The sequence below is a fragment of the Acinetobacter sp. FY731 genome (genome assembly GCF_059515905.1).
The window spans coordinates 346028-403698 of record NZ_JCAKNB010000004.1 but is presented as its reverse complement, the minus strand read 5'-3'; the positions used below and the strand labels follow the sequence as shown (position 1 = coordinate 403698).

53 protein-coding genes and 1 pseudogene (2 of these 54 running past the window's edge) are annotated in these 57671 nt (G+C 35.9%); 35 read left to right on the top strand and 19 right to left on the bottom strand.

The features are described from left to right. A protein-coding gene (locus tag AC5YC8_RS08010) for an autotransporter domain-containing protein (RefSeq protein WP_496164143.1) crosses the window boundary here: on the top strand, nucleotides 1–1156 show its end. The gene continues 2177 nt to the left of window position 1, outside the view; 1156 of the gene's 3333 nt are visible here — the last part of the coding sequence; the start codon falls outside the window, past its left edge; the stop codon is at nucleotides 1154–1156. A 137-nt stretch (nucleotides 1157–1293) separates the two neighbouring features. Here the strand turns inward: AC5YC8_RS08010 and AC5YC8_RS08005 are convergent, their stop codons facing one another. Continuing rightward, nucleotides 1294–2754 carry a CYTH domain-containing protein gene (locus AC5YC8_RS08005; protein ID WP_496164142.1) on the bottom strand — a complete coding sequence of 487 codons (1461 nt, stop codon included), beginning with the start codon at nucleotides 2752–2754 and terminating at the stop codon, nucleotides 1294–1296. Nucleotides 2755–2983: 229 nt separating this feature from the next. Between AC5YC8_RS08005 and AC5YC8_RS08000 the strand changes: the two genes are divergently transcribed. The 5 genes from AC5YC8_RS08000 to AC5YC8_RS07980 all read left to right on the top strand — a co-directional run bounded on the left by AC5YC8_RS08000 (nucleotide 2984) and on the right by AC5YC8_RS07980 (nucleotide 7151). Continuing rightward, nucleotides 2984–3367, top strand: a complete 384-nt coding sequence (locus AC5YC8_RS08000; RefSeq protein WP_496164141.1) for an Mpo1-like protein — start codon at nucleotides 2984–2986, stop codon at nucleotides 3365–3367. 272 nt (nucleotides 3368–3639) lie between these two features. Continuing rightward, nucleotides 3640–4263 carry a thiamine phosphate synthase gene (thiE, locus tag AC5YC8_RS07995; protein WP_496164140.1) on the top strand — a complete coding sequence of 208 codons (624 nt, stop codon included), beginning with the start codon at nucleotides 3640–3642 and terminating at the stop codon, nucleotides 4261–4263. A gap of 34 nt (nucleotides 4264–4297) precedes the next feature. Further along, on the top strand, nucleotides 4298–5602 hold the full coding sequence (gene hemL / locus AC5YC8_RS07990; protein ID WP_496164139.1) for a glutamate-1-semialdehyde 2,1-aminomutase: 1305 nt from the start codon (nucleotides 4298–4300) through the stop codon (nucleotides 5600–5602). An 86-nt stretch (nucleotides 5603–5688) separates the two neighbouring features. Continuing rightward, nucleotides 5689–6099, top strand: coding sequence for a GlcG/HbpS family heme-binding protein (locus AC5YC8_RS07985; protein WP_496164138.1), 411 nt, complete (start codon nucleotides 5689–5691; stop codon nucleotides 6097–6099). Nucleotides 6100–6455: 356 nt separating this feature from the next. Then, nucleotides 6456–7151, top strand: coding sequence for a phosphopantetheine-binding protein (locus AC5YC8_RS07980; RefSeq protein WP_496164137.1), 696 nt, complete (start codon nucleotides 6456–6458; stop codon nucleotides 7149–7151). Nucleotides 7152–7192: 41 nt separating this feature from the next. On the opposite strand, the gene AC5YC8_RS07975 is transcribed toward AC5YC8_RS07980, so the two are convergent. Further along, on the bottom strand, nucleotides 7193–7891 hold the full coding sequence (locus AC5YC8_RS07975; protein WP_496116838.1) for a YidX family protein: 699 nt from the start codon (nucleotides 7889–7891) through the stop codon (nucleotides 7193–7195). Nucleotides 7892–8120: 229 nt separating this feature from the next. On the opposite strand from AC5YC8_RS07975, the gene AC5YC8_RS07970 reads away from it, so the two are divergent. Then, a complete protein-coding gene (locus tag AC5YC8_RS07970) occupies nucleotides 8121–8765 on the top strand; it encodes an RluA family pseudouridine synthase (RefSeq protein WP_496116839.1) in 645 nt (214 codons plus the stop codon). A 152-nt stretch (nucleotides 8766–8917) separates the two neighbouring features. Further along, nucleotides 8918–11746, top strand: coding sequence for an RNA polymerase-associated protein RapA (rapA, locus tag AC5YC8_RS07965; protein WP_496164136.1), 2829 nt, complete (start codon nucleotides 8918–8920; stop codon nucleotides 11744–11746). Nucleotides 11747–11948: 202 nt separating this feature from the next. On the opposite strand, the gene AC5YC8_RS07960 is transcribed toward rapA, so the two are convergent. Further along, nucleotides 11949–13178 carry a pyridoxal phosphate-dependent aminotransferase gene (locus tag AC5YC8_RS07960; RefSeq protein ID WP_496116841.1) on the bottom strand — a complete coding sequence of 410 codons (1230 nt, stop codon included), beginning with the start codon at nucleotides 13176–13178 and terminating at the stop codon, nucleotides 11949–11951. Nucleotides 13179–13399: 221 nt separating this feature from the next. On the opposite strand from AC5YC8_RS07960, the gene AC5YC8_RS07955 reads away from it, so the two are divergent. Continuing rightward, entirely contained in the window at nucleotides 13400–13582 is a 183-nt protein-coding gene (locus AC5YC8_RS07955) for a hypothetical protein (protein ID WP_496116842.1), read from the top strand. Nucleotides 13583–13624: 42 nt separating this feature from the next. On the opposite strand, the gene AC5YC8_RS07950 is transcribed toward AC5YC8_RS07955, so the two are convergent. Both AC5YC8_RS07950 and AC5YC8_RS07945 read right to left on the bottom strand, forming a co-directional pair. Next, nucleotides 13625–15055 carry a sensor domain-containing diguanylate cyclase gene (locus tag AC5YC8_RS07950; RefSeq protein WP_496164135.1) on the bottom strand — a complete coding sequence of 477 codons (1431 nt, stop codon included), beginning with the start codon at nucleotides 15053–15055 and terminating at the stop codon, nucleotides 13625–13627. Between the two features lie 199 nt (nucleotides 15056–15254). Continuing rightward, nucleotides 15255–16037 carry an A1S_2505 family phage non-structural protein gene (locus tag AC5YC8_RS07945; RefSeq protein ID WP_496164134.1) on the bottom strand — a complete coding sequence of 261 codons (783 nt, stop codon included), beginning with the start codon at nucleotides 16035–16037 and terminating at the stop codon, nucleotides 15255–15257. A gap of 221 nt (nucleotides 16038–16258) precedes the next feature. Here AC5YC8_RS07945 and uvrB point away from each other — a divergent pair, with 221 nt between their 5' ends. The 5 genes from uvrB (at nucleotide 16259) to AC5YC8_RS07920 (ending at nucleotide 23806) form a co-directional block, all read left to right on the top strand. Next, nucleotides 16259–18286, top strand: coding sequence for an excinuclease ABC subunit UvrB (gene uvrB / locus AC5YC8_RS07940; protein ID WP_496116845.1), 2028 nt, complete (start codon nucleotides 16259–16261; stop codon nucleotides 18284–18286). Between the two features lie 94 nt (nucleotides 18287–18380). Then, nucleotides 18381–18968: a lipocalin family protein gene (locus AC5YC8_RS07935; RefSeq protein WP_496116846.1), complete on the top strand. Its 588-nt coding sequence runs from the start codon at nucleotides 18381–18383 to the stop codon at nucleotides 18966–18968. A gap of 175 nt (nucleotides 18969–19143) precedes the next feature. After that, nucleotides 19144–20082, top strand: coding sequence for an EamA family transporter RarD (gene rarD / locus AC5YC8_RS07930; RefSeq protein WP_496164133.1), 939 nt, complete (start codon nucleotides 19144–19146; stop codon nucleotides 20080–20082). 252 nt (nucleotides 20083–20334) lie between these two features. Further along, nucleotides 20335–22107 carry a hypothetical protein gene (locus AC5YC8_RS07925; RefSeq protein WP_496116848.1) on the top strand — a complete coding sequence of 591 codons (1773 nt, stop codon included), beginning with the start codon at nucleotides 20335–20337 and terminating at the stop codon, nucleotides 22105–22107. 241 nt (nucleotides 22108–22348) lie between these two features. After that, nucleotides 22349–23806, top strand: coding sequence for a glyceraldehyde-3-phosphate dehydrogenase (locus tag AC5YC8_RS07920; RefSeq protein ID WP_321096406.1), 1458 nt, complete (start codon nucleotides 22349–22351; stop codon nucleotides 23804–23806). A 60-nt stretch (nucleotides 23807–23866) separates the two neighbouring features. On the opposite strand, the gene AC5YC8_RS07915 is transcribed toward AC5YC8_RS07920, so the two are convergent. Continuing rightward, nucleotides 23867–24721 (bottom strand): SDR family oxidoreductase, encoded by an 855-nt coding sequence (locus AC5YC8_RS07915; protein WP_496164132.1) that lies wholly within the window; start codon nucleotides 24719–24721, stop codon nucleotides 23867–23869. A gap of 120 nt (nucleotides 24722–24841) precedes the next feature. Between AC5YC8_RS07915 and AC5YC8_RS07910 the strand changes: the two genes are divergently transcribed. The 4 genes from AC5YC8_RS07910 (at nucleotide 24842) to proB (ending at nucleotide 28558) form a co-directional block, all read left to right on the top strand. Further along, nucleotides 24842–25225, top strand: a complete 384-nt coding sequence (locus AC5YC8_RS07910) for a winged helix-turn-helix transcriptional regulator (protein WP_496116850.1) — start codon at nucleotides 24842–24844, stop codon at nucleotides 25223–25225. Nucleotides 25226–25244: 19 nt separating this feature from the next. Then, nucleotides 25245–26060 carry a PhzF family phenazine biosynthesis protein gene (locus tag AC5YC8_RS07905; protein WP_496164131.1) on the top strand — a complete coding sequence of 272 codons (816 nt, stop codon included), beginning with the start codon at nucleotides 25245–25247 and terminating at the stop codon, nucleotides 26058–26060. A 120-nt stretch (nucleotides 26061–26180) separates the two neighbouring features. After that, nucleotides 26181–27395, top strand: coding sequence for an Obg family GTPase CgtA (gene cgtA / locus AC5YC8_RS07900; protein WP_496164130.1), 1215 nt, complete (start codon nucleotides 26181–26183; stop codon nucleotides 27393–27395). Nucleotides 27396–27424: 29 nt separating this feature from the next. Beyond that, nucleotides 27425–28558: a glutamate 5-kinase gene (gene proB, locus AC5YC8_RS07895; RefSeq protein ID WP_496116853.1), complete on the top strand. Its 1134-nt coding sequence runs from the start codon at nucleotides 27425–27427 to the stop codon at nucleotides 28556–28558. A gap of 407 nt (nucleotides 28559–28965) precedes the next feature. Here proB and AC5YC8_RS07890 read toward each other — a convergent pair whose 3' ends face one another. Both AC5YC8_RS07890 and AC5YC8_RS07885 read right to left on the bottom strand, forming a co-directional pair. Further along, nucleotides 28966–29562: a phosphatase PAP2 family protein gene (locus tag AC5YC8_RS07890; RefSeq protein ID WP_496164153.1), complete on the bottom strand. Its 597-nt coding sequence runs from the start codon at nucleotides 29560–29562 to the stop codon at nucleotides 28966–28968. Nucleotides 29563–29710: 148 nt separating this feature from the next. Continuing rightward, complete coding sequence (locus AC5YC8_RS07885; RefSeq protein ID WP_496164129.1) at nucleotides 29711–30415, bottom strand: SIMPL domain-containing protein; 705 nt, start codon at nucleotides 30413–30415, stop codon at nucleotides 29711–29713. 472 nt (nucleotides 30416–30887) lie between these two features. Between AC5YC8_RS07885 and AC5YC8_RS07880 the strand changes: the two genes are divergently transcribed. From AC5YC8_RS07880 to AC5YC8_RS07830, 11 genes are all read left to right on the top strand, one after another. Further along, entirely contained in the window at nucleotides 30888–32261 is a 1374-nt protein-coding gene (locus AC5YC8_RS07880; RefSeq protein ID WP_496164128.1) for a diaminobutyrate--2-oxoglutarate transaminase, read from the top strand. A gap of 2 nt (nucleotides 32262–32263) precedes the next feature. Then, nucleotides 32264–33796, top strand: coding sequence for a pyridoxal phosphate-dependent decarboxylase family protein (locus tag AC5YC8_RS07875; protein ID WP_496164127.1), 1533 nt, complete (start codon nucleotides 32264–32266; stop codon nucleotides 33794–33796). A gap of 195 nt (nucleotides 33797–33991) precedes the next feature. Continuing rightward, the gene (locus AC5YC8_RS07870; protein WP_496164126.1) at nucleotides 33992–35299 is read left to right on the top strand and encodes an amidohydrolase family protein; all 1308 of its coding nucleotides are present in this window, start codon (nucleotides 33992–33994) and stop codon (nucleotides 35297–35299) included. 270 nt (nucleotides 35300–35569) lie between these two features. Beyond that, complete coding sequence (locus AC5YC8_RS07865; protein ID WP_496164125.1) at nucleotides 35570–36595, top strand: substrate-binding domain-containing protein; 1026 nt, start codon at nucleotides 35570–35572, stop codon at nucleotides 36593–36595. Nucleotides 36596–36681: 86 nt separating this feature from the next. Next, complete coding sequence (gene pstC / locus AC5YC8_RS07860; RefSeq protein ID WP_496116859.1) at nucleotides 36682–38061, top strand: phosphate ABC transporter permease subunit PstC; 1380 nt, start codon at nucleotides 36682–36684, stop codon at nucleotides 38059–38061. Beyond that, the gene (gene pstA / locus AC5YC8_RS07855) at nucleotides 38061–39449 is read left to right on the top strand and encodes a phosphate ABC transporter permease PstA (RefSeq protein ID WP_496116860.1); all 1389 of its coding nucleotides are present in this window, start codon (nucleotides 38061–38063) and stop codon (nucleotides 39447–39449) included. Before pstC ends, pstA begins: the two co-directional genes overlap by 1 nt. Before the next feature lie 14 nt (nucleotides 39450–39463). Next, the gene (gene pstB / locus AC5YC8_RS07850) at nucleotides 39464–40384 is read left to right on the top strand and encodes a phosphate ABC transporter ATP-binding protein PstB (RefSeq protein ID WP_496116861.1); all 921 of its coding nucleotides are present in this window, start codon (nucleotides 39464–39466) and stop codon (nucleotides 40382–40384) included. A gap of 157 nt (nucleotides 40385–40541) precedes the next feature. Then, nucleotides 40542–41504 carry a protease SohB gene (sohB, locus tag AC5YC8_RS07845; RefSeq protein ID WP_496164124.1) on the top strand — a complete coding sequence of 321 codons (963 nt, stop codon included), beginning with the start codon at nucleotides 40542–40544 and terminating at the stop codon, nucleotides 41502–41504. A 97-nt stretch (nucleotides 41505–41601) separates the two neighbouring features. Continuing rightward, on the top strand, nucleotides 41602–42021 hold the full coding sequence (locus AC5YC8_RS07840) for a hypothetical protein (RefSeq protein ID WP_496164123.1): 420 nt from the start codon (nucleotides 41602–41604) through the stop codon (nucleotides 42019–42021). Nucleotides 42022–42046: 25 nt separating this feature from the next. After that, the gene (locus AC5YC8_RS07835; protein WP_496164122.1) at nucleotides 42047–42478 is read left to right on the top strand and encodes a hypothetical protein; all 432 of its coding nucleotides are present in this window, start codon (nucleotides 42047–42049) and stop codon (nucleotides 42476–42478) included. Nucleotides 42479–42535: 57 nt separating this feature from the next. Beyond that, complete coding sequence (locus tag AC5YC8_RS07830) at nucleotides 42536–42772, top strand: hypothetical protein (protein WP_496164121.1); 237 nt, start codon at nucleotides 42536–42538, stop codon at nucleotides 42770–42772. Nucleotides 42773–42924: 152 nt separating this feature from the next. On the opposite strand, the gene purB is transcribed toward AC5YC8_RS07830, so the two are convergent. Genes purB through AC5YC8_RS07810 form a run of 4 tightly spaced genes read right to left on the bottom strand, consistent with a single transcriptional unit; the run spans nucleotide 42925 to nucleotide 46738 of the window. Beyond that, nucleotides 42925–44313 (bottom strand): adenylosuccinate lyase, encoded by a 1389-nt coding sequence (purB, locus tag AC5YC8_RS07825; protein WP_496116865.1) that lies wholly within the window; start codon nucleotides 44311–44313, stop codon nucleotides 42925–42927. Between the two features lie 56 nt (nucleotides 44314–44369). Next, complete coding sequence (gene hflD / locus AC5YC8_RS07820) at nucleotides 44370–45101, bottom strand: high frequency lysogenization protein HflD (RefSeq protein ID WP_496116866.1); 732 nt, start codon at nucleotides 45099–45101, stop codon at nucleotides 44370–44372. A 13-nt stretch (nucleotides 45102–45114) separates the two neighbouring features. Beyond that, on the bottom strand, nucleotides 45115–46248 hold the full coding sequence (gene mnmA, locus AC5YC8_RS07815; RefSeq protein WP_496164152.1) for a tRNA 2-thiouridine(34) synthase MnmA: 1134 nt from the start codon (nucleotides 46246–46248) through the stop codon (nucleotides 45115–45117). A 4-nt stretch (nucleotides 46249–46252) separates the two neighbouring features. After that, nucleotides 46253–46738 (bottom strand): NUDIX hydrolase, encoded by a 486-nt coding sequence (locus AC5YC8_RS07810; RefSeq protein WP_496164120.1) that lies wholly within the window; start codon nucleotides 46736–46738, stop codon nucleotides 46253–46255. A gap of 339 nt (nucleotides 46739–47077) precedes the next feature. Here AC5YC8_RS07810 and AC5YC8_RS07805 point away from each other — a divergent pair, with 339 nt between their 5' ends. The 3 genes and pseudogenes from AC5YC8_RS07805 to AC5YC8_RS07795 all read left to right on the top strand — a co-directional run bounded on the left by AC5YC8_RS07805 (nucleotide 47078) and on the right by AC5YC8_RS07795 (nucleotide 49643). Then, nucleotides 47078–48115 (top strand): linear amide C-N hydrolase, encoded by a 1038-nt coding sequence (locus AC5YC8_RS07805; protein ID WP_496164119.1) that lies wholly within the window; start codon nucleotides 47078–47080, stop codon nucleotides 48113–48115. A 271-nt stretch (nucleotides 48116–48386) separates the two neighbouring features. Beyond that, a complete protein-coding gene (locus AC5YC8_RS07800; protein WP_496164118.1) occupies nucleotides 48387–48509 on the top strand; it encodes an NAD(P)-binding protein in 123 nt (40 codons plus the stop codon). A 7-nt stretch (nucleotides 48510–48516) separates the two neighbouring features. Beyond that, a pseudogene (locus AC5YC8_RS07795) lies at nucleotides 48517–49643 on the top strand (FAD-dependent oxidoreductase). Here the strand turns inward: AC5YC8_RS07795 and AC5YC8_RS07790 are convergent. The 6 genes from AC5YC8_RS07790 to AC5YC8_RS07765 all read right to left on the bottom strand — a co-directional run bounded on the left by AC5YC8_RS07790 (nucleotide 49640) and on the right by AC5YC8_RS07765 (nucleotide 53759). Then, on the bottom strand, nucleotides 49640–50230 hold the full coding sequence (locus AC5YC8_RS07790) for a DJ-1/PfpI family protein (RefSeq protein WP_496164117.1): 591 nt from the start codon (nucleotides 50228–50230) through the stop codon (nucleotides 49640–49642). The pseudogene AC5YC8_RS07795 and the gene AC5YC8_RS07790 overlap by 4 nt on opposite strands. 142 nt (nucleotides 50231–50372) lie before the next feature. After that, nucleotides 50373–50858 (bottom strand): hypothetical protein, encoded by a 486-nt coding sequence (locus AC5YC8_RS07785; RefSeq protein ID WP_496164116.1) that lies wholly within the window; start codon nucleotides 50856–50858, stop codon nucleotides 50373–50375. Nucleotides 50859–50922: 64 nt separating this feature from the next. Continuing rightward, a complete protein-coding gene (locus tag AC5YC8_RS07780) occupies nucleotides 50923–51459 on the bottom strand; it encodes a gamma carbonic anhydrase family protein (RefSeq protein WP_496164115.1) in 537 nt (178 codons plus the stop codon). A 113-nt stretch (nucleotides 51460–51572) separates the two neighbouring features. After that, nucleotides 51573–52721: a D-alanyl-D-alanine carboxypeptidase PBP5/6 gene (gene dacC, locus AC5YC8_RS07775; RefSeq protein ID WP_496164114.1), complete on the bottom strand. Its 1149-nt coding sequence runs from the start codon at nucleotides 52719–52721 to the stop codon at nucleotides 51573–51575. A 118-nt stretch (nucleotides 52722–52839) separates the two neighbouring features. Beyond that, nucleotides 52840–53214 carry an MCR_0457 family protein gene (locus AC5YC8_RS07770; protein WP_496164113.1) on the bottom strand — a complete coding sequence of 125 codons (375 nt, stop codon included), beginning with the start codon at nucleotides 53212–53214 and terminating at the stop codon, nucleotides 52840–52842. Nucleotides 53215–53390: 176 nt separating this feature from the next. Then, nucleotides 53391–53759, bottom strand: coding sequence for an MCR_0457 family protein (locus tag AC5YC8_RS07765; RefSeq protein WP_496164112.1), 369 nt, complete (start codon nucleotides 53757–53759; stop codon nucleotides 53391–53393). Between the two features lie 108 nt (nucleotides 53760–53867). On the opposite strand from AC5YC8_RS07765, the gene surE reads away from it, so the two are divergent. The 3 genes from surE (at nucleotide 53868) to AC5YC8_RS07750 (ending at nucleotide 56659) form a co-directional block, all read left to right on the top strand. After that, nucleotides 53868–54635, top strand: coding sequence for a 5'/3'-nucleotidase SurE (gene surE / locus AC5YC8_RS07760; protein WP_496164111.1), 768 nt, complete (start codon nucleotides 53868–53870; stop codon nucleotides 54633–54635). Between the two features lie 188 nt (nucleotides 54636–54823). After that, nucleotides 54824–55636, top strand: coding sequence for a peptidoglycan DD-metalloendopeptidase family protein (locus tag AC5YC8_RS07755; protein ID WP_496164110.1), 813 nt, complete (start codon nucleotides 54824–54826; stop codon nucleotides 55634–55636). A gap of 93 nt (nucleotides 55637–55729) precedes the next feature. Further along, nucleotides 55730–56659, top strand: a complete 930-nt coding sequence (locus AC5YC8_RS07750; protein WP_496116878.1) for a LysR family transcriptional regulator — start codon at nucleotides 55730–55732, stop codon at nucleotides 56657–56659. Between the two features lie 91 nt (nucleotides 56660–56750). Here AC5YC8_RS07750 and AC5YC8_RS07745 read toward each other — a convergent pair whose 3' ends face one another. Continuing rightward, nucleotides 56751–57671, bottom strand: partial view of an aspartate aminotransferase family protein gene (locus AC5YC8_RS07745; protein WP_496116879.1) — the 3' portion only. Its footprint extends 291 nt past the window's final position; the window shows 921 of its 1212 coding nt (coding positions 292–1212); the start codon falls outside the window, past its right edge; its stop codon occupies nucleotides 56751–56753.

The window sequence follows — 57671 nt, the reverse complement described above, 5'->3', positions numbered from 1 at the left end:
AGCAACAAATGATCGTGAAGGATATGGCTTCACTAATGAAAATCATCTGATTGAAACTGTTGCACAACAAGGACTTTCTCGTGTTTATGACGTAGATACTTTTGTATATATTAAGGGGGCTAATCCCAATTTGGATGCAGCTATGCCTAATCATGTGCAGAACTATGATGTTGTTGCACGGATTGAAGGGAGTGCAGGAGATATTGGTGTTGAAACAAATCCACAATTAGATGCCTTACTGTTAGGTAATTTATCAGGATTAATGTTGCTAACACGAAATGGTGATTTATTATCAGATAATTTATTTAATGCCATTTCAGAACAAAATTATCAACGTGGTTTAACTCCATTCATTATCACGTCAGGGAATCACACCAAATATGACACAGGTTCTAATTCTCATATTACTTCTGATGGTGGATTAACTACAATCGGTGTAAGTTGGCAAGATGAAAAGCTTACGCTAGGTGCATTTTCTGAAAATGGTTGGGATAGCTATACCACATTTAATGGCTTTACAGATGTTACGAATGTTTCAGGTAAGGGACATAACCGTTTTAATGGTTTTGGTTTATATGGTCATTATGACTTTATGAATGGTTGGTATGCAGAGGCGACATTAAGAGGTGGGCGCTTACATACAGCATTTGAAACAGATGACCTTAAGAATGTAGAGACTGATGAAAAAGCAGCATATAAAATGAGTACAAATTACTATGGTGCTAACTTAGAAGGTGGTTATTCGATCACGTTTGATCCTAAAAATACGGTTAATTTGAAAGCGAAATACCTGTGGGCACAAACGGATAGCCAAAATTTAACAGTTGCGAGTGAGCAAATACATTTTAATAAACTAGACTCACATCGTGTTCAATTTCATGTTGAGAACATGAATAAACTCACACCTGAACTTACTTTCATTTCTAGCTTAGGTTATGAACATGAATTCACAGGTAAAGCCCAAGGTCATGCTTCAAGTTATGGGTTCTTTGAAATGGATGATCAAAGTGTTAAAGGTGGCACAGGAATATCTACCCTAGGTTTACGCTATATTCCAAGCCAATATAAAAACTTAACTATTGATATGAAAGCAACAGGTTATATTGGAAAACGGGAAGGTGGTATGGGAATGCTGAAAGTAGATTATGTATTTTAATATCAAGTGATGATAGCAATAGATAAGGAGTTTAAAGACTCCTTATCTATTATGGATTTAAAATAAAATCTCTTATACGAAATATAAATTTGTAAAAAAAGAGAGGCAGTTAGCCTCGCTTTTTTGTTTATTGAAGCTTATTTCAAGAATTTTCGGCTCACCATAAATTGCTCGGTTGCTTCAAGTAAACGCTCTGCATACACTTCTTGTTTTGCAGTTAACCAACCTAAAACAAACCAATCGCTCGCTTCCAATTCCGTTTGCTGAATATATAAAGCAGAAGAGGAAAGAACTAAATATTCACGCGCTGCAAGTTGAGCATCATTTAAAGCTTTGCTGTATTTTTGCAAATTTTTAACATCATAAATGTTGGTTAAAATTGGGAAGCTAAATTTAAGCTCACTAATATGCGTTGCGAGCAAATCTAAACTTTCAAAATTGCTAATGTCTGCGGCAGTTAAACTTTCCTGCAAAATTTTATATTGATGTTGTAGGGTATTTTGTGCAAAAGCTTTTAAATCTTGCTTTTGATGAAGATCACTTTCATCTAAGCCAAAGGTTAAAAGCTCCAAAAAATGATGAACATTTTGAGTCGACTTAACTAAATTATTCAACTTTTCTTGAGCATAAAGAATATCTTTTTCTAAGTTTGAAGATGTATTGGGGTTTTGTAAGAATGTGCCCAAAGTCTCTTGCATATGTTGTAGATGCTGTAAATTTTCAAATTGTTGTTTAAATGCATTCAACTGATTTGTCCATTTATTTGAAAGAGAAGGACTCCAATCTTTGAAAATATGCAAACTTAAATATAAATGATCTAAAGCGGTTTGAGCTTGCTCAATATGCGCTTTTTCTGCAAGACCAGCCGATATCGCTGCAATATTGGGTAATAAATGCTGAAGCTGCTGAGAAATTAATAAACGTAAATTTTTATCTGCATTATCTTTTTTACTTAATACAAAGTCTTTTGCATTTTGTGCAGAACTGACATTTTGTTGTTGTGCCAATAAGTTGCCAATTTCAGCTTTACTACGTACATCTAACCAAAGTTGATACTTTTTAACCCACTCAAAACTAAAGGCAAGTAAACTTTTAATAGAACCTTCTTTAAGTTCAAATTCCACTTCATGAACAGGTGTTTCAGTATGTTCAGAACGAATTGTACCAATATCTAAACTTACCTCAATTGTGGCATCTTCAAAAGGAATTAAGCGGAAAGTACGTTCAATATCTGTTTCAAATTGAAGTTTGAGCGCATTAAAATTTTGTCCTAAAGCATTTTTTAAAATTTGAGTTGCTTCAGCATCATCTTTATAAATGTCGAGGTTTAATTCAGGAGCTTGTTCCGACTCACCCAAATCAACATTATGTTCAAAGCGCTGAATATGGCTTTTACTTGCTGCTTTTAGGGTTTGAATCCAGCGAGTACCTTCTAAACGCAGGCGAAGTGCAGCATGGTTTTGTGCAAGCAGACGATCTTCTGTATCAAAGTATTTTGCTTTTAGCTGAATGGTTTCTGACTTTTTAGGATCTAAAGCTTTAAGTAAGGCATTGCGTCTTGATTCATGAATTTGAAATTTTAATTCAACTTCGATCATAAGTTTTATCCTAGTTTTAAATCTCAGTAATTGAGATCAGTCAGTTCATGTGAATATGCGTTATTAAAGTTATGTATAGCGCGAAAAATAGTCTTGTATAAGTTTAGCTTTTGATTGTAGCGAAAATCTATTTTCATGTAAGACTTGACGAATCTAGATTAGGACGAAGTGGCTTTAATTTAGGCAAAAAATGGTTTAACGTGTTTAAAAAAATATCAGGAAGATATGTATGAACATTAAAATGGATCAAAACTTTAATGTAGATATTCAACCCGAATATAAGTTGCCTATTAAAAACTATCACGAATTTTATCGTTTTTATCTTACAGAACATCGAAATATAGTGAGCCGTCGTTTACACATCTTTGGTAGTAGCTTAGGTTTATATTTTTTTGTTAAAGCAATAAAACAACGCAAAGTGAAATACGTTGTATATGGTTTGGTATCAGGTTATACCTGTGCTTGGATTGGTCATTTTGTGTTTGAAAAAAATAAACCTGCAAGTTTTAAACAGCCCATTTATAGCTTTATTTCAGATTGGAAAATGTTTTCGGACGTCTTACGTGGTCATTTAAGTTTAAAAGATAGGAGCTTTGATAAAATAAAAAAGTAAGCCAAAGTATTAAAAATAGTACATTTGGTGAAAATATTCTCATGATTAATATAAAAAATATAATAAAAGCTCTATTTTTTTTCAGAAATAGGGTAGAGTGATCAAACATGAAATGAGTTTGATGTAAAAAATTCAGTTTCCAAACCTAGAGCGACCTTCTCTAGGTTTTTTTTATGGAAAAAATATTTCATTTTTATTTTAAAGCTTTAAAAACAGATTTCTTCTGCTGTCCTATGAGATAATTGAATAAAGTAAGAATTTGAGCAGTTGTTATGCGCGGTTTATATTTAATTACCAATGATGATCCAATTGAGCTTTTATTGGCAAAGCTAGAAGGTGCAATGGCGACCTATGAAGTCGCTGTATTGCAATATCGTCGTAAAAATGTGGTGGATCCAGAAGCTAAAGCTTATGAAATTGGCTATATGAAGCATTTATGCGATCAATATAAAGTACCTTTTGTAATTAATGATGATTTAGATGCAGCGGTTGAATATGGCGTAGGTGTGCATTTAGGTCAGGATGATGGCTCAATTATCGATGCTGTTGCACGGTTACCGAAAAATGTATTGATTGGTCGTAGTTGTAATAATTCTCTTGAATTGGCAGAGCAAGCGATTGCAGATGGCGCGAACTATGTTGCATTTGGTGCTATTTATGCCACAGATACGAAACCTGAAGCAGGTAATATTGGTCTTGAAACATTAAAACAAGCAAAAGCGAAGTTGAATGTGCCAATTTGTGCAATTGGTGGTTTAACCGTAGAAAATGGTAAAGAAGTGATTGAAGCAGGTGCTGATCTGTGTGCTGTAATTAGTGACGTTTTAGGTCGCTCAATGTCTACAGTGGGTCAACGTGTGTATGATTGGTCAGAACTATTTTCTGAACAAGCTTAATTTTTTTATTTATTTTTTGAGTTGAGTGATTTTCATGAGTTTATCTCCAAAGCAAGAACAATTGTTTAAACAAGCAAGCAAACATATTCCAGGTGGTGTGAATTCACCAGTACGTGCATTTAACGGTGTAGGTGGAACGCCTGTATTCATCGAAAAAGCACAAGGTGCTTATTTGTATGATGTTGATGGTAAACGTTATGTAGACTACGTTGGCTCATGGGGTCCAATGATTTTGGGTCATGCACATCCTGAAATTATTAAAGCTGTTCAAAATGCTGCGGTAGATGGTTTAAGTTTTGGTGCACCAACGGTTCACGAAACAACTTTAGCTGACATTATTTGTGAAATCATGCCATCAATTGAGTTAGTTCGTATGACTAACTCAGGTACTGAGGCAACCATGACCGCAATTCGTCTTGCACGTGGTTATACAGGTCGTGACAAGATTGTGAAGTTTGAAGGTTGTTATCATGGTCACTCAGACTCATTGTTGGTAAAAGCAGGTTCAGGTCTTTTAACAAGTGGTGAAGGTGAAGCAACATCTGCGGGTGTTCCTGCAGATTTTGCAAAACATACACTAACGCTGCCATACAACGACATAGCAACACTTAAAGAATGTTTTGCTAAATTTGGTTCTGAAATTGCAGGTGTGATTGTTGAACCTGTTGCAGGTAATATGAACCTTGTAAAACCAATTGATGGTTTCTTACAAGCTATTCGTGATGTTTGTGATGAGCATGGTTCAGTATTCATTATTGATGAAGTGATGACTGGTTTCCGTGTTGGTCTAGGTGGTGCACAAGCACATTATGGCGTAACACCAGATTTAACGACTTTAGGTAAAATTATTGGTGCTGGCTTACCCGTCGGTGCATTTGGTGGTAAACGTGAAGTAATGGAATGCATCGCACCTCTTGGTAAAGTTTATCAAGCGGGTACATTGTCAGGTAATCCACTTGCTATGCGAGCAGGTATTGAGATGTTTAAACATCTACGTGCTGAAGGTTTTTATGAAAAACTAACTATACAGCTTGAAAAGCTTTTAAAAGGCTTACAAGCTGCAGCCGATGAAGCAGGTGTGCCATTTAAAACTCAACAAGTGGGTGGTATGTTTGGTTTGTATTTTACAGACCAGCAAGACATTACAAGTTTCGATTCAATGTTGAAATGTGATGTAGATGCTTTCCGTAAATTTTTCCATGGTATGTTGTCACGCGGTGTAAACCTTGCACCATCTGCGTTTGAAGCAGGCTTTATTTCTGCTGCCCACTCTGATGAAGATATTGAATTTACAATTCAAGCGGCTAAAGAAGTTTTTGCAGAATTAAACAGCAAATAAGTTTAATCTTGGTTAATATAAAAGCTCGCAGTAAATGTACTGCGGGCTTTTTTTGAATGAAATTTAGAATAAATTAAGGACATTTTATGAAAACTACACATTATTTAACTTTAGCTGATGCAGAATTCTTATTAAATCAAGCACAAGAATATGCTGTTGAGCATTCATTTAATGTCAGTATTGCTATTGTAGATGCAACAGGTGGTGTGTTGGCTATGAAACGTATGGACGGTGCTGCGCCAATTAGTGCAACAATTTGCCAAGAAAAAGCGAAATGTTCAGCGGTTAGTCATAAGCCATCAAAAGTATTTGAAGAGATGATTAAAAATGGTCGTGGTGGTTTTCTTTCAGTTTCTAACTTTGTTGGGTTGCTAGAAGGCGGTTTACCAATTGTTTATGAGGGGCAAGTTGTAGGTGCTGTAGGTGTATCTGGTGTTCAAGCATTTCAAGATGCAGAAATTGCTCAATATGCAATTGATAAGTTTTTAGCTCAATAGTATTTAGATAAAAGCTCTAAAGAGAGTGTGGATATAATCTACACTTTCTTTTAATATGAAAATTATATTTTTATCATTACTAACAGATAAAATTGTAAATAGTTCGAATAAAATGAAGATTGAAAACCATTGTTCAGAAGGTGGATTTATTATTAAGTACCATACTAGGCTTGGTTGATGATTTTTCAAACTTAGGGTTCTCTTAATAAAAAATCTCGATTTTTAGTCATATTTAAGTGCTGATATAAAATGCGTAAGTAAGAGGTTTGAATTATTATCACTATAGTTGAATTTTTTATTATTTAATTTTTGGATTATTCATATAATTAAACTCACCATCTAAAACTTATTGTTCAATGTTCTATCCACTCCCAAAGAAAATTCAACTACAAGTAAGCCAAGCCAAATGGACACTTTCATCTACAGATAGTGTTTTACTTATTCTAGATCTAGATGAATTACAGCAACAACAAGATTTTCAAAACTCACAATTAAATCAAAATTTAGGCGTTTTACTTAAAAAAGCCAAAACTCTAGATATTCCTGTTGTGTCTTTAAGTGCAAATGAGCTTATGCAGGGGATGATCCTTTTAGGAGAGCAGCTGAGTTTAAGAAAACAACTTATTGTTATTGGTAAAATTACAGCCCAAGGCAAGCAATTGCTAGAGTATTTAAATTCAGTTACTGAATATATTTGCGTGATTAATGATGCGATTTTACTTACGAATATTGATCAGCATATTCAATGGATTGATAGTATTTCAACGCAAAAATACCATCATACCAATACATATTCGTTATTACGGTTGTGGACTTTAAGTGCGCCCAAAGAATTTATTCTTTCAACGAAAGGTATTTTATTGGCTGTTGCGGAAGCTTTAGATCTTGATGCTTTGGAAATAGATCCGACTATAGATTTAAAAAGTTATGGTTTAGATTCAGTTGCTATAGTGAGTTTGGTTGGATTGTGGCGAGCCAATGGTGCCAATATTAAATATGAAGATTTACGGGAAGCTTCTTTACAACAATTAATTGAGAGGCTAGTTCATTGAAAGTTAGGGCATATCGATCAAGATAAGCCCTAAGAGGTTAGTTAGTCAAAAATTTTATAAACTGCCTGAAAAGGTAGCGTGACGACATCAAATGCAACAGCAAAAGGGAAAAGTACCAGTTTTCCAGCTGCGCTACTTCCTGCATTTGAGTAGTCAACCTTCTGCTTTTGTGTATATATTTTTACGCTGTAAGGTTTACTTAACGGTTTAAATGCATTGAGATTATTGGCAACAGGATATACAAGACCTTCTAAATCAATATTAAAACAAAAACGTTGAGCTTTAATCTTTTCATCACTATAAGAAGTACAGTCTCTAGCATTATTTTGTAAGTAAAATTCACGATCAGACTTTGATACATCCTCGGCAAGCATGACATATGAAAGTGATAAGTTTCCATTAAAACGACCATCATTGTCTTTTGAGTAAAAATCTAATTTATCCGTAATGGTAATGCGTTTAGGATCGAGTTTAGAAATGATCTTAACAAATTCGGGTCCACCTTTTGTGAGGACATAGCTATTTTTTTGTCCCATGATTACAAGACTATTTAACGGTAATTGAGGGATAGGTGATGATGGTTGACCAAATGCAACAACATAATCTGAGACTAATGTTTCTTGAACGTTAGTCGTGCGAATTCCGTCGTCCTTATCCATTAAAGTAGCAGTGGCACAGCCAGTTAATAAAGTTAAACTAATGGATGCAAGTGTTGCTAAAAATATATTTAATTTTTTCATAACTCATATTTCTTGTATTTTTTAAGGGGTCTTTTATAGCATCAAAAAAATATTTTTTAACAGAAATCTGATATGTGGTAGGTAAGGAGTGAAATAAAATGTATAAATTGAAAATTTTATTAAGTTAAATCGGAAATTTCGTCGGTTATTAACGCTTTGAACATTGTATTTTAAACTCAAGATTCTTATCATTGCTCGCTTGTTTTCGTGATCAGATTGGAATAGCAACTTGAGTAATTTTCTAAGCGAACACCTAATTCATCGTGATGAAGATTTCATGGTCATTCACAAACCAGAAGGAATACTCACTGTTCCGGGGAAAACAGCAGATTTACAAGATTGTGTGATCAATCGTTTATTAGATGTAGAGCCTAAAACTTTACTGATCCATCGTTTGGATCGGGATACATCGGGTATTTTAGTTTTTGGTTTGTCTAAGTTTGGTCAGAACCGTATTTCTCGTCAATTTCAAGAAAGACAAACGTCAAAAACATATCAAGCTGTAGTGGCGGGTCATTTGAAAGGTGAAGGAACGGTTGATGTTCCTGTTATTTATGATCCATCTCGTCCACCACTTCATATTGCTGAACCATCTCATAATAAGCCTGCACTCACACATTGGCAGGCGATAGAGCATTTCCAAATTCAAGGACAAGATGTAACTCGCGTGGCACTTACGCCTATTACAGGTCGTTCTCATCAACTCCGTGTACATATGCAATATTTGGGTCATCCAATTATTGGCGATACTTTATATGCGACACCAGAACAGCAAAAGCTTTCTGAGCGCTTATGTTTACATGCGGAAAAATTAAGCTTTCACCATCCAAAGACAGAACAGCCCGTTGAGTTTTATTGCGCTGTTCCGTTTTAAGACGAAAGTGTTTCAAGAGATTTAATTTAGCTCACTTTTTAGTGAGCTTTATGTCAAAATATATTGCTTAAAGGTGTGGTTTTTTGGTCAAATACTAGTCAATAGTATTAAATTAAAAACACATCCTAACTTCTAGATAAAGGTGGAAAAAATTGCAGCAGTTTGCTATTGGTCAACGTTGGCTTTCAGACACAGAAACAGAACTTGGTTTAGGGGTTCTCATTGATGTAGATGAGCGATCGGTCAGCATTTTATTCCCCAAAAGTGATGAAACTCGTGTCTATGCACGTAGCAATGCGCCTTTATCTCGTATTATCTTCAATCCTAAAGATGAATTAATGGATCAAGAAGGTACAATGTGGATCGTTGAGTCGAATGAAGATCGTAACGGTGTCATTCGTTATAACGTGATTCGTACACTTGAAGATGGTACAGAAGAGCGTAAATCTTTAAATGAAACGCGCATTGGTGCAAGCATTCAATTGTCTAAGCCTTTAGAGCGTTTGCTTGCAAGTCAAATTGATTATAAAGAATGGTACGATTTACGTATTGAATCTATGTTGATGCAAGCGAATATGAAATCGAGCCCATTGCGTGGCATGATTGGTTCGCGCGTAGGCTTAATTCCGCATCAACTTTATATTGCACATGAAGTTGGTCAGCGTTTTGCGCCACGTGTTTTATTAGCCGATGAAGTAGGTTTGGGTAAAACGATTGAAGCAGGTTTGATTATTCATCAACAGCTTAAAACAGGGCGTTCTGAACGTATCCTCATTTTAGTACCAGATTCACTACAATATCAGTGGATGATTGAAATGCGTCGTCGTTTCAATCTTCAATTCTCGTTGTTTGATTTGACGCGTACGGCATCTATTAAAGAACACGATCCAGATTTAAACCCATTCTTGACAGAGCAATGTATCATCGCAAGTGTCGATTTAATGATTGACCACGATGATTTACGTGAACTAGCAATGGAAGCAGGTTTTGATCTGATTGTTGTCGATGAAGCTCACCACTTAATGTGGAATGAGGAAGATGGCGGTAATGACCGTTATGACCTTGTTGAAGAGTTTGCACAACAAACTGCTGGTGTATTGTTATTGACAGCAACACCAGAACAACTGGGTGTGGAAAGTCATTTTGCACGTTTACGTTTGCTCGACCCACAACGCTTTAGTTCACTTGATCGTTTCTTGGATGAAGAAGAGCAATATCAACAAACTGCAAAAATTGCAGAAGTATTGATGTCAGATCTACCTTTAGAAGAAAGTCATTTGGTCGCTTTAGATACATTGTTAGGTCGCCGTATTGAAGATAATCCTGAACAGCGTTTCCGTGCAATTCATGAGTTATTAGACCGTCACGGTACAGGTCGTATCTTATTCCGTAATACACGTGAAGCAATTCAAGGCTTCCCTGGTCGTGATTGTCAACCAGCGCCATTACCAGCACCAGAAACTTGGTCTAAAGATGGTAAATTACGCGAGCAAATGTGGCCTGAAGAAGCGCAACTTGATGGCGCATGGATGGAAACAGACCCACGTGTAACATGGTTAATGGAAATGTTACGTACGCAATTGAAGCACAAAAAAGTGTTACTTATTGCACGTAGCGGCCCTGTGGTTGAAGCGTTAGAAAATGCACTTCGTATTCATGCGGGTATTCGTACCGCAATGTTCCATGAAGGCATGAGCTTACTTGAGCGTGACCAAGCTGCGGCTTATTTTGCTGAAGATTCTTACGGTGCTCAGATTTTACTATGTTCAGAAATTGGTTCTGAGGGTCGTAACTTCCAGTTTGCATCTGATCTAGTCTTATTCGATTTACCTGCAAACCCAGACGTACTTGAGCAACGTATCGGTCGTTTAGACCGTATTGGTCAAGAAAACCGTATTCAAATTCATGTGCCGTATTTGGAAGGTACAGCGCAAGAGCGCATGTTCCGTTGGTATAACGAAGGTCTAAATATCTTCAGTAATATTTCGCCAACTGCGCAAACTTTACAAGAAAACTTTATTGTAGATTTGAAAGACTGCTTGCTTGCAGATTTAGGTCAACAGTTTGAAGACTTGCTTCAAGGTGTCATTGTTCAACGTGAAGCGTTAGAAGCAGAATTGCAAAATGGTCGTGACCGTTTATTAGAATATAATTCATGTCGTCCTGTGGTTGCTCAAGAGATTGTGCAAGCACTTGAAGATTATGATGACAATACAACTTTGCCAATGTTTATGAAGCGCTTTATGGCTTCTACAAATATTGATTTTGATGAGCAAAGTAATGGTACGGTTATCATTAAACCAACAGATCAAATGCAAGTTCAAGGTTTGACACTTGATGAAGAAGGTATGACAGCTACGTTCTACCGTGATCAAGCGCAAATTCGCGAAGATGCTCAGTACTTAACTTTAGAACACCCATTTACTGAAAGTGTAATGGAAATGATTAATACACAAGGCTTTGGTAGTACCAACGTGTCTGTGTTGAAATCTGCTGCATTACCGCAAGGTTCTGTATTATTAGAAGTTTGGTTCAAAGTTGATGTTGTTGCACCAAAAGCATTGAACTTGCCTGCAAGCTTGCCACAACAATTAGTACGTGTGTTATTGAGTGAAAAAGGTCAGGATTTATCGCAGAAAATTGCGCCTGATATTTTAAAACCTTATTTACATCACTTAGATGGTAATAGCTGCCGTCAAGTTGTAAAAGCGCGTCGTGATATTATTGAAGCACGCTATTCACAAGCTTTAGATCTTGCTAAAGGTGTGTTGCCACAATTTAAAGAGCAAGCAAAAGAAGTATATGGTGGTAAATGGCAGTATGAAATTGACCGTTTAACTTACTTAAAGCAGTTCAACCCAAGTATTCGTGAAGATGAAATCTTACGTTTACAAAAGTTCCAAAAAGAAGGTTTAAGCCTGTTAGATGGTTTAGCTGTAACACCTGAAGCGATTCGTGTAATGGTTGTTGTAAAACCATAAGATGACATAATAAAAAAGCACCTTAGGGTGCTTTTTTATTTCACTTATTTTAAGAAGTAGTATTAGTCATTAAAATTATAGAAATAAACAGACTAGAGCAGAGTCGTTAAGATGTTATTTATGTACATTTAATTCATTTTATTTATGAAATAAAAAACCCGCAATAAATGCGGGTTTTTTAAAATTTGATGATTAAATCAAATTATTTTTTCTCAGCGGCAATAGAAGCAATTGCAGCATCTACGCCTTCAATTGAATCAGCAGCTTTTTTGATACGTGCAAGTGCATCAACAAGTACTTCATCAGCAGTTGCATAAGAAATACGCATGAAACCGCCTAAACCAAATGCATCGCCAGGAACTACAGCAACGCCAGTTTCTTCCAATAACCATTCAGAGAATTCTGTGCAAGATTTTAAACCTTTAGCACGAATTAATGGGCGGATATTTGCGTATGCATAGAATGCACCATCAGCAGGAAGGCAAGAAATACCGTTAATTGCATTTAAGCCATTCACAACTAAGTCGTGACGACGTTTGAATGCTTCAATCATTGGCTCAAGAACATCTTGAGGACCATTCAATGCAGCTTCAGCAGCAACTTGTGAAATAGAAGTTGGGTTTGAAGTAGATTGAGATTGGATTTTTTTCATTGCACCAATAAGTTTAGCAGGACCCGCTGCATAGCCAATACGCCAGCCAGTCATTGCATACGCTTTTGATACGCCGTTAAGTACGATTGTGCGATCGTAAAGGTCAGGTGCAACAGTTGCGATGTTGTAGAATTCATCATCCCAACGGATTGGTTCGTACATATCGTCAGATGCGATATACACTTCTGGATATTTACGAAGAACTTCAGCTAAAGCTTCTAATTCAGCTTTAGTGTAGATCATGCCTGTAGGGTTAGATGGGCTGTTTAATACCACTAAACGAGTTTTGTCAGTGATTGCAGCTTCTAATTGTTCAGGAGTAATTTTGAAACGTTGTTCTTCACCACATTTCACGATTACAGGAGTACCTTCTGCAATAATCACCATATCAGGGTAGCTTACCCAGAATGGAGCAGGGATAATAACTTCATCACCTTTGTTTAACAAAGCTAAAGCCAAGTTAAAGAATGATTGTTTACCACCACAAGAAACCAAAATTTGGTTTGCAGCATAGTCTAGGTTATTGTCACGTTTAAACTTAGCAATAATTGCTTTTTTAAGACCTGGCGTACCGTCAACAGCCGTGTATTTTGTGAAACCATTATTGATTGCTGCAATTGCTGCATCTTTGATGTGTTGTGGTGTATCGAAATCCGGTTCACCAGCACCTAAACCAATAACGTTTTTGCCTGCAGCTTTTAATTCAGCAGCTTTATTGGTAACAGCAAGTGTAGGGGACGGTTTGATGGCATTTACACGATCAGAGAGACGTACGTCCACGGCAGTATTCCTTCTTATGGGGTTTAAAAAATAAAAAGCATATTATCTTATCCTAAAAACTCACCATTAGGCGTAGATAATCTATACAAAATAATAAAAAAATTGAAAAAATGATAAAACTCATTCATTTGTATGTAACGAAGTATGGCATTTACTTGCAAAGGGTCGCACTACTTTTAAAAATTCCGTACAATATGTGCAGTTATAATTGAGTGAATCTAATGAGCACCCAAAATACTCCCAAGAAAAGTCCCAAAGTAGCACTTCCTTTTCCTATAAAGAATGCTAATGATGCTAGAGGCGCAGATGAGGAAGTGGAAGGCTTACGTCCAAAACCACAACCTTATGCTGATCGTACTTGGATGCCACCTCGTGGTACGCGTCGTTCGATGGGTAAACGCTAATAAAAAAGGTGCTATTAAGCACCTTTTTTATGTCTATTCTTTTTAAGAAAGAGAGGAGTAGTATTCTCTCTTTTTAGAGTACATAGATTTATCTGCACGTCGAATCATATTTTCCATGCGTTCATTGGGCTGGGATGTTGCAGTACCAATGGCAAAATCAATTTTATGTTCAGAGTAGAATTGATTGTCGATGGCAATAAGTTGGAATAAGGTATCTACACAAGACTGAAGTGCAGTTTCATCGGCACCTGGTAGTAAAATAACAAACTCATCGCCACCAATACGAGAAGCACTATAAAGCGTGTTTTGAATAAGCTGAGTTAATATGTTCCCTGTGCGGCGTAGTAACTCATCGCCTTCATCGTGACCACGCTCATCATTAACCTCTTTTAAGCCATTCATATCGATAAAAATACATGAAACAGGGCGTAATGAACTACGGTCTAATCGATTGAGTTCGGCACTAAAAAATGAGCGATTATATAGCTTGGTGAGCACATCATGCTTTCCTAGATATTCTAAATAATTTTCGGCTTTTTTGCGTGCAGTAATGTCTGTGAGCGCAAGTTGTACCATACTCCAATCATTCTCGAAGCCAGGAAATACGGTAAATTGCAGTAATATATGACGAATGCTGCCATCTAAAGCATAGTTAGTCGCTTCACATTGATGATGAAGATTACCATTCCATAATTCAATGAGTTGATGTCGGAATGTTTGCAACGTCTCTTTACCAAATACCGTGTAAATATTTTGGAATAAGTGATCTTTTGAATTTGCACCAAATAAACTTAGTGTTGCTTGATTGACATCAATAATATTGATTTCACGCATACATTCAGTAATAAAGTCATTGTGAACATCAAGAAATGTGACAAAGTCATCGATGCCAAGAGCGCGTAAATGATCAAGGCGCATTTTAATTCGACTAAAATCTTCAACCCAAAGTGAGGTCGGTGAATAGTTGAAGCGAGCTTCTGCAATTGAGCGACTACGAGCTTCTAAACGACAAGCATCTTGATACGAAGTAATGTTTTCTGAGCTGAGTAAAATGAGAGATAAATCATCTTCATGGCCTGGTAATACCGTACCTCTTAAATGAATATCTAAACGCTGTCCAGTTAATGAGTAATTGATCGCCGTATTGGAAAAACTTTTTTCATTATTCCATAAAGCAAGTAATTCTTGTATGTGCGTTTCAGCCATGTCATTTCTAAAGATTTGACTTAAGTTGTCGCGTAAATGATCAATATTCTTTGCTTTAAATAATGCTAAAGTTTCACGGTTAACTTTAATAATTTTAATTAAGCTAGCGCAATGCAGAACTCGAGAAAGATCTTCTCTTAAAAAATGTTCTAAGTCTGTAATACCGTCTTTTTTCCAGCGGTCGAATTGATTTTTAACTTCGCTAAAATCTTCGAGCCAAAAGGGAATGGGTGATAAATCAAAAATTGAAGAATCAATAATCTCCATTTGAGTAATACCTAACTTTTTTATGTGTTTTAATGTGTGAAATATATCACTAAAAAATAAAAATAAACAAACGAATAATGATGTAAGTATTATGAAATTTCTATAATTTTTGAAATCTTAATCGGTTTAATAAACTTTATAATGTCAAAAACATTATAAAGTTCGATTAAATATTTTGAGGCAATAAAAACAACAAAGTTTATTTTTTGGCTTTATGCTCAGGTTTTGGGGCAGGAATATCACGACTACCATTCCATACATCAATAAAATCTGATTCATTAATGTTGTAAAGTTCAAGTATTGCTAAAATAGTGCCACCTAAAATAAAACGTGATTCGTTAAGCATGGGAAATTGAATAGCCTTAACACTTAGGTTATGTAAAATATCTTCAATTTCGAAGGTGCGGTCACGACCATTACTGTCATTTGGATATATTTCTGTATTAATAATAATTTTGGCTAAGCTAGTTTCATTATCGGTTAAATTGAGTTGTGCTAGTGAGTGCTCATTTTCTTGAGCATTATAAATATGGTCTGAATTAAAAAGTTCATGCAAAAATTTTTGGGTTAGTTTTGGAAGCGATTTTTCTACAAAAGGACGAAAAGAGGTAGGGAAAATTACATTATGACTAATCCCTTTAAACATCGGGGCAATTTCTTCTACTTTATAACCTGCAATACCACAGCCAATAGAGGTTACAAAATATTTATTTTTAGGGTGGTTTTTTGTATAGATTTTAAAGTCATCAATATAGTGTTGAATTTGAGATAAAGGCATTTGTTGTAAATGTTCATTCATAGTGGGAATGGCAAAACTTTGACCTGACCATCCACGTCCAACACCGTTTAAAGCACCAAAATACTCTAAAGCTGTTCTGGCTGCACCTGCACTATGTTCACCCGCCATGTTGCTTCCAAAGACAAAAGTCGTATCTTCAGCTAAATTTTTTACAATGCTTTCATCGTGATATTGGTAAGTCATGGCACGCTACGGTATCTAGATTCTTCACTTTATGTTGCCTTTGAATAGGTAAGGGGTCAAGCAAAACTTAGTCAAAAAATAAGTCTTTTAATAGAATAAAAATAAATCAATTTAGTTCTATTGTGTAAAGGAAATACACGAAAAAAATGAGGATTATTTATTGCTGAGAGTGTGAATCTGCTAGAATCTTTGATCTAAAAATATATCGAGTGAAAGATACTGTGAGTGACCATCAACCTTTCGAATTAGTAACTAACTATGCGCCTGCTGGGGATCAACCGCAAGCAATTGAAAAGCTAGTCCGTGGTGTTGAACAAGGCATGCACGATCAACTTTTATTGGGTGTTACAGGGTCTGGTAAAACCTATACTATGGCAAATGTCATTGCTCAAACGCAAAGACCAACTATTGTCATGGCACATAACAAAACATTAGCGGCACAGCTTTACGGAGAGTTTAAAGCTTTTTTCCCACATAATGCTGTTGAATATTTCGTAAGTTATTACGACTATTATCAGCCTGAAGCTTATGTACCATCTTCAGATACCTTTATTGAGAAAGATTCTTCGATTAATGATCATATCGATCAAATGCGTTTGTCGGCAACGCGTTCATTATTAGAACGTCGTGATGCCATTATTATTGCTTCTGTTTCTGCTATTTATGGCTTGGGTGATCCAAATGCGTATATGAGCATGTTGCTTCATGTGGTGCAGGGTGATTTTATTAATCGAGATGACATTATTCGTCGCTTGGTTGAAATGCAATACTCAAGAAATGAACTTGAATTTTTACGTGGTACTTATCGCATACGTGGGGAGATTATCGATATTTTCCCAGCAGAATCTGAGCAACATGCTATTCGAATTGAGCTATTTGATGATGAAGTTGATTCGATTCGTTGGTTCGACCCAATTACAGGGAAAATGGTAAAAAAAGTTCCACGTGTTACGATTTATCCAAAGAGTCACTATGTAACGCCTAAAGATAATTTAGAACGTGCAATAGGAACCATAAAAGAAGAATTAAAAGAGCGTTTAGTGTTTTTTCGTGAGAATGACAAATTACTCGAAGCTCAGCGTATTGAACAACGTACTCGTTACGACTTAGAAATGATGCAGCAATTGGGTTATACCAATGGTATTGAAAACTACTCACGTCATTTGTCGGGCAGACCTGCGGGCGAAGCACCACCGACTTTGTTTGATTATATCCCCGATGATGCCTTACTTATTATTGATGAGTCTCACGTGACTGTTCCTCAAATTGGTGCGATGTATAAAGGTGACCGTTCACGTAAAGAAAACTTAGTAAATTACGGTTTCCGTTTACCAAGCGCATTGGATAACCGTCCTATGCAATTTGAAGAGTGGGAGCGAATTGTTCCTTCTACTATTTATGTGAGTGCCACGCCAGCACGTTATGAATTAGAAAAATCTCAGCAGATTGTTGAACAAGTTGTTCGACCGACGGGACTAATTGATCCTGAAATTGAAATTCGTCCTGTATTAACGCAGGTAGATGATGTTCTTTCGGAAATTAATCTTCGTACGGCATTAAATGAACGTGTTTTGGTGACAACGTTGACCAAGCGGATGGCGGAAGATTTAACATCTTATTTAAAAGAATATGGTGTAAAAGTCGCTTATTTACATTCAGATATCGATACGGTTGAGCGTGTTAAAATTATTCACGATTTACGTATGGGCGTACATGACGTTTTAATTGGTATTAACTTGCTGCGTGAAGGCTTAGATATGCCAGAAGTATCTTTGGTTGCTATTTTAGATGCGGACAAAGAAGGTTTCTTGCGTTCAGAAAGATCGCTTATTCAAACTATTGGTCGTGCTGCGCGTAATTTAAAAGGTAAAGCAATTTTATATGCAGATCGGATAACCGATTCTATGCAAAAAGCGATTGATGAAACAGATCGACGTCGTACCAAGCAAATTGAGTTCAATAAAGAACATGGTATTACACCACGTAGTGCAGTTCGCCAAGTGATTAAAGAAATTGATACAGGTGAAGTGTTAAATGATGATCAAATCGAAAGCCAAATTGCAGAACAGGATAAAGCAATTTCAGCAGATGAGCGTTATTTAATGTCGGATCCGAAACTGTTTGCAAAACACCTTGCAAAACTTGAAAAGGAAATGCTTAAAGCATCGAAAGAGTTGCAATTTGAACAAGCTGCTCGCTTACGTGATGAGATATTACGTTTAAAAGCTCAAATGGTACAGTTGAGTTAAATAGTTGAAATATTTATTACATTTTTCAACATTTAAAATTTGAAAAATAAGATATTTTAAAACCACGTATTTAAATTTAACCAAAGGTGTATTTATGGCAAGAGGTATTCCTAAAGCGAGTTATAAACTGGCGAAAATTGCACTTGGTGGAGTGGTTTTAGTCGGATTGGGTATGGCAACAATGGCCTATGCACAATCAAAACCATTAAATACTGTAGAGAAGGTTGAGTTAGATAAATACCTTGGTGTTTGGTATGAAGTTGCTCGAAAACCTTTATCTTTTCAGAAGATGTGTGCACGTGATATTTCTGCTAGATACACATTAAATGAAAATGGAAATATTGTTGTAGATAATCGTTGTTATGATCAAGAAGGGCAATTAAACAAATCTTTAGGTGAAGCTTATGTACAAAATGCTCCTTTTAATTCTAAATTAAAAGTCAGTTTTTTACCTGAAGCAATTCGTTGGTTACCTGTTGGGCGTGGTGACTATTGGATTCTTAAAATAGATACAGATTATGAAACAGTACTAGTCGGTGAGCCGAGTCGTAAATATATGTGGGTGCTTTCTAGACATACTGAAATAAAACCTGAAGTATTGAATGAATATTTAGAATACGCAAAGTCTGTGGGTTATGACTTATCGGATTTAATTAAAACACCGCATACAATTAAAGATTAAGCTTAACCAGTCAATTTAAATATAAAAAGCCATGTTTTGACATGGCTTTTTTATTATCTGTTTTCATTATTTGAAAATTATTTTTTGACTCTATTGAAGACTTAAAATAATGAAATAGATATACTGATGGGTAAAATATTTTTAGAACATTATATTCAGTAAATAGGGGTTTTGGATGTACAAAGGCGTTTTCTTGTCGGTTTTGGCATCGATCACTTTTGGTGTACTGTATTTTTATACAGAATTTCTAAAACCTCTGAATAGTGAAGAAACATTTGCATGGAGAATGCTTTCCACAATTCCATTTTTAACGTTATTAATGTGGTGGATGGGCGATTTAAAACTTATTTCTGATATTTTAAAACGCGTTATAAAACAACCTATATTGATTCTTTGGTTAATTTTAAGTTCTATCTTATGTACATCCCAATTGTGGTTGTTTTTATGGGGTCCGATTAACGGACGTGGTTTACAGGTTTCGTTAGGTTATTTTCTTTTACCTTTGGTAATGGTGCTTATAGGATGTTTACTTTACAAAGAGAAATTAAGTAAGTGGCAAATAGCCGCCATTATTCTTGCTGTTTTAGGTGTGGGGCATGAGATTTGGCGTATAGGTTCGGTGGCTTGGGAAACTGCGTATGTCGCATTGGCTTATCCATTATATTTCTTTTTACGCCGTGTATTTAAAACTGATAATTTAGGCGGTTTTTGGTGGGATTTAGCTTTGATCTTACCGCTTTCAGTTTATTTAGCATTTGTTTATAGCGATACTATTTCTATTATTGCTGCTTTCCCGTATTTGATTTTAGCTGTTATTGGTTTAGGTTTTTTAAGTGCATTGGGTTTAGGAAGTTATATTTTAGCAAGTCGTTATTTGCCCTTTGTGATCTTTGGTTTATTGAGTTATTTAGAGCCCGTACTTTTAGCATTCGCTTCAATATTATTGGGGGAGCGTGTTCATGCTGCGGAATTACTCACCTATATTCCAATTTGGGTTGCTGTTTTATTACTAGTAGTAGAAGGGGGTTTACATTTGATTAAGCAAAAGAAAAAACAAGATGAGTTAAAAATGAATGCCAATAATTTAGAAAAACGTCTTGGTCATGATGAGTAAGTAGATTTAGTTGGTTTAAATTTATCGATATAAGGTAGAAATAAATTAGTAAATCAAATTAGAATGCGCTGAAGATTTTTGTAACTAAATATCTTAGAGTGAATATATTTGCTCGAAAATTGCTTATATTTTGCAGGTGTTTTATCTTTGTTTAGATTTTTATTTTTTGAAAATATAAACATAAGCGACTTATACGCTATGATTTAGAAAAATTATATTTGAACGATTGATTTGTAAATTAAGGGGCTTGGTGTGCAGTCAAATGCTATTCCATACGAAATTCGTGCAAAATTATTGCAGCTAGAGCCAAGTTTAGAGACTGATTGGCATCTTATAATATTGGAAGTACTGCAAGATGCAGACCCTGAACTTTGTGATGATATTAATGAACAAATTCTAAAACCTAAAGAAATTCATTGGAATCGTTTAGCGAATACATTTGAATATAAAGCAAATACAAGTTTAGCTATTTTAAGACATCGTTTAACTCATCCTAAAATGGGGGAGTTTGCTAAAACGCTGAGTGATTCATTAGAAGATTTAAAAGAGTTAAGTGAAAGTTTAGAAATTGCTGATTATTTAGAAAATGCGATTGAACAAATTAATCAAATACAGGTTGAAGAAGATTTTGTGCTTCAACGTGAGAAAATTTTAATTCACCGTACTTTTTTATTAAATGCAGCAAAAATTATTAAAAAAATTAAAATAGACGAACTTCAAGGTTTAAGAAATTTAACCGAAAATGAAATTAAATGTTTCATTGTTGAAGTTTATATTAAGCAACAATTGCTCGATTATTGGTATAAGCCCTTATTAAAAAAAGACTCTAAGCTTAATAAATTAGCGATTTTTAAGTATCTGGTTTTACGTGAGCAAAAAGTTCGCCATTTTCATATTGTTAAAACATCATCGCTGATTTATTTGGTGGCGCCTGTGATGCATGTTGAAAATAATCCCTATTCTATTCGTCGTTTTTTAATTGAAGAACAAGGCGCACTTCCAGATCAAATTTTCTTAAATGTTATTGTGCTTGATTTATCGAAAGTTGAAGAGATTCAATATATTGAAAGTTTGAAAAGTTTAATCAAGCGTATGGTAACAATTCAAAGCCAAATTCATTTGGATGTTATTGATGTGGTTCACCAGCTTGAAGAAGTGTATGAGGAAAAGTTAATTCCTTTGCTGATTGAGCCTGTTCAGTTTGTGGCAAAAAATGCAGATGTTGTTGCTAAAATGCATTTAAAGAAATTTGAAAATGTTTTAACAGGTGAGTTTTTTGCCTTGATGCATGTGGCGGCAAAGAAGCATTTATCACATATAGAAGAGTTTGATTATTTATATTTAAATGCACATAGATTGCTTTCAGAATTATTAGCATATTACCGTGAATTTAAAGCACAGCCATCATTGGTTTTTAACCAATACGTACAAATGTTTGAATATAAATTATTTGCTTATGTAAAACTGCTAGAAAAGCGCAAGCAAGAATGCTTTGTTCCACTGAATGATAATGATTGGAATTTTATGCATGAACGCTCAATGCAGCCTATTCGTGCTTTGCAATCTACAATTAGTCAGAACCTTGTAGATTATCGCGAGCTTCGAATGTTTATTAATAAAGTGAAACGTGAGCAGACGACAAAATCGACTTCACTGATTAAGCGTATGATGAAGTCAGATCAATCGGAAAACGATTTACTTGATGCACAAAAGTCAGCTATAGAATTAAAGCGTAAACTTTTTATGAATATTATTGAAATTCCTCGTTTGTATCCAAGCGCGAGCGTGTTTATAGAATTTGAAAGTATGCATAATTTTACAGATAAGCAGCGTCATTATGCTTTTCCATGTGGTGATAATGGTTTGACACGGTTACCTGTTTTATTGGGAGTTCCTGATACTTATACAGAGTTTGATGTAGAAGAATTTAACGCGCTCATTCAATATGATTTAAATTTTTCTGCATCTTCAAGAGCTGAAAAAATTGATTTAGATGATCATTCACCTATCTCATACAACACATAGAAGTATAAATTGTATGTAATTTCAACATTTAAAAATAAGCCTATATAAACCGCTAAATATCAGATTTTGCGGTTTTATTTTTGAAATCATAAAAATAATTACAACTATTTCATTATTTTATAGTGAATATACAAGAAAATAGTACAGTCTTATTCAGCTTTTGATACAAAGTTGCCGCTAATTCCATTACAATTATGGGGTTTAGAAATTTATGATTTACCATTAATTAGAGGACGTATCTGTGAGCAAAGACAGTATCATTGCCCTACATGCAGAGCACCAAGGTCGCTGGAAAAACCGTGAAGAACTTGCGGAACGTATGATTGCCCTAGTGGGTCAGTTATACCGTGAAAAAAATATCGTAGTTACAGTATATGGTCGTTCTTTAATTAACCGTTCTGTAATCCAGATTTTAAAAGCTCACCGTCGTACACGTGTATTAGACGTAGAGCTTTCTGCAGTTCATACATACCCAATTCTTGAAGCTTTGGCGAAAATTGAAAACATCGGTTCTGCAGAAGTTGACTTAGGTAAACTAGCGGTTGAATTCAATGCAAAAGGCGGCGATATCAATGCATTTGTTGCAGAAGCGGTTAAGCCTTTAGAAGGCAATAACTCTGCTGTAGAACATAAAGATGTTGTTCTTTATGGCTTTGGTCGTATTGGTCGTATCTTAGCGCGTTTAATCATCAGCCAATCTGGTCTTGGTCGTGGTTTAAACCTTAAAGCGATTGTTGTTCGTAAATCATCTGATGGCGATTTAGAAAAACGTGCTTCACTTTTACGCCGTGACTCAATTCATGGTCCATTTGCAGGCACAATTTCTGTAGATGAAGAAAATGAAGCAATTATTGCAAATGGTAACTTCATTAAAGTTATTTATGCATCTAACCCATCTGAAGTGGATTACACAGCTTACGGTATTAACAATGCATTGGTTATTGATAATACGGGTAAATGGCGTGATTCTGAAGGTTTAGCTCAGCACCTTAAATGCCCAGGCGCTGCGCGTGTAATTTTGACTGCACCTGGTAAAGGTGACATGAAAAACGTTGTATACGGTGTTAACCAAGCAGACATCTTAGATGAAGATACAATCATCTCTGCTGCAAGCTGTACTACAAACGCAATTACACCAACACTTAAAGTGTTAAACGACAAGTACACAGTGATTAATGGTCACGTTGAAACAGTTCACTCGTTCACAAACGACCAAAACTTAATTGACAACTACCATAAAGCTGATCGTCGTGGTCGTGCTGCTACATTGAACATGGTTATTACTGAAACTGGTGCTGCTAAAGCTGTTGCTAAAGCTCTTCCTGTTCTTCAAGGTAAGTTAACAGGTAACTCTGTACGTGTTCCTACACCAAACGTATCTTTGGCTATTCTTAACCTTACTTTAGGTCAAGATGTAGACCGTGATGAAGTGAACGAATATATTCGTCAAATTTCTATCAACTCTAAGCTACAAGGTCAAATTGGTTATACAAACTCTACAGAGGTTGTATCTTCTGACTTTATCGGTTCACGCACTGCAGGTGTATTTGATGCGCAAGCAACAATCACTTCTGGTAACCGTTTAACAGCTTATGTTTGGTACGATAACGAAGTTGGTTATAGCTGCCAAGTATTACGTATTGCTGAACAAATGGGCGGCGTAAGCTACCTTAAAGTTCCTGCTGAAACAAATGCATAATTTGTGACGTAGATAAAAAAAGAGCCTCATTTGAGGCTCTTTTTTTATGTGAAACTGAAATTACATAAGTAAGGGTTTAATGGTTTCTTCAAGTGATGTTGTTTGGCGGTTTAACAGAGCTTCTAAGTCTTTACGATCACTCAACATTGCGCCGTGCATTGCTTCTACATCTGCTTCAATAATTACATCGACTAAACCTTTAGGTAAGCCTGCTTGTAAAAGTCCTTGTTTGTAATCTTCGGCAGATAAGTTGGTATAAACCACAGTTTTATGACTTACTTTTGAAATGGTATTTGCCAAAGTTTCTAAAGTGAAAGCTGTGGAACTTGCCAATTCATAAGTTTTATTTTTATGAGATTCGCTCAATAAAACATTTGCTGCAGCTTCTGCATAATCATTTCGTGGAGCTGCACTAATAAGCGAATTTTGAGCTACACCATATAAAATGCCTGTTTCAATATTATGAGCAAGACCTGCTAAATAGTTTTCGCTATACCAATTGTTTCTTAAGAAAGTATAGCTCAAACCACTTTCATGTATTAATTGTTCGGTTTCACGATGTTCTTGAGCTAAACCTAGCGGAGATGTATCTGCACGGAGTAGGCTTGTATAAGCAATATAAGGCACTTGTGCTTCAACAGCAGCATTAATCACTGCTTTATGTTGTGGTGTGCGACGACCGATTTCATTTGCAGAAATCAATAATATTTTATCGACTCCTTGTAGAGCAGGAGCAAGCGTAGCAGGTGAGTCATAATCAAAATGTCGAACATCTATTCCTTTTGCTTTTAAGTTTTCAGCCTTGTCTACATTACGAACAAGAGCAACAATATTTTCAGCTTGAGTTAGTTCTAATAAGTGTTGAATAACGAGGTGACCAAGTTGACCTGTTGCGCCAGTAATTGCAATTTTCATGTTTTAATCTCACATTATTTTGATGAATAAATAAACTTGATGAATAAATATTAATCTGATAACTTACTAAAAGAAAGTACGTACTAAAAAGTAAGTTAATTACTAAAAGGAAAGATTTTTATGTCTACTTATGAAACGAGTAAATTATTAGGACAAGTTTTATCCACGGACTGTCCATCTCGTGAAATATTGGAACATCTTATGAATAAGTGGTCTGTGTTAGTTTTGAGATGTTTAAGTGATGGTGTACACCGTTTTAGTGAGTTAAAACAGCGTATAGAAGGGGTAAGTGAAAAGATGCTTGCTCAAACATTAAAGATGCTTGAACAAGATGGTTTTATTTTACGTACGGTTTATCCTGTTGTGCCACCAAAAGTGGAATATCAACTGACAATTTTAGGTTCAGATGCTGCAAGTAAAGTGAATTATTTAATCGATTGGATTGAAAAAAGTTTACCTGAAATTATTGAAAATAAAGCACGTGTAATGAGTAAAACTAATTGAATTGAAAGAATTAAATGCAATGAAAATGTACCAAGTCGATGCTTTCAGTCATCAGTTATTTAAAGGTAATCCTGCGGCTGTTTTATTGTTAGATCATTGGTTGGATGATGATTTAATGCAAAATATTGCACTGGAAAATAATCTTTCAGAAACAAGTTTTGCTAAAAAAATTGATGATCAAAATTATGAAATTCGTTGGTTTTCACCAGTAAAAGAAGTTCAGTTTTGTGGGTATGGAACATTAGCAACAAGTTTTGTAATTTTTAATAATAATCCACAGATTAATTCACTTATATTTCATGTAAAAGGAATGGGTAAATTTTTTGTAGAGAATTTAAGTAATGGTCAGATCTCTCTAAACTTTCCTGCTCAAATTCCTCAAAAATTAGCACAAGTGCCTGAATTATTGAAAAAGGCGCTAAATTCAGAAATTGTAGAAGTTTATGAAAATCCACAAGCATATATTGCAGTATATAAAGATACGGCAGCAATTTTAGCTGAAAATCCAAATTTTAATTTAATTAAAGAACTTGGTGGAAAACGCGTTGCAATTACGGCTTTTAATGAGCAAAAAGAAGGTTTTTTGAAGGATTACGACATTATTTCCCGTTATTTCACACCATCTATGGGAATTGATGAAGATCCTGTGACAGGCTCTTTGCATACTTCGTTAATGCCATTATGGGCTGATAAAACGGGCAAAAAAGAATTAACAGCCTACCAAGCTTCAAGTCGTGGAGGCGTTCTATATTGTCATTTACTTGAAAATAATAGAGTTCAGATTAAAGGGAAATGTAAACTTTATATGGAAGCTGTTCTAAATATTAAGATCTAAAACTTATATTCGTGATACAAGCTGAATGAAATTTATTGTATTGCTGAATAAATCTATTCGAGAAAACTTTTAAAATGTGGCAGAATATGGGGTTTTTAAAGTTTTTAGAGGATTGGCAATATGCGCTTTGTTGATGAAGCAGTCATTACCGTAGAGGCTGGCGACGGTGGCAATGGCGTAGCCAGTTTTCGCCGTGAAAAGTTCGTACCATTTGGTGGTCCAGATGGTGGTGATGGTGGTCGTGGCGGTAGTATCCATATTCAAGCCGACGACGACACAAGTACACTTGTAGATTATCGTTATACCCGTAGATACCGTGCAGAACGTGGTAAAAATGGTCGTGGCGCAAACTGTGCAGGCCGTGGCGGTGAATCAGTAATTCTAAAAGTTCCGGTAGGAACAACAATTGTTGATGTAGAGTCTGGCGACATTATTGGCGATTTGATCGAAGATGGTCAAAGCGTAATGGTCGCATTGGGCGGTGATGGTGGTTTGGGTAACACGCACTTCAAATCATCTACAAACCGTTCACCACGTAAATGTACACATGGAACAAAAGGTGAGTTCCGTGAAGTACGCTTAGAACTTAAAGTATTGGCGGATGTTGGCTTATTAGGCATGCCGAATGCAGGTAAATCGACCTTTATTCGCGCTGTTTCTGCTGCAAAACCAAAAGTTGCAGATTATCCATTTACTACTATGGTTCCAAACCTTGGTGTTGTAGATGCAGACCGTTATCGTTCATTTGTAATGGCAGATATTCCGGGATTAATCGAAGGTGCATCTGAAGGTGCGGGTCTTGGTATTCGTTTCCTTAAGCATTTAGCACGTACACGTATTTTATTACACATTGTAGATGTTCAACCTATTGATGGTTCAGATCCTGCTTACAATGCAAAAGCAATTTTGAAAGAGTTAGATAATTTCTCTCCTACACTTTCAAAATTACCAATTGTATTGGTATTAAACAAAGTAGATCAATTATCTGAAGATACACGTGAAGAATGGTGTAGTCATATTCTTGAAGAACTTCAATGGAAAGGTCCTGTATTCAAAACTTCTGGCTTAACGGCAGAAGGTACGAAAGATGTGGTTTATTACCTCATGGATCAAATTGAAGAACAACGTGAACGCGAAGTTGAAGATCCTGAATACGCAGCAGAGATGAAAGCATTCCGTGATCAGCTTGAAGCTGAAACACGTGAGCAAACACTTGCTGCGAAAGAAGCGTATCGCGAAATGCGTCGTCAACAACGTCTTGCTGGTATTTTGGGTGAAGACGATGAAGATGATGAAGATGACGATAACGATGTAGAAGTGTTTTACGTACGTTAAGCTCTTATGGAAGAGTAACTGAGGACAAGATGATAGAAGTGGTAGATGGGCAACGTCAGCTCAAGGGTTGTAAACGAATCGTTGTTAAGATCGGATCATCTTTACTCACAGCAAATGGGCAAGGTTTAGATATTGCAGCTATTTCGCATTGGGCGAAACAAATTGCAGATCTACACAATGCAGGGCATGAGATTATTCTTGTGACGTCAGGTGCTGTGGCTGAAGGTATGGTTCGAATGAAACTTGAGAATCGACCCACAGATCTACCCAGTCTTCAGGCGTGTGCCGCCATTGGTCAAATGGGTTTAATCCAAACTTGGTCTAGCATACTTGCACAGTTAAATATTCAAACTGCGCAAGTGCTTTTAACCCATGATGATTTGGCGGATCGTCGACGCTATTTAAATTCGTGTGATGCTTTGCAACACCTAATTGATTGGCGTGTAATTCCTGTGATCAATGAAAATGACACAGTTTCAACTGATGAAATTCGCTTTGGTGATAACGATACTTTGGCGGCAATGGTCGCAGGTCAAGTTCATGGTGATTTGCTGATCATTTTAACTGACCAACAAGGTATGTTTGATTCAGACCCACGTTCAAACCCAAATGCCAAACTTTTTGATACTGTTCGTGCTTTAGATGAAAGTTTATTTGATATGGCAGGTGGTGGCGGTAAGTTTGGTCGTGGTGGCATGCTCACGAAAGTTCGTGCAGCACGTTTAGCGGCTAAATCTGGTTGTCCAACGCTTATTGCAAGTGGTGAAAGTGATCATGTTTTATCACGTTTAATGGCTGGGGAAATGCTAGGGACATTGTTTATTAATGACAATGACCGCATGACAGCACATCAACAATGGCTTGCAGCACATTTGCAAACAGCGGGTCGTTTAGTGATTGATGATGGTGCTGTGAAAGCGATTAAAGAAAACCATCGTAGTTTATTGCCTGTAGGTGTAAAAGCTGTAGAGGGACATTTTGAACGTGGTGATGTGGTTGAATGTGTCGATTCTGATGGTGGGCGAGTTGCTGTAGGTCGTGTGAACTTTAGTTCTCGTTCGGCAGACATTGTAAAAGGTTTATCTTCAGATAAAGTTCATCAAGTGCTTGGTGAGGCTCGTTCTTTAGAGATGATTCATAGAAATCATATGGCGATTTATTAATATATTTTTGATAAATATTAAAAGGCTTAATTCTACAGAGAGTTAAGCCTTTTTTTATGGGGTTATTTAGTGTTTGAAATATCAAGTTATTATTATTTGATTATATGCTGTGTGTTATGATGATTTATATTGAGTTGATGATTGATTTAAATACAATATTTTAGTAAAACCTAATAAAGTTTGGTTTTTTGAAGTTTTAAATAGGCGTAAATTATGAAAAAAATTGCTATAGGGATTCTCTTAGTTAGTGCTGCTGTTCTTGTGCTCATTCTTTATGGTGAAGTTCAAGATGTCGAGACGCCCGTACAGCCAGAGGAAATGACGAAATAATTATATTGGATTAAATATTAAATCTAATAGAAGTCGTCAATAAATAGACAATAAAAAAATCGCTTTAAGCGGTTTTTTTATTGAATTAAACCTTTGTTAATTAGGAATGCGAAAATTTTACGGTAAAGCATCATTACCCAAGTCATAAGTTGCTCTTTATATAGATTCCAAAACTTTAGACCTGAAATATTCACAATATAAGCTAAGAAAAAAGCACCCAGCATATCTATCGGGAAGTGAACGCCGACATAAACACGTGCCCAAGCTACTAACCAAGCGACTGCTATTAATAACTTACCTAACTGACGTTGCGATGAAAAATAATAAGAAAATGCAAGCCCACTAAAAATACTCATGTGATTACTTGGAAAAGATCCTGTAGGTGCATGTAATAAAATTGTTTCACCAACATCCATAACAAATGGTCTAGGTGTGTTTAATACGTACGATAGTAATTCACTCATGAATAGAGTGATTGCTGTAAAAATAAATGCTTTTAAAATATTTTTTTTAGTTTGAAAGTTACCAATGAACCAAGCCAAAATAAAAATACCCAATACAATATATATTAAGTCTTGAGCAATAAAAGTTGCATAAGACATCATAAAATTAGATGCATTATTTGGAACATTAAAAATATGAAATAAATAGAGGTTTAAATTTTGCATGAGTATTGTTTATATTGAGGTAAAACGAGATGGACTACTTTAGTTGCTATAATAATTGAATAAAATAATTTTATTGTTGCACTTGTATTAATCATCTTTTTATAACATCAAATCAAAACCGCATAGCGGACTTACGGTTTAGATTTGAGATAATTTACTTTAATTGAATTGAGCCATTTGCATTTACAGTAATTTGAGATTCACCACTTGCCATTTCTTGTTCAGGAATAGCATCTGCACTTGCTGCTTTCATCATTGCCATACGAGGAATAGCTCGATTGCTATACTGATTTGTATTTAAATTAAGGTTAATAAGTTGATAACTTGATTTATTCCAAGCTTGAGCCAATGAGTTAGCACGTTGTTGAAAGTTTTTTGAGGCTTCAATCATCAGTTCATTTTCAACTTTTTTACGCTGAGCATCTGACACATTAAAGTGAATAGATTGAGTTTGGAAATTTTGTTGAAGTTCACTAATAAGTTGGCTTGCAGTTTTAAAATCTTTGCTTTCTAATCGAATTTCAGCACGACCACGCCATTCTTTTACTTTACGATTATCATTGTCATAAATTGGGTAGGTCGATTGTGAGCCTGTTTCAAACTTAATTTGAGGATATTTTTTAGCTGCATTCACAGCTTGTGTCATGAGGAGGTTAATTTCAGCTGCCAATTGAGTAGGTTGTTTATTTGATTTTTCAATATATAAAACAGCACTCATTTCATCGTTGGAAATATTACGTGAAGCTTCAGTTTGAATATTGATCACATTGTAATTCAAAGAAGCATTTTCTTGAGCAAAAGTAGGTACGGAAATAACTGCTGTGATTGCAAGGGCAAAAGAACGGTAAAAATGGTGCATATTTATTCCTCATTTGTTGCTGTATTTATTTTTGCTAGCATAGAAATTGTTTATGCCTGATTTATGTATGAAATGTAGTTTATGTGTAAAAGGGTATTTTAAAAAGTAGTTGTTTAAAATTTTAAAATTACATCTATATCAATGGTTTATGTTATTTATTTGAGTCGGTAGTCAATAATTAGTTTATAATTTACATGAAGAATAAAAATTAAGCTTTTCTTTTATTTGTCACAGCGTAAGATGATAATTCAATATATCGATGAGATGAATATATCTTTCCGATAAAATTAGGGTAATTTTATTTCCTAAAAGTATTTATTTTTTGGAAAAATTAGGTATTATCCGCCTCCTAGTTAGTGAATGCATATTTCATGATATTTCAACTAACTAGAAAATCAAAAAGCACCGAGTCAAAAGACCGAAAGTCCCCCGACTTATTTCTTTCAACCCATATCAGAGATGGTAATTCGATATGAGCGTTTCTTCAGTAAATTCTGCCACTAAGTCTACTAACGAATACTATTTAACTCGCCAAAGTCAAATGGAATCTAATGTTCGTAGCTATCCACGTAAACTTCCACTTGCGATAGCAAAAGCCTTAGGGTGCTGGGTTACCGATGTTGAAGGTACAGAGTACCTCGATTGTTTAGCTGGGGCAGGGACATTGGCATTAGGCCATAATCACCCTGCGGTCATTCAAAGTATCCAAGACACACTTGCAAGCGGTTTACCGTTGCATACTTTGGATTTAACAACGCCTTTAAAAGATGCTTTCACTGAAGCATTACTTGAGCAATTACCAGGTGGTAAAGCTGAGTATTGTTTACAGTTCTGTGGTCCATCTGGTGCAGATGGTACAGAAGCAGCAATTAAATTAGCAAAAACTTACACTGGTCGTAGTTCAGTAATCAGCTTCTCAGGTGGTTACCATGGTATGACTCACGGTTCTTTGGCAATGACAGGTAACTTGTCTGCGAAGAATGCTGTGAATGGCTTAATGCCAGGTGTTCAATTTATGCCTTATCCGCATGAATACCGTTGTCCATTAGGTATTGGCGGTGAAGCGGGTGTAGATGCTTTAACTTATTTCTTCGAAAACTTTATTGAAGATGTAGAAAGTGGTGTAACTAAACCTGCTGCCGTTATTCTTGAAGCAATTCAAGGTGAAGGTGGGGTAGTAACTGCACCTGTAAAATGGTTGAAGAAAATCCGTGAAGTAACAGAAAAGCACAACATTGTGTTGATTCTTGATGAAGTTCAAGCGGGCTTTGCACGTTCAGGTAAAATGTTTGCCTTTGAGCATGCGGGTATTGAACCAGACGTAATTGTAATGTCTAAAGCTGTAGGTGGTAGTTTACCGCTTGCTGTATTAGGTATTAAGCGTAAATTTGACGCATGGCAGCCAGCGGGTCATACGGGTACATTCCGTGGTAACCAACTTGCTATGGGTACAGGTCTTGCAACCATCAACACTATTAAAGAGCAAAACCTAGCTCAAAACGCGCAAGAGCGTGGTGATTTCTTACAAGCTGAAATTAAAAAATTAGCGGTAGAATTCCCATGTATCGGTAACGTGCGTGGTCGTGGTTTGATGCTTGGTGTTGAAATTGTTGATGAGCGTCAAGCGGCAGATCACATGGGTTCTTTACCTGGTGATGGTCAATTAGCTGCTGCGATTCAAGCTGCATGTTTCGATAACAAATTATTGTTAGAGAAAGGTGGTCGTAACGGTACAGTGATTCGTTTACTTTGCCCATTGATCATTACACAAGCTGAATGTGAAGAAGTTATCGTACGCTTCAAAAAAGCTCTTGCTGAAGCACTTGTTGCAACTCGAGGCACGTAATCATGGTTGATTTTGCAGAACATCGTAAAGCGTTATTCTGCAATGATGCACAATCCATTGCTGACTATCAGTCTGCAATGGATTCAGCTGTAAAAGCTGTATCTGCATGGTTGCAAAATGACAAAATGTATACAGGCGGTAGTATTAAAGAGCTTCGCTCTGCAATCGCATTCAATCCTTCTAAAGAAGGTTTAGGTGTACAGAAGTCTCTTGATCGTATGGTTGAGCTTTTCTTAAATAAAAGTTTAAAAGTACATCATCCGCATTCTTTAGCGCATTTGCACTGTCCGACTATGGTCACAAGCCAAATCGCAGAAGTTTTAATTAACGCAACCAACCAATCTATGGACTCATGGGATCAAAGCCCAGCAGGTTCATTAATGGAAGTTCAGCTCATTGATTGGCTTCGCCAAAAAGTAGGCTACGGTGCAGGTCAAGCAGGTGTATTCACCTCTGGCGGTACACAGTCTAACTTGATGGGCGTTTTGCTTGCGCGTGATGCATGTATCGCGAAAAACTGGAAAGACGAAAACGGCAATCCGTGGTCTGTTCAGCGTGATGGCGTACCAGCGGATGCGATGCGTAACGTGAAAGTCATTTGTTCTGAAAATGCACATTTTTCTGTGCAAAAGAACATGGCGATGATGGGTATGGGCTTCCAATCGGTTGTGACTGTTCCTGTTGACGAAAATGCTCGTATGGACATGGATGCACTTGAGAAAACCATGGCTCACCTTCAAGCTGAAGGCAAGATCGTGGCATGTGTCGTTGCAACTGCGGGAACAACGGATGCAGGAGCAATTGATCCACTGAAAAAAGTGCGTGAAATCACCAATAAATATGGCGCGTGGATGCACATCGACGCAGCATGGGGTGGTGCTTTAATTCTATCGAATGATTTCCGTGATATGTTGGATGGTATTGAACTGTCTGATTCGATCACGCTTGATTTCCATAAGCATTATTTCCAAACGATTTCATGTGGCGCATTCTTACTCAAAGATGAAGCGAACTATCGTTTCATGCATTATGAAGCTGAGTACTTAAACTCTGCTTATGATGAAGAGCATGGCGTTCCAAACCTTGTTTCTAAGTCTTTACAAACAACACGTCGTTTTGATGCGTTGAAATTGTGGATGACGGTTGAAGCATTGGGTGAAGAGCTTTACGGTTCTATGATCGATCACGGTGTTGGTTTAACACGTGATGTTGCAGCGTATATCGATGCAACTGAAGGTCTAGAAATGTTGGTTGATCCACAATTCGCATCTGTATTGTTCCGTGCAATTCCTGAAGGTTATCCAACAGAATTACTTGATACACTCAACCAAAACGTTGCAGATGAACTGTTTGCACGTGGTGAAGCGAATATTGGTGTAACTAAAGTAGGTCAAGTTCAATCATTGAAAATGACAACTTTAAGCCCAGTTGCAACTTTAGACAACGTGAAGAACTTACTTGCACTTGTGTTAGCAGAAGCTGATCGTATTAAAGATGCAATTGCTGATGGTACGTATACACCTGCAATTGACTAATCAATTGGATGTGTAAAAAAGGAGCTCAAACGAGCTCCTTTTTTTTGTGATAAATTTAAAATTATTGATAAATTTTGTGATAAATAATGATGTTTTTTAATATTGGTGTATTATTTATAAGCAAAATAAATGCAACTAAAAATTGATTATAAAAACTGAGTAAAAGTGTTTTGGAGTAAAAATGAAAATTAAAAAATGGTGTTTAAAACCTTGTTATTAAGCACATTGGTATGTCCTCAAGTATATGCGGCAGACATTATTATTAAAAATGCAAATGTGTTTGATGGTACAGGTTCAGACTTAATCAAAAATGCAAATGTCATTATTGAAGATGGCAAAATTAAAGCAATACAAACAGAAAAAACATCAGAAAAAGCAAAACAAATTATAGATGCGAAAGGCAAAATAGTTATGCCTGGTCTAATTAATGCGCATTTACATTTGTTTTGGGATTTTTATGATATGCCACCGCAAATGCCTGCTAGAAGTGAAGCAAGTGTTCAAGCCTTCATTAAGGGAGATTTGACAAAGCGACTTCGTGGACATTTAGACAATGGATTTACTTCGACATTTTCTCCAATCGATTTCCAACCCTATATTTTTCAAGTACGAGATAAAATTCAAAAAGGTGAAATTATTGGTCCTCGTATTATTGCAGCAGGACCAGTTCTTTTAAATGCGGGTGATTACTATGCTTGTGGCGATCTTAAAAATAAAGAATTGAAATGGTGTAATAATCATGTGCGTTTATCTATGGATACACCAAAGCAGGCTCGAGCATCTGTACAAGAGCTTGTAAAGAATAAAGCTGATGTTGTTGTTTTTGATGGTGTAACGAATCAAACAGCAATTAATAGGGGTGTGATTAAAACAATTGTTGATGAAGCACATAAAAATGACTTAAAAGTTTTTGCTCATAATGCAAATGCAAATGCAAAAGACGTAAATACCATGCTTGATGCAGGTGTTGATGGGTTTATTCATCCACCTACCGTGACGAAAGATGTGGATGGTACTTTGTTGAAAAGACTAGGTGAACAACAGACACCTATTGCGGTTACCCTTGGTTTCTTGGAGCGTTATATTAAGCTTGGTTATGCATCTGAAAAAGATAAAAATGATTACAAAATTTTAGAATATAACGTTAATGTGATGTTAAAAGCGGGTGCTGTGCCATTGTTTACATCTGATATTCCGGGTATTCCACCACAACAAGTAGTGCCGTTGGTCACGCATGTAATGAAGGGTGCAGGAATTGACAACAAGACAATACTTTTATCTGCAACAAGTGAAGCTGCAAAAGCACTTGGTCAAAAAAAATTAGGGACACTTGAAAAAGGTCAAATTGCCGATTTAATTATGATTGATGGTAACCCAATTGCAGATATTTCAGCATTACAGAATATTGAATTGGTCGTGAAAGATGGTGTGATTGTGACGAATCATTTAAATCAAAAAACGAAACCTGTAAAAGTGGACTGGTTAAATCAACCTATAAAATAATGAAGTATTGAACTCAGATGAGTTTGAACTATTTAGCTCATCAAGTTTTTTAATTATAAACTTTATAACTTATGTGAAATATTACAGAATAAATTAATTAGATTAAAAAAAACTCATTTTTGTGGGTTTGAGGGGAGTTTAATTATCATTAAACCGTAATATAGTTGTAACTTATTTGTCATATTATCTACTCAAAATGCAATAACACAGAACAAGTACAAAACTAAATAAAAGTGGCGTACTCCAAATTTGCATAAAAGAGAGATTTAAATGCGCTATACACATATTGCACTTGCATTAGCAGTTTCAGGGGCAGCTGTAGCAACAACGGCAAATGCAGCTCGTGACACAATTCAAATCGCTGGTTCTTCAACAGTACTTCCATATGCAAGTATTGTGGCTGAAGAATTTGGTAATACATTCCCACAGTTTAAAGCACCTGTTGTTGGTTCTGGTGGTACTTCTGGTGGTTTAAAACAATTTTGTAATGGTGTTGGTGACAACACAATTGATATTGCAAACGCATCTCGTAAAATTAAAGATACAGAATTAGCTGCATGTAAAAAAGCAGGCGTTAATCAAGTATTAGAAATTAAAATTGGTTATGACGGTATTGTATTTGCATCAAACTCAAATAAAGCAGCATACAAACTTCGTCCGCAACATGTATTTGCTGCTTTAGCTGCAGAATTACCATCTAACGGTAAAATGGTTCCAAACCCTTATACACGTTGGAATCAAATTGACAAATCACTTCCAAATCAACCAATTACTTTGGTCATTCCAGCATCAAACCACGGTACACGTGAAGTGTTCCAAGAAAAAATGGTTGATGCAGGCTGTGAAACTTATGAAGCAATTAAAGCTCTAGATAAAGATGCTCAGAAAAAAGCATGTTCAACTTTCCGTAAAGATGGAAAAGTAATTGAAATTTCAGGTGACTACACAGAAACACTTGCACGTCTTAAGACATCACCAAGTGCTGTAGGTGTGTTTGGTTTAGGTTTCTATGACCAAAACCGTGACAAGTTACGTGTTGCAACGGTTAATAATGTTGCACCATCAGAGCAAACTGTTTTAAATGGTTCTTACCCAGTTTCACGTCCTTTATTCTTTTACGTGAAAGGTGAGCACCTTAAATCAATTAAAGGTTTACCTCAATTTACTGAATACTTCTTAAGTAAGAAAGTTTCTGGTAAAGGCTCTAAATTAGATAAAGCTGGCTTAATTTCAATGTCAGACAAAGAGCGTGCACAAGTTCTTGCGAACTTCAAAGCAGGTAAAGCAGTTAAGTAAGTTATCAGCTGATGATTAGGTTTCTAATCATCAGCTTTTTTAGCATCACAATATTCAAAAAATAATTGGAAATTGGTGGAAAATACATGAATCTGCTACTTATTGGTGTGCTGTTGGCAATAATTGCTATCGCTTATCAAATTGGATTAGCCAAAAGCCGCACACTAGCAGGTAAGGGAAATAACTCTGCGAAACTACATTCGCGTCCGGGCTATTATGGTGCATTGGTCGCTTTGTGGTGTGGTATTCCTGCATTCTTAATTTTATTGGTTTGGAATATTGTTGAGCCAAGTATTTTAACGCATGTTGTATTAAACAATGTGCCTGCAAATATTGCTGTGAACTTAGACCCTGCAACAACAGGTGTATTGGTCGATCGAGTACAAGCTATTGCTTCAGGTTTTGGGGTGAGTGATACGCCTACAGTATATGAAGTTGCAGCAGCAGAGCAATTAGCAAAATTTCAAAGCATAGCAACATTTGCAAAAGTGGCACTTGTAATTTGTGCTGCATTAATTGGTTTAGTGTTAGCAAAAAAGAGAATTTCTGAACAATTCCGTGCACGAAACCAAGTCGAAAAAATAATGAATATTAGCTTGGCACTTTGTTCAGGCGTTGCAATTTTAACGACAGTTGGCATTGTAATGTCAATGTTTAGTGAAGCTTTGAGATTTTTCCATTTTGTAAATCCATTTGATTTTTTCTTTGGTACGGAATGGAACCCAGGATTTAGTACATCTGGTAGTGCTGAAGGTAGTTATGGATTGATTCCATTGCTGTGGGGTACGCTTATGGTTAGTGGTATTGCGCTTTTAGTTGCAGTCCCAGTGGGGTTAATGATTGCAATTTATTTGGCGGAATATGCATCTTCAAGTTTTCGTTCTTGGGCTAAACCTGCAATTGAAGTTTTAGCTGGTATTCCAACAATTGTTTATGGTGTATTTGCCTTAATGGTGATTGGTCCTTTTGCAAAGCAAGCAGGGGCATATATCGGCTTAGATATTAATGCGACTAGTGCATTAACTGCAGGTTTTGTGATGGGGATTATGATTATTCCTTTCGTATCATCTCTTTCGGACGACATTATTACGCAAGTGCCAAGAGCGCTTCGTGATGGTTCATTAGGTTTGGGTGCAACTAAATCTGAAACCATTCGTCAGGTGGTTATACCAGCAGCTTTACCAGGCATTATTGGCGCATTTTTACTTGCAGCTTCACGCGCAATTGGTGAAACCATGATTGTGGTGTTAGCAGCGGGGAACAGTCCATTACTACATATTAATCCGCTAGAAGCTGTTTCTACAGTAACGATTACGATTGTGAATCAATTGACGGGAGATACAGATTTTGCAAGCCCACAAGCATTGGTTGCCTTTGCATTGGGTTTAACATTATTTGTGATTACCTTAGGTTTAAACATTGTTGCACTTTACATCGTGCGTAAATACCGCGAGCAATACGACTAATGAGCAATACGAATACAAATACATTAAGTCCAGCCGATCCTCAAGTTGCAGCTGAACTCAGAGAAAAAAGAAAGAAAACGATTGCTAGTTCTTTATCTAAGCGCCATCGTAAAGAAAAGACATTTCGTATTTTAGGTTTTTCTGCTGTTATTACAGGTTTGTTTTTTGTCGCACTGTTGTTCGGCAGCATTCTTGCGAAAGGTTTACCATCATTTTGGCAAAGTAGTTTAACTGTTCCTATTTATTTCGATCCAACTGTTATTACTGCAGGTCCTAAGCCAAAACCAACTCCAAATGAAACGCCTGCGAAGTATGAAGAGCGTTTAATAGAGTGGCAAACTCAAATGGGGATGGCTGATTGGGATCTACTATTGGTGAATGGTATTGTTTCTGAAGATCCTCAATTAGAGTCTAAGCGTGATGAGGTTGCTTCGTTATATACAAGTTCAGAAGCTTATAAACTTCGCGATATGGTGCTTGAAAACCCAAGCTTAGTTGGGCAAGTTAAAGAAGTTAAGGTATTGGCAGACGCAAATATTGATGTGTGGCTGGCTGGTAATATTGATCGCTCTTTACCCGATGAACAGCAACAATTAAGCCCAGAAGTACGTCAATTAGCAGATGAATTAAAAGCGAAAGGAATTATTGAGAATACATTTAACACCAATATTTTCTTTAGCCCAGATTCACGTAGTTCACCTGCAACATCAGGTTTAGCAGGTGCATTTATGGGGTCATTATTCATGATGTTTATCGTGATATTGATTTCTATTCCAATTGGTGTGGCATCTGCAATTTACTTAGAAGAATTTGCGCCAAAGAACTGGATTACCGATGTTATTGAGGTAAATATTAATAACCTTGCAGCAGTTCCATCTATTGTATTTGGCTTACTTGGCGCGGCAATCTTTATTGGATGGATGCACATGCCGTTATCTGCGCCATTGGTAGGTGGTTTGGTTTTAAGTTTAATGACGTTACCCACTGTCATTATTACAACACGTGCTTCATTAAAGGCAGTACCACCATCTATTCGTCAAGCAGCATTGGGCTTAGGTGCATCTAATTTACAAACAGTATTTCATCATGTATTGCCATTGGCATTACCGGGTATTTTAACAGGTGCAATTATTGGTGTTGCACAAGCACTTGGTGAAACTGCGCCATTGTTATTGATTGGTATGAGTGCTTTCGTTGCAAGTGTACCAGCAACACCTTTAGATCAATCTACAGCATTACCTGTGCAAATTTTCTTATGGCAAGGTAATGAGCTTCGTAACTTCTTTGAAGGACGAACAGCAGCAGCAATTATTGTACTTTTAGCATTAATGATTGGTTTAAACAGTCTTGCTATTTGGTTACGTAAAAAATTTGAAGTTCGTTGGTAATTCAGGGCATGATTATGAATACAGTAACTGCAACAAAAACAAATTCCTTAGAACAGGATAAATCGGTGAACTCAGAACATACACAATTTACATCTGAAAATTTAGATAAAAAATCATCAACTTCTTTCGTTTCTCAGTTTGATGTGCAATCTTCGGCAAAAAAAGAACCGAAGTCTGCCAATGTAAAACTGAGTACTTCAGATGTGCATGTTTATTATGGTGAATCTGAAGCAATTAAAGGTATTGACCTTAATATTTATGAAAATGAAGTGATTGCATTTATTGGACCATCGGGTTGTGGTAAGTCTACATTCCTACGTACTTTAAACCGTATGAATGACACGATTGATTCATGTCGTGTGACAGGTAAGGTCTTGCTCGATAATCAAGATATTTATGATCCAAACCTAGATGTTGTATTGCTTCGCGCACAAGTAGGTATGGTGTTCCAAAAGCCAAATCCATTTCCAAAGTCTATTTTTGATAACGTTGCTTATGGACCAAAATTACATGGTTTAGCACGTGATAAATACGACTTAGAAGAAATTGTAGAGAATAGCTTACGCAAAGCTGGATTGTGGGATGAAGTGAAAGATCGTTTGAACCAACCAGGTACAGGTTTATCGGGTGGTCAACAGCAACGCTTATGTATTGCACGTACTATTGCTGTTTCTCCTGAAGTGATTTTAATGGATGAACCATGTTCTGCACTCGATCCTATTGCAACTGCTAAAGTTGAAGAGTTAATTACCGAATTATCTCAACAATACACCATTGCAATTGTGACACACTCCATGCAACAAGCTGCACGTGTATCTGATCGTACTGCATATTTCCATTTGGGCGATTTAATTGAAGTTAATGCCACTGAAAAAGTATTTACACAGCCTGATCATCAGCTTACAGAAGCTTATATTACTGGTCGATTTGGCTAATATTATTTCTATTCACAAAGCGACAAACTAAAAGAGCCAAATTGGCTCTTTTTTTGTTGAATAATTCAATGAGAATTATTTACAAATAGGCATTGATTTTTTGTTACAAAGCCCACATCTTATAAAGTATAAATATGTATTAGATGAGCTTTATTATATGTTATTTCACGCAACTAAATTTCCTGCTGAAATTCGAGTGCATCATTTAAATGCTCGAGTAAATGAACAACGCAAAAAAATAGCTCAAACAACAGCTTCTAAATTTGAATTTTTACAGCTTACACAACAACTTGTTAAAGAAGCACGCGTACGTAAAAAAACCAATGAAAAAATTTATGTGCTCGACTTTAAAGGTGATACAGCAGCATCTGCTGTAGAACAATTACGTGAAGAAATAACCTTAGTTTTAGCAACAGCTAAAGCAGGGCGAGATCGTGTGGTTTTACGCTTAGAAAGTCCCGGTGGTATGGTGCATGGTTATGGACTTGCTGCTGCACAACTGGTGCGCTTACGCGATGCGGGTTTTAATTTAACCATTTGTGTCGACAAAGTTGCTGCAAGCGGTGGTTATATGATGGCATGTATTGCATCTGAAATTGTATCTGCACCATTTGCAGTAGTTGGTTCAATTGGTGTGGTTGCTCAAGTACCAAACTTCAACCGTTTGTTAAAAGAAAACAAGGTCGATTTCGAGCTTTACACAGCAGGTCAATTTAAACGTACAGTGACTATGTTTGGTGAAAATACCGATGAAGGTAAAGCTAAATTTGAAGAAGAGTTACAGCAAACGCATAACTTGTTTAAGCATTTTGTTGAAAAGTACCGCCCACAATTGAATGTTGAGAAAGTTGCAACAGGTGAGCATTGGTACGGTCAAGATGCCTTAGATTTAAACTTGGTAGATAGCTTAAAAACATCGGATGAATACATTTTAAGTCTTTTACCGAAGCATGATATTTATGTGATTGAAACACGTAAAAAACCAACTTTTGGTGAAAAACTAGGTCTACAAGCAGCTCAAATTGCAGATTCTCTGGTACCTACAGTGATGAATAAAGTAATGGAAAGTTTGACTAAAGCGAGTTCAAATTTGGTTCAAATGCGCGATCCTAAACTTTAAATATTTCGCATATATAAGCTCGCTTTGGCGAGCTTTTTTATTTTGAGATCGTATAATTATGTTATAAATGAAGTAATTAGTTTGAGTTTGGGCACCTATGCTCACGTTTGTTTTATTGGTTGGATTTTTTAGCATCGTATTTATTCCGATGTTATGTATGTTTTACATTGAATCCAAAAGTATAAAAAATGATGCTAAGAAGATTCTATTTGGACTGAGTTTTCTACCAAGTGTCTGTATTTTTCTATTATATGGCTTTCTCAAGCCCAATAATCCACCAGTCATACCATCAAAAGAATGTGGTGTGGTGCAATTATATCAGGTACATAAAACTCGTGGTGGTGAGTTTGAGCGTGTCAGTATTCGCTTTGAAAATGCTAAATACAGTCGACATTTATTGTTTGATCAGCACTTAGATAAAATGCCACAAGGTCAAAAGGTCTGCTTTGAATATATCGATAAGTTTAAATATCCACATTTGTCTGAATCAAAATTGCTAAAATGGACCACAGAGTGAATCGATTAGAAAAAGAGACAATAATATGACACTCTTATGGATCATTGGCGCTATTAGTCTTTTTGTATGGCCTTTTTGTGTCATGATTTATATCAATGTATATAAAAGTCAGATAGCTCATCCTCTGGTTATTTATCTTATCATCCTGATACCACCTGTATTTATACTTGGACTTGCATTTTATTTAAGCCAACTTCAAAAAGATGTCGTGTCACAACACTGTGGTATTGTCGAGGCGTATCAAACCTATCAAACAGCTGGAAATAAGAATAATCGAAAATCTTTTGAGCGAGTAAAGATTATATTTGATGGTCAACAGACATCACGCCATTTAAGAGTTATGGATGATGTATCTAAACAGAAGGTAGGGATGAGGGTGTGCTTTAAATTTTATGATCGCAAACTCAATTCACATTTAAATGACTTAATTTTGATCGATTGGGTCAATCATCCTTAAAATGCTTGGCATTTGGAGTAGATCTCACTAACATGATGCTTATTTTAGGGCGCTGATATGTCAATGACAGAAGCATTTTTAGCAACGCAAAATTGTTATTTTAATTATGATTTTGAAGAATTAAATTTGGATGATTTTCCTGAAGAATTGTCTGTGTCACTGCGTGGCATGATGTTCCGTCATGAAATTCAGTATCCTGATGCAATTTATTATATTTACTATAGTGATGTTCTTACAGGTTGTGAATTACAGCGAATGAAGGATGATTGGGCGAAGTATTGTCCCGTGGCATAAATATTCTCATAAATTTTCCCTCTCTAGCTCTTTCCCAAAGGGAGAGAGAACTTTAGAACTATCCTATTGGATTACCTGTTATTCATTTCCTAAACGGAGAGGGATCAAATAAAAAAGCGAAGCCTGAGCTTCGCTTTTTTATTTATCTAAAATTAGATTTTAGAGATTAGGTCAGCAACTTGTTTTGCTTGTTCTGCTGCATTACCTGTGTAAGTAGCAGGCGTCATTTCAGCTAAACGCGCACGATCTTCAGCAGGAACAGCCGAAAGTTCATTACCATTTACAAAATCAACCATCATATCGCGAGTCATTGCTTGACCACGAGTAAGAGCTTTTAATTTTTCGTATGGTTTTTCAACTGCATAACGACGCATAACAGTTTGAATAGGCTCAGCCAATACTTCTTGAGCATTGTCTAAGTCTTCAAGAATACGGTCAGCATTCAATTCAAGTTTACCAATACCTTTAGAGCAAGCTTCAAAAGCAATTAAGCTTTGTGCAAAACCAACACCCATGTTACGAAGAACAGTTGAGTCAGTTAAGTCACGCTGCCAGCGAGATACAGGAAGTTTTTCGCCTAAGTGACCAAGTACAGCATTTGCAATACCTAAGTTACCTTCAGAGTTTTCAAAATCGATAGGGTTTACTTTATGTGGCATAGTTGAAGAACCAACTTCACCTTCTTTCAAACGTTGTTTGAAGAAACCAAGTGAAATATAACCCCAAACGTCACGGTTAAAGTCGATTAAGATTGTATTGAAACGACGTAGCGCATCAAAAAGTTCCGCCATGTAGTCATGTGGTTCAATTTGCGTTGTGTACGGGTTAAATGCTAAACCTAAAGATTCAACAAAAGCTTGTGAGTGTGCAGGCCAGTTAATTTCTGGGTAAGCAGAGTAGTGAGCGTTATAGTTACCTACAGCACCGTTAATTTTACCCAATAATTCAACTTGTTTGAATTGTTTGATTTGACGTGCAAGGCGGTAAGCCACGTTCGCCATTTCTTTACCTAATGTTGTTGGGCTAGCAGTTTGACCGTGTGTACGAGACAACATTGGTTGTTCTGCATGAGTTACAGAAAGAGCAACAATTGAGTCGATAATTTGCTGCATAGCGGTAACTAAAACGTCACGACCATTTTTAAGCATTAAAGCATGAGACAAGTTGTTAATGTCTTCAGAAGTACATGCAAAATGAATGAATTCACCAGCATCTTTTAATTCTGCGATATTTGCAATTTGTTCCTTAAGGAAGTATTCAACTGCTTTAACATCATGGTTTGTTGTGCGTTCAATCTCTTTAATACGATTTGCATTGTCTTCAGAGAAGTTTGCAACAATTGCATCAAGTGCAGCATTTGTTTCGTTTGAAAATGCAGGAACTTCTGTAATTTCAGGACGGTTTGCAAGTGCTTGTAACCAGCGAACTTCAACAGTCACACGAGCATGGATTAAACCAAACTCAGAGAGGAAAGGGCGCAAAGCATCACATTTGCTAGCATAGCGTCCATCTAATGGAGAAAGTGCGGTTAAAGCGTTCATAGCGATTCCTTAAACTTTGGAACTAAGCGAAAAAACAAAAACTCAATTTGCATAGGTTAAATTACCTGAAACTGCAAACGAGCCAGATCTTGAATATCTTTAAGTAACTTACGTTTGGTGAATATCATACTCCATGAACTTCCACCAGATTGACGCCATAAATGCGCCATTTGTAAGCCAGTAAATAATGATGCGCGAATTCGATTGGTATGAGAACTATCTTTAAATGCTTCTGCATTGCCTTTCACCATAATACGAGGATTAATTTGTCCTGCTGTATCTACATAGGTTTGGGCTAGGTTTGCGATGATACTAGGATGGAGATAGTTGTTATCGAAAAAAGAAAGTTGTTTTAATATTTTTTGTTGTGATTGTTCAATAATTTCTACAAATTTTGGATTGCTATACACCTTCTTTTCTAAATGTAGAAGAGACATAGCATAGGACATGGGTAGTTTGGTTTGTGAAAATTTTGGAAGTCTAGATTTAGGCGAAGGATTGAAGGGTTGAGTAATACTATTCTCTAATGTCTTCAATCCTAATGAAATATCGGCAAGTTGATTAAAGTAATCTAAAGTTTGGGAACACGGTTTGGCTTGTGGTCGAATATTTAAACTGGCTTTAATTAATTGTTCTAGATAAAAGTTACCGTTTTCGCCTGTGCTCTGTCGTCCTGATAGTGCGGTCATGTGCGTAAGCTGTGCTGATTGAAAAACAGCAGCTAACGCCAAAGCTCTATTTTGACGTGTATTCAGAGTTTGAAGCGATTGAAACGGTAACTCCGTCATGCTCAATATTCCTTTAAATAAAATCAGGTTTTGGGGCATTGGTATGGTGAATTACACCGCCACCTAAACAAACTTCATCTGCGTAGAACACTACACTTTGTCCTGGGGTTACAGCACGCTGTTGTTCATCAAATTCGACACGAACACCATTTGGCATGGTTGAATCTTTGAATAGAACACAGCCTTGGTCGGGTTGGCGATAACGCGTTTTAGCAGTACAGCGGAAACCCGATTCAGGAATTTCTTGTTCACCTGCAACCCAGTCAATCGCTTCGCTCCAAAGCATAGTGCTTTGCATAAGAGGATGTTCATGACCTTGACCAATCACTAGGCGGTTATTTTCGATGTCTTTGTATAAAACAAACCATGCGCCTTCAGCAGCACCTTTTAAGCCACCTAAGCCAATACCACCACGCTGACCGAGCGTATAGTACATTAAGCCGTGATGTTCACCAACCTCTTTACCATCATCTAGTACAATTTTTCCTGCTTGAGCTGGTAAATATTGTTTTAAGAAGTCATTAAAGCGACGTTCACCAATAAAACAAATACCCGTAGAATCTTTTTTCTTCGCTGTTGCAAGTCCGAGTTCTTCTGCAATACGACGAACTTCAGGTTTTTCAATTTCACCAACGGGGAATAAAGTTTTATTAATTTCACGACCATGCACAGCATGTAAGAAATAAGTCTGATCTTTATTTTGGTCAAAACCACGTAGTAGAGGTGCATATTCTTCACCACGTGAATTTTTTAAAGTTTCACCACGACGGCAGTAATGACCCGTTGCAATAAAGTCTGCGCCTAAATTTACGGCATGATCTAAGAATGCACGAAATTTAATTTCTTTATTGCATAAAATGTCTGGGTTTGGTGTACGACCAGCTGCATATTCAGCTAAGAAGTGCTCAAATACTCGATCCCAATACTCCATAGCAAAGTTTGCTGTATGTAGTTTGATCCCAATTTTGTCGCAAACGGCTTGAGCATCGGCTAGATCTTCCATTGCCGTGCAGTATTCCGTGCCGTCATCTTCCTCCCAGTTTTTCATGAAAAGACCTTCAACTTGGTAACCTTGTTGAAGAAGTAGTGCAGCAGAAACAGAAGAATCTACACCACCAGACATACCGACGATGACACGTTGTTGCATAGGATTAGGCATCCATATTTGTAAATAAGGGAGAGTTTTGATGCTCATAAATGAGCGATAAAGGATATTTTTGACCTGTTAAAGCATCTTCCACGACTTTAATCACTAATGGACTACGAGCACGTGCAGATTCTTTCAGCTCATCCAATGTCATCCATACAGCGCCAATAATATCTGCATCAAGTTGAGCATCTACATGGTGTTGTATGTCTTTTGCTAAAAAGCAAAAACGATAATATGTACGGTCAGGAAACATTGGAGGCGTGTAAGTATAAATACCAAGCAATGATTCAATTTTTACATCATGCCCAGTTTCTTCCATGGTTTCACGGATTGCTGCTTCAATGAGGGACTCGCCACACTCTACATGACCTGCTGGTTGATTAAACACAGTATGAGTCACACCTTCTGTGTGTTCTTCAACAAATAGGAATTTCCCGTTTTTTTCAATAACGGTTGCTACAGTAACGTGAGCAGTCCAAGCGGTCATAGAAAAGCACCATGGGATAAGGAGATTGCTATTGTATAAAATTTTGAGTTACGTGGCTATGATGATTGTTGTTTTCCGTCATATTATCTTTGTATTGTGTATGGAATTGTAGATTTAAATAAGATGATGACATATTAGGTAAATGTAGATAATTACATCGAAGTGGGTAATATTTGGGTCATTTTTTTGTTTTTGCAAAGAAATGTAGGTGAATATTTGTGATGTTAATAAAAATAAATAAAAAAATTAGATGAAAAAGATCACTTTATCTAAGAATTCATATAATTTAAGGAAGTAGAGGAAATTCATGATTAATTATTAGAAGTGGAGATTACAGAAATGTCTGACGCAAATACGCCAAACTTAACATTTGCATGTACATCATTAAAAGTTACAGATAAAAAAGGCAATGTATACCATGGCCGTACTTTAGAGTTTTCAGAATCCCCATTGGTTTCAAGTTTTACATATTTTCCAGAAGGACATGTATTTCAACATGTATCGGAAGATAACAAGACTATGGGCTTAGCGTATAAAGCGAAATATCCAATCATGGCTTTAACAATGCCTCAGAGTGCATCTGAAAAATATGATTGCTTAGAGGGTATGAATCAAGCTGGTTTGTCATTTAGTTTAAATATGTATCATCACAAAGGTCTAAAATCATTAGAGCCTGCTGAATATGAAAACTCAATTCCTTACGAAGCACTAGGCGAGTGGGGTGTAGCGAATTTTGCAACTGTAGAAGAATTGAAGGAAGGTTTAAAACAGGTCAATGTTTGGTCTGGAATTATTGAAGTTTTAGGTTTAAATTCGCCATTCCACTTCGTTTTTTATGATAAAAATAATCAATCGGTTGTGATTGAAATTAAAGATAGTGCATTGGCAATTTATGATAATCCAATTGGTGTTATGACAAACGGTCCAGAGTTTCCGTGGCATTTAACGAATTTAAATAATTATACGCAATTGACGAATGTTGATGTGTCTGCTGCTAAAATTGGTGGAATCACGCTGGTTCAACCCGATAGTGGTATTGCGACACATAACATTCCATCTTCAAATACATCTGTAGGACGCTTTATTAAGGCCTTTTATCATTCAAGTTTTTACAATCAAGTTGATGATGCACATGAACAGATTGTTGAATTATCACATATTATGAATAATTTTGATCGACCAAAGAACATTAATATAGTGAATACAACGTTACATGGACAAGCCATTGTTGCACGTGAATATACAGTATGGACTGTATTAACTGATTTAACTGGTGGGTTAATGTATGTGCGTGAATATAGTAATTTAAATTATACGAAGTATGATTTTGAACAGTTTAAGAATGTTACAGAAGTATATTCAGTCGCGATTAACTAATATTATTAAAGGCACACTGAATTAAGTGTGCCTTTTTTATTTGATAAAGATATACGATGAATATTTAACTTATTGAAGATATTCATTTTAAATTTAAAAAAGGTTGTTTATTTCTAATTGAGTTTGACTGTTAAATCGGTTTACAAACTTTGTTTTAAAGGTGAACGAAAAAATGACAAATGACTTAAAAGGTTTACTTATACTGTAATTCCTAGAAATAGCTCAATAATAATGATGTTGAAAACAAAACAAAATTCACTCCCCCGTTATTGTGATTGGCTCTGGTATTGCTGGGCTTACATGTGCAGATAAACTAAAAAAATCTGGAAAAAATGTTCTTGTTTTAGAGGCAAGGGATCGAATAGGTGGTCGCTTATATTCTATAAAAAAATGAAGATGAAATTTTCGATTTAGGCGCATCGTGGATTCACGGTATTGAGAACAACCCACTTTGGGAAATAGTGCAAAATAATAAAATTGAAACAGCTATATTTAATTATATAGATTCAGATTTTTTTCATGAAAATGGTCAAGCATTTACTGCGGCAGAAAAACAAGAGTTTGTGCAATATGTGGAACGTATTGAGCAATTACTTTTAAAATCAGAACATGATTCTGCGCTAAATGCTTTGACAGAAATATTAGATAATTTAGAAATAAATAGCCTTAGTTTTTCTCCGAATCAATTTAAAAAATTACTGTATTCGTATTTTGAAAGATTCGCGAATGATCCTTTTGCGACAGAGTTGAATCAACTTTCAACGCATTTTCAGAGATATGAGGGTTACTTTGATGGTGATGAAGTCATTTTCCCGAAAGGCTATACGCAAATTTTAAGTGAATTATCTAAAAACCTTGTCATTAAAAACAATGTAAAAGTTACCCAAATACGTTTAGAAAATAACGCTGTAAAAATTATTGATGCGAATAATACAGAATATTTGGCATCTAAAGTTGTGGTGAGTGTACCGTTAGGTGTTTTGAAAAAAAATCAATTACATTTGTTCCTGAGCTACCAAAGCAACATCAAAATGCTATTTCTAAAATGGGTTTTGGTTCATTTAATAAAGTATTTTTTGAATTGGAAGAATCTCTTAATTTACAAGTTGATTCCAATTCGAATAGCTTTTTTTATTGGGTGAAGGGTGGTTGGTTTAATGTTCTAGATTTATCCAAAATTTATAATAAGCCTGTTTATTTAATGTTATTTGGTGGCAATCAATCTACATTTATTGATGAAGCAACAGATGTGGAAGTTTGGAATTTTATTTGTAGAAATTTAAATACAAGCTTAAATAATTTACCAGATCAACCGAAACGAATATTGATTACTCGTTGGGGTGCTGATGAGCTTAGTTATGGTTCATTTAGTTTTCCTGCTATTGGACATAATGAGGGTTTGGTTAACACATTAAATGAAGCTGTTAATGAGAAAATCTTTTTTACGGGAGAGCACTGTAGTTTGGAATATGCAGGTACAGTGCATGGTGCATATATAAATGGTTTGGAAACAGCAGAGAAAATCTAAACTATTTTAAAACCCATTCTTTTTTTTATATTTAACATATTTTCTTTCGAGGTGAGTTGTTCTAGCATCATAAATGCTACGTCTAGCGCTGTTTCAGGCGAAGAAGATGTAATGATATTACTGTCTTGAACAATTCTTTCTTCACTTAGAGTTGCTCCAAAATCTTGTAATTGTTTTCGTCTAACACTTCCTTCAAAGTTATATGTTGTTACATTGCGACCATTGAGAACACCGCTTTTGGCAATGCTTAAAGCCGCAACACAAATAGAAGAAATTAATTTATTTTCTTTATTAAAGTATCGAATCACATCTAAAAAGCGTTCATCGAATGCATCTATATAAAAGCCTGTTTCTTCAAATCCACCAGGAATAGCTAAAGCATCGTAATCTTCTAACTTTATTTGATCTAATGTGAAATGTGGAATGCATTTGTAGCCCCAAGTACACTCAAGAATAGGATGTAGTCCTACGGAATCTAGTTGTACTGAGCCATCGCCTTCAAATGAGTTCCAACCAAATACATCTGTAAATACACTAGCCTCATAAGATTCAAAGCCATTCGCGAGTAAAAGTAATATTTTTTTCAAAGCGTGAACCTTGTTGTTTTAGAAAAAGTGGTTTTAAAACTATAAAATAATCGAATGTTTTTGTATGTGGTTTTTAAAGGAATATAGATGTTTTATTGTACATTGATTTGATAGAATAAATAATATTGGATATTATTAAAAATTATATCTGTAAAATTTTTAATGCTTCATTTTGTTTTTCATCAATAATTGGTATTAAATAAGTTTTGTTTTTACTTTTAACTTTAATACATTTATAAGAATCTTTCTTAAAACCATTCATATAAGTGATGTTGACTATATTATTATCTATAGTGTATTCAGTTAGGGTGATATTCTTAAATGAAAGTATACTTAACACAATAGCTGAATCGGTTAGGTGAAAGCGAAAAGCGGTTTTTCGATAATATTTAAAAAATCTTTTAATTAAATAAATCAAACCCAAAAGACAAATTATAACTGGAAAAATATAATGTAAAGAAATCTTTGTGTTTAAAAGTAAAGTAGTATTCTTATCAGAATTGAATAAAGCATAAATTAGTATAACTTCACATCCTAATAAAAAAATGATACCTGTTATCTTACCTTTAATCATTTTTAAAATTTCTTTGTTTATTAAATGGTCAAAATTATGCATATTTAAAATCATAAAGAAGCTCTTTTATGTCGTTGGTATTTTGAGAGATTTATAGGGTGTAAATTTATTTTTAATGCTACTTGTATTTATAATTCCCTGAAACTTTCACATAGTTCTGAGCAGAATAAGGCAAAAATGCGAGTTCTTTTTCAGTCAATTTACGAACTTGCTTAACAGGACTACCCACATATAAATAACCACTTTCCAAACGCTTATTGGGTGGAACAAGAGAATCTGCGCCAATCATCACATCATCTTCAACAACAACATCATCTAAAATAATAGTACCAATACCCACAAGAACACGGTTACCAATAGTACAGCCATGCAATTTTACATGATGACCAATAGTTACATCTTCACCAATAACCAGAGGTGAGCCTTCAGGCTTATCGGCTTTTTTATGGCTTACATGAAGCATAGAGTGGTCTTGAACATTCGAATTTTTACCAATATGAATATGATTCACATCGCCACGAATCACAGCAAAAGGCCAAACAGAAACATTTTCAGCCAAAACAACATCACCTACCACAACAGACATTGGGTCGATATAACAAGAATCATCAATTTGTGGGGCAGTATCTAAATAAGGGCGAATGTTTTGGCTCATAAGATTAATCACATTTTTTAGAATAAAGGGAAGTATAAATAAAAAAGCACCTATATCGAAATATAGATGCTTTATCTTAAGTCTAAGATGACATTATCTGAAAAGATAAATCCTTAGAATAAGTTAGCGAAGAATTGCTTGATATGATCAATCATACGAGAGAAGAAACCTGCTTCTTCAACAGCTTGTAAAGCAACAAGCGGTTTTTCTGCAATAACTTTACCGTCTAAACTCGCAACATATTTACCTACAACTTGACCTTTTTGAAGTGGCGCAGTCAATTTTGGTTGTACTACAAGTTGAGTTTTAATTTCGTTTGCTTTGCCTTTAGGCATAGTTACGTTAAAGTTTTCAGCTAAACCAATTTGAACGTCATTTTCTTTACCGTACCAAATTTTAGATTTAGCCAAAACTTGATTTGCAGACTGAACTTTTACAGTTTCAAAGTTTGCATAACCCCAAGCCAATAATTCACGTGTTTGAGATGCACGCTCATTCATGCTTGGCGCACCAAAAATCACAGAAATTAAGCGCATAGGACCACGCTTAGCAGAAGTTGTTAAGCAATAACCCGCTTCGTTGGTGTGACCTGTTTTTAAACCATCTACACTTGGGTCTGTATAAAGCAATGCGTTACGGTTGCCTTGCTTAATACCATTAAACGTAAATTCTTTTTCAGAATAAATTGGGTAATATTTAGAGCTGTCATGAATAATATGTTTTGCAAGAGTTGCCATGTCTTTTGCAGTTGAATAATGACCTTCAGCAGGCATACCTGTAGAGTTCATAAACTGTGTATTTGTCATACCAATTTTTTTAGCTTCTTCATTCATCATGTGAACGAAAGTGCCTTCATTACCTGCAATATGTTCAGCCATTGCTTTAGAAGCATCGTTACCCGACTGAATAATAATACCACGCAACATTTCTAAGGCTGTAGCTGTGCCATTCAGCGGAACATACATGCAAGATTCCGTGCTACTACCTCGGCACCATGCAGATTCGTTCATACGAACTTTTTCATCTTCCGTGAGTTCACCTTTCAATAACTTTTGTTCGATGATGAAACTTGTCATCATTTTTGTCATTGAAGCAGGTGCTAATTTTTCATTTTCGCCTTTAGCAGCTAAGATTTGCCCTGTTTCATAATCCATCAAAACATAAGATTTATTGTTGAGTTCTGGTGGTGTCGTTAAGACAGTCGCTGCATATGAAAAACTAGGTAATAAGATCAATGCAGCAAGGGCGCTTTTTCCGGTCATTTTTAGGTGGTTCCAATATTCTGATATAAGCACAACGTTCTTGCATTCTAGGGTAAATGTAAGCTGACTTCTACGGGAAAAATCAGCTAATTTTCAAAACTATTGTAACGAATATAAATTAATTGTTATAAGTTGCGACTTCTTTGCAAATAGCCTTGTTTTTTTCGTCCCCAGCTTTTTTTGCATCAGATTTCGCTTCATCTAAAATAGGTTTAAAACTGGTTTGTTTAGATAATAAATTTAATGCTGCAACTGGATCTTTTTCTGAAGCTAAGTATTCAGTTACTAGGTTCTTATAGCCAGCATCAAATTGTTTTTTATCAGACACTAGGCTAGGGCAAATTTCAGATAAAACATAAATTGCAGCCAGTTCTTGATGAGTGACATCTTGAATTGGTGTTACTTCAATGTTTGCATCTTTTGCATTGGTTACTTGGCTTAACATTAAGCTTAACGCAATTGCGCTCATTGATTTTAAAATTTGAGATTTCATAACGAATATTTACCTAAAATTTTTGTATATATTTTTAACGCTATGATGATTGTCTATTTTTATAAAAATGAAAAGATGCTGAGTGTATAAAAGATGTTGAAAGTGCAAAGATTTTGCAAAAAATATGGATAAATTGTGTAAATAGGTTGCATGATCTTTCATACAACCTAAAAGTTTTACATTTCGATGCTTAAAACTTCTTCACAAGCAAGTTTGTTTTCTTCTTTAGAAGTACTTTTAGCTGCGTCACGAGCCTCTTGAATTAAGCCTTTATACTCAGCATCTTGCTGAAGTTTTTCTAGTGAAATAGATGGCTCTGAATAATCGAGTAGATATTCTGCGATCAGATCTTTCATGTTATGTTCAAATTTGGCATTTTTACCAATAAAAGCAGGGCAAACTTCTTGCATTACTTGTGCAGAAGCAACATCTTCTTTAATCATACTGTTTTTTTCAGTTGCGCTTAAATCAGTGGTTGCATGGGTCATAGGTGCTATAAGTAGAGTAAGTCCGAATGAATAGCACAATGCTTTAAAAGTTTGCATTTTAATCTCAGTATTTGAGTGGAACTGTAAGCAACAATATATATAATATTTATTATATTTCAATAAATTGAACTTATTGGTCAATAAATTAATAGATAAGAGATTCATGTGAATATTCTAATAGCAAATGATGATGGTGTTTTTGCACCAGGTATACAGGCTTTAGCTCAGGCATTGAAACCATTGGGTCGAGTGGTTGTAGTTGCACCTGAAAGTGAACGCAGTGGTTTTTCAAGTGCATTGACGCTAGATCGACCATTACGCCCAATTCAAATTTCACAGGATGTTTGGGCTGTAAATGGTACACCTGCAGATTGTGTATATTTATCAATGAATGGTCTATTCGATTTTGAATTTGACTTGGTGGTTAGTGGTATTAATAGTGGTGCTAATTTAGGCGATGATGTTTTGTATTCAGGTACAGTTGGTGCGGCTTTTGAAGGGCGTTTGATGGCACAACCTGCATTAGCTGTTTCATTCTGCGGTGCGAATGTACGCTCTTATAATGAAGCGCAAGATTATGCTGTTGCAGCACAATGGGTTCATGATTTTATTGTTCGTGGTTTACCTGAACTACCACCACGTCATATTTTAAATATTAATATTCCCGATGTGGCTGAATTAAAAGGCTCAAAAGTTACATATCAAGGTCGACGTAGTCAGTCTAAACCTATTACAAGTCATGTCGATCCACGTGGACGTCAAGTATTTTGGATTGGGCTTTCTGGTGAATCGGTAACAGAACAGAAACAAGGGCTCAATAATATAGAGTCTGATTTTTTTGCTGTGGCAAATGGTTATGTCAGCATTACACCTATTCAAATGGATGCGACGAATTATTCAATTTTAACAAAGTTAAATGGTGATTTAGCTTGATGGTTTCAGGCCGATTAAAGTCCTAAGAACGTATTGTATTTTTGCAATAAAAGCAAAATGTGAATAAATAATGAGCATGATTGTTATAAGTTTGTGAAAAAGTACTTTCTATAGAATTTTAAAGTACTTTTTTTTGCTACTCTTAGTGTTAATGTGTGGAATTGATTGAAATTAGCGGGGGAAGATGAATGCATTTGGTGTCAAATTGTCGTGGACTGACTATGCCTAAACTATTAAAAACGATTGTAATCTCTACAGCGATGATTACTACAGTTGTATTAAGCGGTTGTGCTTCTAAACCACAAATAAACAATGCTACACGTTATGCAGCAGCGCCAAATTACTATACTGTGCGTACAGGTGATACATTAAGCGGTATTGCGGCGCGTTATGGCTTAAGTTATATCAGTGTTGCAGAGATGAATGATATTGCAGCACCGTATCGTATTTATGTAGGGCAGTCTATTCGCTTGAAAAAAGGGAGTGCACCTCGTACTACAAATACACAGGCTATGACACAAGCAGCACCAATTCAACGTCAAAAAATTGATCTTCCAACAGCAGCAACACAAACGGTAAAACCAGTAACACCGGTTAAGACTCCAACAGTAAGTGCAAGTTCTGCATCAAGTTCTTTGCGTTGGGTAAAACCAAGCAATGGCTCAATTATTTCTAAATTTGATTCTGCATCAAATGTAAAAGGGATTCGCTATAGTGGTAATGTAGGTGATCCAATTTATGCGGCAGCAGATGGGCAAGTAGTTTACGCGGCAGATGGTCTTAAGGAGTACGGTAATTTAGTCTTGGTTAAGCATGTAGATGGTTATATTACAGCTTATGCACATAACAATAAAATGTTAGTGAAAAGTGGTCAAAATGTAACTGCTGGTCAAAAAATTGCAGAAATGGGTTCTACAGGTACATCTCGTACAATGTTAGAGTTTCAGGTTCGCCTTGATGGTAAGCCAATCGATCCCGCAAAAATTTTACCAATAAATTAAATTTTATAATGCAAAACATAGATTTCACCGTATAATACAACGAGTTGCTTTTAATATTATGTTGAAGCTTCTCGTAATTTCAGAGGGAAATTTATGTTAGATCAACTTCGTGCAATGGGCGTATTCGCGTGCGTTGTTGAAAAAAGTTCGTTTAGTGGTGCAGCTCGTGAATTAGGAATTACAACGAGCGCAGTCAGTCAACAAATTCGTTCTTTGGAAAATGATATGGAGGTTACACTTCTACATCGTTCTACTCGGAAATTGAGTTTAACTGAAACAGGACAGGCTTTTTTCCACAGTTGTAAAGAAATGTTGGCTGCTGCTGAACGTGGGAAAATTCGGATCAATGAGTTACGTGATGACCTTGTGGGTGAATTGCGTTTAGCAACGACTCCAGAACTTGCTGCGAATCATGTAATACCAGCATTGTCACAATGGATATCTGCACATCGAGGTTTGGCTGTTCATATTGAAGCTGATAATCAATATATTGATTTAATTGAAGGTCGTATTGATATTGCACTTCGTTTAAGTTTGAAAACTGAAGATGCTAGTTTGCAGGTTTTTCCTTTAACTCGTGTAGAACAAGTATTGGTTGCATCTCCAAGTTACTTGAATCAATCAACACCGATTTCTCGTCCAGAAGATTTTCGTAATCATGATTTAATTCCTGTAAATTTACAAAAAAATGCTCAGAATTTTACATTTCAGCACATGAATACAGCTGAAACGATTAATTTGGACATGGATTCACGTTTTACAACGAATAATGTAATGGTTGCGAAGGCACTATGTTTGCAAGGTTATGGTATTGCAAGACTGACATATCTTGATGTGCAAAATGAATTAAGATCTGGTGCTTTGGTTGAAGTATTACCTGAGTGGAAACTTCCAGCATTTACTTTAAATGCTATTACTTCTAAACATGATCAACAACCAATGAAAATTCATCGTTGTTTAGATGCTTTGAAACAGTATTTTGGTCCGCTTTCTACAGGACGTAGTTTTCAAGAAGTATCTTAATTTACGTGTATAGTAAGTTAAGTAAAAAGATAGATTGTAAAAAAGCCGCGAAATGCGGCTTTTTTAGTTAAGGTGTTTTACAAAAACGTATTTATGCTAAATAAGTTTTAACCATTTTTACAATGCGTTCAATAAGTTGATCTGCTTGAGCTTGATCGATATTTAATGCAGGAAGTAAGCGAATTACAGAGCCTGCTGTTACATTAAGAATTAATTTATATTCATCACGTGCAATATCAACCAATTCTGGACAAGCTTTTGGTAATTCAATACCAATCATTAAGCCAAAGCCACGTACAATGACATTTTGATCTGCAAGTTGCTGTTTAAGCTGCTCAACAATATAAGCACCCATGTTGGCAGCATTTTCAACTAAGTTGTCTTTTTGAATAGTATCTATCACTGTATAAACTACACGTGAACCAAGTGGTGTGCCGCTATAAGTAGAACCATGGTTACCCGCAGTTAACACCCCAACGCCACGGCCTTGAGTCATTACAGCACCAATAGGGAAGCCGTTACCTAAGCCTTTTGCAGTGGTAATGACATCTGGAATAATATTGGTATGTTGGTAAGCAAAGTATTTACCTGTACGACCGTTACCTGTTTGAACTTCATCAAGCATCATTAACCAATTATGTTGGTTACAAATTTGACGAATTTCTTCTAAGTAGCTAAAGCCTTGAGGTGCAGTATTTACGCCACCTTCACCTTGAATAGGTTCAACTAGAATTGCCACGATATCAGGATGATTAATGGCTGCTTCTTCAATAGCTTCAATGTCACCAAATGGAACACGAATAAAACCTTCAACAAGTGGACCAAAACCATCTTGAACTTTTTTATTGCCTGTTGCAGAAAGTGTTGCCATTGTACGACCATGGAATGAATGATCGGCTACAATTATTTTAGGGTTTGCTACACCTTGCATGTGACCAAATTTACGCGCAATTTTAATTGCACCTTCATTTGATTCTGCACCACTGTTAGAGAAGAAAACTTCTTCCATACC

Excerpts from the sequence above, each read along its gene's own strand:
- AC5YC8_RS08005 (WP_496164142.1), bottom strand. The coding sequence starts at position 2,754 with ATGATCGAAGTTGAATTAAAATTTCAAATTCATGAATCAAGACGCAAT.
- AC5YC8_RS08000 (WP_496164141.1), top strand. The coding sequence starts at position 2,984 with ATGAACATTAAAATGGATCAAAACTTTAATGTAGATATTCAACCCGAA.
- thiE (WP_496164140.1), top strand. The coding sequence starts at position 3,640 with ATGCGCGGTTTATATTTAATTACCAATGATGATCCAATTGAGCTTTTA.
- hemL (WP_496164139.1), top strand. The coding sequence starts at position 4,298 with ATGAGTTTATCTCCAAAGCAAGAACAATTGTTTAAACAAGCAAGCAAA.
- AC5YC8_RS07985 (WP_496164138.1), top strand. The coding sequence starts at position 5,689 with ATGAAAACTACACATTATTTAACTTTAGCTGATGCAGAATTCTTATTA.
- AC5YC8_RS07980 (WP_496164137.1), top strand. The coding sequence starts at position 6,456 with ATGTTCTATCCACTCCCAAAGAAAATTCAACTACAAGTAAGCCAAGCC.
- AC5YC8_RS07975 (WP_496116838.1), bottom strand. The coding sequence starts at position 7,891 with ATGAAAAAATTAAATATATTTTTAGCAACACTTGCATCCATTAGTTTA.
- AC5YC8_RS07955 (WP_496116842.1), top strand. The coding sequence starts at position 13,400 with ATGAGCACCCAAAATACTCCCAAGAAAAGTCCCAAAGTAGCACTTCCT.
- AC5YC8_RS07950 (WP_496164135.1), bottom strand. The coding sequence starts at position 15,055 with ATGGAGATTATTGATTCTTCAATTTTTGATTTATCACCCATTCCCTTT.
- AC5YC8_RS07945 (WP_496164134.1), bottom strand. The coding sequence starts at position 16,037 with ATGACTTACCAATATCACGATGAAAGCATTGTAAAAAATTTAGCTGAA.
- AC5YC8_RS07935 (WP_496116846.1), top strand. The coding sequence starts at position 18,381 with ATGGCAAGAGGTATTCCTAAAGCGAGTTATAAACTGGCGAAAATTGCA.
- rarD (WP_496164133.1), top strand. The coding sequence starts at position 19,144 with ATGTACAAAGGCGTTTTCTTGTCGGTTTTGGCATCGATCACTTTTGGT.
- AC5YC8_RS07915 (WP_496164132.1), bottom strand. The coding sequence starts at position 24,721 with ATGAAAATTGCAATTACTGGCGCAACAGGTCAACTTGGTCACCTCGTT.
- AC5YC8_RS07910 (WP_496116850.1), top strand. The coding sequence starts at position 24,842 with ATGTCTACTTATGAAACGAGTAAATTATTAGGACAAGTTTTATCCACG.
- AC5YC8_RS07905 (WP_496164131.1), top strand. The coding sequence starts at position 25,245 with ATGAAAATGTACCAAGTCGATGCTTTCAGTCATCAGTTATTTAAAGGT.
- cgtA (WP_496164130.1), top strand. The coding sequence starts at position 26,181 with ATGCGCTTTGTTGATGAAGCAGTCATTACCGTAGAGGCTGGCGACGGT.
- proB (WP_496116853.1), top strand. The coding sequence starts at position 27,425 with ATGATAGAAGTGGTAGATGGGCAACGTCAGCTCAAGGGTTGTAAACGA.
- AC5YC8_RS07885 (WP_496164129.1), bottom strand. The coding sequence starts at position 30,415 with ATGCACCATTTTTACCGTTCTTTTGCCCTTGCAATCACAGCAGTTATT.
- AC5YC8_RS07880 (WP_496164128.1), top strand. The coding sequence starts at position 30,888 with ATGAGCGTTTCTTCAGTAAATTCTGCCACTAAGTCTACTAACGAATAC.
- AC5YC8_RS07875 (WP_496164127.1), top strand. The coding sequence starts at position 32,264 with ATGGTTGATTTTGCAGAACATCGTAAAGCGTTATTCTGCAATGATGCA.
- AC5YC8_RS07870 (WP_496164126.1), top strand. The coding sequence starts at position 33,992 with ATGGTGTTTAAAACCTTGTTATTAAGCACATTGGTATGTCCTCAAGTA.
- AC5YC8_RS07865 (WP_496164125.1), top strand. The coding sequence starts at position 35,570 with ATGCGCTATACACATATTGCACTTGCATTAGCAGTTTCAGGGGCAGCT.
- pstC (WP_496116859.1), top strand. The coding sequence starts at position 36,682 with ATGAATCTGCTACTTATTGGTGTGCTGTTGGCAATAATTGCTATCGCT.
- pstA (WP_496116860.1), top strand. The coding sequence starts at position 38,061 with ATGAGCAATACGAATACAAATACATTAAGTCCAGCCGATCCTCAAGTT.
- pstB (WP_496116861.1), top strand. The coding sequence starts at position 39,464 with ATGAATACAGTAACTGCAACAAAAACAAATTCCTTAGAACAGGATAAA.
- sohB (WP_496164124.1), top strand. The coding sequence starts at position 40,542 with ATGTTATTTCACGCAACTAAATTTCCTGCTGAAATTCGAGTGCATCAT.
- AC5YC8_RS07840 (WP_496164123.1), top strand. The coding sequence starts at position 41,602 with ATGCTCACGTTTGTTTTATTGGTTGGATTTTTTAGCATCGTATTTATT.
- AC5YC8_RS07835 (WP_496164122.1), top strand. The coding sequence starts at position 42,047 with ATGACACTCTTATGGATCATTGGCGCTATTAGTCTTTTTGTATGGCCT.
- AC5YC8_RS07830 (WP_496164121.1), top strand. The coding sequence starts at position 42,536 with ATGTCAATGACAGAAGCATTTTTAGCAACGCAAAATTGTTATTTTAAT.
- purB (WP_496116865.1), bottom strand. The coding sequence starts at position 44,313 with ATGAACGCTTTAACCGCACTTTCTCCATTAGATGGACGCTATGCTAGC.
- hflD (WP_496116866.1), bottom strand. The coding sequence starts at position 45,101 with ATGACGGAGTTACCGTTTCAATCGCTTCAAACTCTGAATACACGTCAA.
- mnmA (WP_496164152.1), bottom strand. The coding sequence starts at position 46,248 with ATGCAACAACGTGTCATCGTCGGTATGTCTGGTGGTGTAGATTCTTCT.
- AC5YC8_RS07810 (WP_496164120.1), bottom strand. The coding sequence starts at position 46,738 with ATGACCGCTTGGACTGCTCACGTTACTGTAGCAACCGTTATTGAAAAA.
- AC5YC8_RS07805 (WP_496164119.1), top strand. The coding sequence starts at position 47,078 with ATGTCTGACGCAAATACGCCAAACTTAACATTTGCATGTACATCATTA.
- AC5YC8_RS07785 (WP_496164116.1), bottom strand. The coding sequence starts at position 50,858 with ATGATTTTAAATATGCATAATTTTGACCATTTAATAAACAAAGAAATT.
- AC5YC8_RS07780 (WP_496164115.1), bottom strand. The coding sequence starts at position 51,459 with ATGAGCCAAAACATTCGCCCTTATTTAGATACTGCCCCACAAATTGAT.
- dacC (WP_496164114.1), bottom strand. The coding sequence starts at position 52,721 with ATGACCGGAAAAAGCGCCCTTGCTGCATTGATCTTATTACCTAGTTTT.
- AC5YC8_RS07770 (WP_496164113.1), bottom strand. The coding sequence starts at position 53,214 with ATGAAATCTCAAATTTTAAAATCAATGAGCGCAATTGCGTTAAGCTTA.
- AC5YC8_RS07765 (WP_496164112.1), bottom strand. The coding sequence starts at position 53,759 with ATGCAAACTTTTAAAGCATTGTGCTATTCATTCGGACTTACTCTACTT.
- AC5YC8_RS07755 (WP_496164110.1), top strand. The coding sequence starts at position 54,824 with ATGCATTTGGTGTCAAATTGTCGTGGACTGACTATGCCTAAACTATTA.
- AC5YC8_RS07750 (WP_496116878.1), top strand. The coding sequence starts at position 55,730 with ATGTTAGATCAACTTCGTGCAATGGGCGTATTCGCGTGCGTTGTTGAA.